We start from the raw sequence: 57,671 nt of genomic DNA, 5'->3' as shown, positions 1-57,671 counted from the left end.
CATTTAGTGTTGCAGCACCTTCGTTAAATGTAATCGTTCGTGAGGAAGTGTAACTTCCTCCTTCTGCTACACCACTGACAACAGGTGCGATCGTATCCAAAATGATACTACTTTGAGCCGAACCTACATTACCGGCGCGATCGATAAATCTTACGTATATCGTCTTGATTCCATCTCCCGCTGGCAAGGTAAAGCTTTTGCTTGGGCTATAGCTCTCTTCTGAAGACCACCTATTATTGTCCGTTGAAAATTGCATTTTAACGATTTCATTTGCGCCTGCATCAGGTGTAATCAGGAGATCGACCTCTTGCCTCGTTGTGAAGGTAGCACCACCATTAATCGTTAAAGTTCCCGTTGGTATCGTGGTATTCATTGAAAAGTTCCAAAAGTAAAGCGGGGATACATTACCCGCTGCATCGATTAATTCAATATTCACAGATTTTGGGCCGTTAGCTGCTCCTACCGAAATTTGAAATTCTGAATAGTATGGCTGAGTAGTTGAGATAGACCCACCATTAACTGAAAATCGCATACTAACAATATCATTCATACCTGGATGTGGAGTAATCCTTATACTCACATTCTGATTATTGGTAAATAAGCTTCCATTATTTATTAGGACGGTCGCAGTGGGGGACGTTTTGTCTATCCTAAATTGTACCGTTTCTTGTTGGCCTCCAGAGGTAACTACAAGAGTATAAGAACCTTCAGCACTAACCGTCGTTCCACTTGTAAAGGGGCTACCATTCAGTGTTGCTGTACCAACATTAAATTGTGGGATAACACTTGTATTGTAAATACCTATATCTGTAACACCTGTAATTTCGATGTTCACAAGTTCGGAGTACGTCATAATTAAATATGGGCCGCTAATGCCACCACCAGCATTATTTTCAATCATCTGTATAAAATGATCAGCATATTGAATACCTGCTTGAGCTGCTTCTTGAACAGTCATTCCCGATAGAATAAAGGTTGCTCTCGGATTAGCTTTTGTCGATTCCGCTGATATATAGCTAGTAAAAGTAAAGGGAGCTAATGTAGGTTTAAGATGGGGGACAGTACTAGCTAATAATCTTGATTGTGCAGACGCTGGAGTTGGAGCTGGTGGAGACGTAATCCCACTATCCTGCATCCAGCTATGATCAGTACTCGTAGAAACTTTTAGCATAAAATTAGTTTGTTGAAAAGTACCACCTGTTACGGGAATATAAAGATTTGCAGTTTCAATCTCATACCCTTCAGGAGTTGGTGGCAAATTAAACTTTAGTAATACTTGAACCTCTAATGGATTACCATATGTTCCCTGATAGCCGACATCAAGATATCCAAGATTTCCATCCTCATAAACCATTCCAGCATCGACACCCTCGTAAACGATTGTAGTGTCCTCAGATACATAGATTGGTGTTGTAACCATATTGGCAGAAACCAAACTTTGATTATTAAAAATAACGATAATTGCCATACTAACTATTACAACGAACATACTTACAGTTGGAACCACTCTCTTTTTCAACATACACACTTCCTTTCATACCATTTGTCACCGTTCAAAATTCTGTTCCTCCCATAATCAATGCGAATCAATTACTTAAAACGGCCTCCTATCATTCGACTCAATCTCATCATATTCTCATCCTAGGATATTTAAGTCCTACTAAAGTAGTACTCCATAAAAATAAAGAAGCGACCCTTTCGGGCTCGCTTCCTTGTTTTGTCATTCTATTAATTTCAACTCTCTGGCACGTACGACAGCTTGTCCCCGCCGTTTCACACCCAACTTGCCGTATATTCTAGAAGTGTGTGTTTTGACCGTCGTCTCTGCGATCCCAAAGAGATCGGCAATCTCCCTGTTCGACAGGCCCTTTGCAATCGCTGTTATAATTTCCGTTTCTCGTTCGGTCAGTGGTTCAGTCAGCCCTAGTTGACCGGGACTAGGGACCACCGAGGAAGCGTTACTTCCCAAAGCACTCAAGATAGTTGTATCCGCAGCTTCGTCTTCCAGCAGCTTGAGATAAATGATCCGTGTTGCAATAAGTTCCAGCATCTGAACATCCCTCTTTGTGAACACACCCGGCATCTGTCGATTTTCCAGGTAAAGTAGATAGGAAGTTTGGTCTTCCGGAACATCAATTGACATACACAGAATCGACCTCTGTTCTCTTGCTGCAATATAAGCATCCTTCACCCAAAAACTCTGAAGCGCGTCATACAGAATAAGTGGTTCTGCCGTCATCGTTGTATGACGTAACACGCTCTCCGCATACAGACCTGCTCCATTTTCCAAATCAGTCCAGTCTGAACTGTTAGCTTCAATACAGAATTCATTATTTTGATGCTTCAACAACAGACCACGCTCAGCTCCGGCTTGTTTTATAGCCGTTTCTAAGAGTTTCTCCTTCCAGTCGACCTTATTCGGCATCGCTAACCCATGGATAAGTCGTTGTATAAACGCAAGTTCCTCTTCACTCTTCAAGCCCAAGCCTTCACCTGTCTTGGAGCCGTTCTGTTGAGTAAACGATGTACCACTTCGAGTCATATGGACTCGTTCCTGTAAGACAGGACCTTCATAACGCTTGTATACCGGATCTAACAATTCATGATGTCTGCTTCTAATCTGAGTTACTTTGAAGGTGATTCCCCATTCGGCGTATGCCGCACAAGCATCCATCATCGTAATTGCCGCTCCGGATCGACTGAGCAGATCATCTTGATAACATGCTGCAAGCCGTTCGCAAGCAATGGCTTCCAACAATACGTATTTCTCGGTTCTCGCTTGCCTAATTGCAGCCGTATATTGTTGCATGGCTCCCACCGATTTCCCTGTAATTCGTTCACCTTCTGCTTGGATTAGCATGTATGCGGAGGACGTACTGTCCAAATATCCTCGCCAGCTCTTCATTAATCTCAACTGCGCGCGTATGGACTTCCGGATCCGCTTCCGTTCCTCTTTATTCGACTCGAAATATAATCCAGCTAGTGCCAAAGTCTCGTAAACACGTTGTTTCCGAATTCGCATCCAATCCAAATGTATTTCGTTTACCCTTCCTCGTTGCGACCAATACAGCGCTTCCCTGTACCTGCCCGACAGGTACGCCACCTCGAGCCGACAACCGCAGCTATAATTGTCCTCGTCCTGTGGCTCCAACTCGTTCTCAATCGGCACTTGTGGAATAGCAATAAAACTGTCGATCAAAGAATCGTCTTGCAGCACTGCTGCGTAACTGCTCGTCAGCCGCATCATTTCCAGTATTTTGTCGTCAGCAACCTGTCGCATGTTCTCCTCAAAGTAATGGAGCAAATCATGTAGGGCATATACATTCCCATGATTACACATAACACTGAAAATTAAGGCAGGATTAGCAAAGTCATGATCACCGGCTTCCATCCCTTGACGCATCGCATTGAACAGGACAACAGAAGATTCCAAAGGACTTTCCATTTGCTTGATCATTCCGCTCAGAAAAGTAAATACATGCTTTTTCTTAAATGTAGAGGTGTTTGCGATTTGCAGAAACACCCGCTCAGCAATCGGAGTCGTTCGAACGAAGCTCGGAAATGTCCTTTGCACAATCAGTTCGTATGCTCCGATCATTGTGGCTAGAGACTCATTCACCCCTTTATGCAACCCATAACGAATAAATCGGGCATACAATTCCAGAAGAGATCTTGCATCGTGTGCAAGCAATGGAAGAAACAATAGCTCCATTATGTGGCATAACGCCTCATAATCCTCGTCGAGTGGGTTGGATAGTAGAAGGTGCTTCTCCCGTTTTCGATGTAAGAGGATGGCGGTTTGGGTCACTTCCTTGCCAATAGACAACAGTGTACTCTTCTTCTCAAGCTTCCAACCGTAGGAGCCTAGCGCCTCCATCCCAAATTGAACCGCAGTCTCATTGTCCGCGAATGCATGAAATTGGATCAAAGGCGCCCAGATTTTGAGTCGCTCCGATCGACTCAGTCGATCGCTCTCTTGGTTCAAGTCCACCAGCAGTTCTATCGCCCGTGCGCTATTACCACCCATATACTCCGTCCATGCTAATACTAACTTCAACCCAACATCGAGTGTACCAGGTACGGCCAGTTTGCATGTTGCCATTAGATGAAGCCCGTTTTCGGCATAATGCTTCCCTTTCGCATAATGCGTGGATGCCAACGCCTTCTGTCCCGCATGAAGATTGTCCTCGATTAATTGCTTCATCTCTTGCACTGATAATGTCGAAGCTGCCAAGTTCAGATGATCAACCGCTGTTCTTGACAGCTTCTCGTATGACTCCGGAGTACGTTCTTGAAGCAACCGTCCAATTGCTCGATGTCGGTGAATATTACTTGCTGGATCAAGGGTATATACCATTTGGTGAAAGGATTCATGCGCAAACACATAGATCGGATCCTGTTCATCTTCTAGCTCTGTTTCGTCTTCCCGATAAATATATCCTTCTGCTTCATCCTCTTGAAGATTACGGAAAACCCTATCTACTGATATGCCACACACTTCGGACAAGAGTGTTATATGAAATACCGGCCCTATTGCGGCCGCCATAGCCAAGAACTCCTTACGATCTCCCGGGAGCTTGGAGAAGCCCATCTCCAGCCGATGTAGATGTTCCTCCGACCTGCTTAGTTGCCGGGTTATTTCTGAGTCCCATACCCACTGACGTCTTCTCTCATCAAAGCTTAGTCTATCCTCCTTTAACCATCCCTCCAGCAAGAGACGAACCGAGCCGGGATTACCACCTGTCTGATCGTAGACAGACCGTGCCAGAAGTTGAATGCGACCAGACTTCTCATATAGAGCATCAGAGATTAGCTGCCTGACATCTTCGTAAGCCAGTGGCGGTAGAGTCACTTGTTCTTCTGGATTCGCAAGACATCTGTGGGTTAACCAAGCCAGTAATTCAATTTGTTCGGTATTCGCCTCTTCTCCAAAAGAACTCATCGGCTCCTCCGTACGATAAGCCCCGATTAGGAATAATCCATACGTTTTTTGTGTTAACACGAGTTCGCGAATTACCTTTTGTGTACCATTGTCGACCCACTGCAGATTGTCTACAAACAGAACAAGCGGCGGCATGCATTCAGCCATACAGCAGATCAAGTCAGGTAGTAATTCTTCAAACCGATCCCAGACCTCCGCGGCATCCAAAACATGCGATACTTTCGCTGCGTTGTCGAACAACAGCTTGGCCTCGGGCAAGCTGGAGACAATTACCTGCATTTCTGGTCCGAACTCATTTTGCAGTTTGGTTTTCAGATGTGTAATGAATTCAACCGGCTCACTCCACAGTTGAAATATCCATTCCCGTAACGCCTGAAGAATCGGCGCACACCGCAGATTTTTTTGGAAAGGTTCCGTTTGTATGGCGATCATTCGACCTCCAAGTCGAACCACATTTTGTTGGAGTCTATGAACAAGCATTGTTTTACCTGTTCCCTCCTTGCCTATCACCCAACGATAAGCATTCATTCCCTGAAAAGCCTGCTCCAGTCCGTTCTCCAATTGACTCACTTCCGCACTACGTCCATACCACGTATCGGAAATGGAAAGCGTACTTATTTTATCCAAACGCCCCAATTTCAATGGCAATAATGCTTCCTTGTTATCCATCATATTCTGATACAACTTCAGATCTTCAAGCAACCCATATGTACTCTGATAACGCTCCACCTGTGATTTCGCAAGTAATTTCATCAGTATCGTTTGCAGTGTTACGTCTAATCCCGGCCGAATATCGGATAAGGGCTGAGGCACCTTGCGGGCATGCACGGTACCCCAGTCTTCATCATTGTCAGCACGAAATGGTAAATGCCCAGTCAACAACTCGTAGAGAACAACACCTAATGCGTAAAGATCACTGGTTTCATTCGGTACGAGGTTATAACGTCTCAAATTGTTCGGGAGAATGATAAGCTGCATGACTCTCAGTATGCCAGTTGATATGCGCATTTCTCCCCTCCCACTGCACACTGATATGATCAGGGCTAAGACATCCAATTATCCTGTTCTGCTCGTGTTCACGGTGCACCATTTCTGCAAGTATGATAGAAATTTCAATGAACATAGTAAGTTCTACTGAGGGATTTGTGATGTAGTCTCTTAAAATCTTGATGTTAATGCACACCTATCTATTTTAAATTTCGTTTTGGGAGATGGATATATATCAAAATTTAATTGCAAAACTTAGGTTTGATAAAATGGATTTATTAAGAAACTTACTAAAATAAATTTTAATCTATGATGCATACAGAGTCTAGCTTGTGTAATGAAGAAAAAGGAAACAAACATCTCGCTTTCAGATAGGTATGAATGGTCAAAACTCTAATAATAAAAGGCGTCATAGCTTTCGCCGTTAGTAAGACCCTTGACCGTAATCAGGCTTCCGAATCTTTCGTAGTGAGTCCTCATTACGTTGACTTATTAACAATTGCTCATTTATAATTCGGACATCAAGAGCCAAGCAGACACTGGTTACCATGAATGCCTGGAATCTGGATCTATAAACAAATTCTAAAGTGAAAGATGTGAAGCATTATAATGAAGGAGAAGGTATACCACGGTAAAGAGATCGAGGTCATGTTTAATTCGGATGTCTGTATTCATTCCGGTATTTGTGTAAAAGGCCTCCCTGGTGTTTTTGACTTAAGTAAACGTCCTTGGGTTTCCCCAGATGCAGACACTGCGGAGGCAATAGCTCAGCATATTGATACTTGTCCAAGCGGAGCATTGACGTATAGACTTCTGGACGATAACTTCTCAACAAAGAAAGAGGATGAACATGCATAACGTAGAACATGAACCTGCTAATAAAAGATTTCTTATTCAAGATAACGGCGACATAGCCGCAGTAATGACGTATGTAATTTCAAGTCCGGAGCTCTACATTATTGATCATACTTTAGTTGAAAATGCTTACCGCGGACAAGGGCTTGGCGATAAACTGATCCAAGCAATGGTGGAATACGCGCGGGAAAACGGTATTAAAATTTTACCATTATGCCCGTTTGCCAAAGGACGTTTTGATCGTATCACTGAATACGCGGATGTTCTTAATAAATAATAACTAAGCACGTTTAGATGACAATTTCTCTAGATATCAGTTCTCTTTCTAACCATCCCTTAGATGGATTTTCAAATCAGTCAAATGCTCTCATACGGAGCTCATTCAAAAAGGTGCTATCCCTCAAAATGATGAGGAATAGCACCTTTTTATATAAGGATAGTATACTTCATTTCTAATTCTAATCACCGAGTATTAATGGAATGCTTCAAACATTACAGCCGCTATCGTACCATCACTTGTAATGGATATGATCTGGTTTCCCCTGAAGGATTACGAAGTACAGCTTCATACTCGTAGCTTCCAGATGATCTTCCAGAGATAGCGGTAACCGCAGACTGAGCATTAGGTGTATGAGATTGTAGTGATTGTGTATCGATTAGAACGCCATTTTCATACAGTTCATATTCAGTAGCATTTGTTCCCCACCACAGGTTCATCGTGACATTAAAGTTACCATCACCATCCCAGTTGTCGTTCGACAGAACAGCTTGCCCTGGAGAAGCATCTGCGACGATGACTGTCAGTGGAACACTCGTGGTCGTACCTAGTGCATTGATCAATTCCCCGGTATACATATAGGTACCATTTTTCTTTCCAGTAATATCAACTTTTACAGACTGAGCAGATGGCGATTGATCAACTAGGGAGACTTCCTTAATTAACTCACCATTCTCATACAGCTTGAATTGATTGCCATTATTGCCCCACCACAAATTCATCGTGACAGTGTAGTCTCCATCCTTGAGTCCCGTATCGTAACCGTTATTGTCCGACAGTACCGGTGTCCCTGGTGCACCGTTCGCTAGTGGTGTTGCTTGGTAGAGCCATTCCTCCCACTTAAGCAGTACATTCACCTGTTCATCCGTAAACACGGTTCCTCTAGCTGCTTGAACGTCACTGCCATAGGATGCGAGCAGTTGACGTGCTTTTGCCCCGTCACGATCATTTGCAGCCTGTTGCGCTTGTTGTAACGTGTTCACAAGCTGATCAGCAAGAACGCTTGCATTCGGATCGCTCGATTCATCAGCAAAGGAGTTGGTCAGATTAATCAAGCTGTCGAAAGTAGCAATTACCGCAAAGCTATATTCTACTGTCTGTTCCCAACCCGCTATATCGGAAACGGTTGCCGTAACCTGGTTCAGGCCCGGTTCCAATGTGTACGCTGGAGTGTCCAGAAGCACACCCTCCGGTTCTGCCACACCGGATACCGCGTCAGAGGCTGTATAACCGATTTCCACATGCTGATCAATCGTGTACTCCGTTTGACCATGAATTTCGATGGTTGGAGGAACGAGATCAATGGATACGGTCAAAGACTGCTCACTTTCCTTGTTACCGTCTACATCGACGCTCCAGTAAGTGATCGTGTGTGTACCTTCTTCAGTTAGAGTCAACTGTGTGCCACTCACCGTCTCGCCATCGTTAATTTGATAATAAGTTCCTTCGACCTCGGAATCTTCGTCACTTGCTGTAAAGGTTACTTGTACTGGAGAAGTATACCACCCGTCATGTTCTTCCCCTTCCACGGTTACCGTGGTATGCGGGGCTTTCTGATCTGGATTTTCTCCTTCCAATTTAACGTGAGCTGACAGCGGAATATTCAATTCCTTCACGAGACCTGCTACAAGTTCAGAAACTTTGATTGCACCGTTCATCTGCAAATGTGTATTGTCTTCCGTTGTGCCTACCCACATAAATATTGATTTCGTTCCTTCTGTGCCAAGCTCTTGGAAATACTCCCAGCTAGCTTGGTTCAGATCAATAATGAGCGTTTCCGTCTCCTGTGCCGTTTCCTTCATCGCCTGTACGTATTCCGGGAAGCTCTTGTTCAGCACCTCTCCAGTAAAATCACGACGGTTGACTGGCGTGACCAGAACCGGAATCGCCCCTCTTTGCAGAGCACCGTTAATGTATTCTTTCAGATACACTTTAAACTGCTCTGGCGTAAGATAACGCTCTGGACGGGACGGCGTGGAATCATTGTGTGACCACTGCATGAATAGATAATCGCCTTCATTGATGTCGAGTAGAATATCGTTAAGGTATCCACCGACCAGGAAGGTTTTGCTACTCAATCCCCCGACTGCACGGTTATCAATGCTGACTTCATTCTGATCAAAATATTGACCCAACGTCTCGCCCCAGCCTGCTTGCGGACGATAGTTCTCCGCGTAATTGGCCACGGTGGAATCACTAGCCAGATAGACAATAGGTTTGTCGCTTGCATTGTTATCCGGTAGACGCTCCAGCGTCAACGCATTGATTTTCGGTGCATTTCCAGTGAAGTTGAAGTTAAAGATTCCATCGATGAGCGCAATATCATAGGTTACTTCTTTGAACTCGCCCTTGGCAATGGTTGTGAGCGGCAGTTTCGTCATCTGCTCTACCACGACATTCGCGCTGGTCGATTCTTCCGCATCTCCTATGGTCATCGTTACACGGTAATTAGCTGGGTCCATTTCCACCAGGAAAGAAGTGCCGTTTACTCGAGTAAAATCCTCCTTGAGCGCATCCCCGGTCTCCCGGTTCTCATCTTGTGTCAATGCAGTATCAGCAAAGCCGTACTTATTGCCTTCAATGTACGCTCTTTTGGCATCTACCTTGATGTATCCTTCGGCAGCATTGCCAGAACCAAAATCAAATTTGTACGTGTTAATCTCTTCGCCCGGTTCAGTCGTCAACGAATCCTTGGCGACCGTTAACACGTTAAACGCATGATCAATTTGAGCTTGGGTTGCTTCTGTATTAAAGATAGCTTCCGTAGCTGCCAAAGCCCGATTGACTACTGCTTTCGAAGCTTCTGTATATGCTGACAGATCAAGTGCCTTGACCTCATCGTACAGGTCAACCAAGGCTGTCTGATCGCCGCCCTCTGAATCAAGCTGAGTTCCTTCAATTCGCACATTATCAATCTGAGTAGTCCAGTTCAGCGTACCTCCACCGCCTTTTCTCGTACCAAGGAACCGAATAGCTCTGACGTTATCTGCATATGCGATAGAACTCATAGGGATATCCTGGATCGTCTGTGTGACGGTTGGATCCGCCTGATTCGTTAATGTCAGATCCAATGTTTTCTCGGCAAAATTAACGGATGCTTCCACATTGACCCATTGGTTCTTGGAGATCTCTGTAGCCGTTCCCCCTTCAGGTATGGCTGTATCCCCTGTGCCGTAGTCCGGGTTATATGCACCGACAAAATAATGAATTTTCGTGCTTCCGGTTTTGGTAAACAGTGTGAACAGAGCATTTTCGTTCGAATCTTGAACCGTGAGGTGACCTTCAGACGGATAGGCACTCACATTGCCGGATTGCCAGTCAAAGTTCACGTCTACCTTATCGCCATTTACGGCATCGAACAAACGGAACACTTTCGCCCGATGTCCTGATCCAGAACCTGTGACCGACAGTACCTTATTTCCTGACTGTTCAACTACCGTTCCCGCCATGGTACCGGCAATACCAGTAGCGTTCACCATCGCATACTGATAGTCCGCTGCGGCGCCTTCAAAGTCCTCTTCGTAGAGCTGGATTTCCGGCTCTGGCTCGGGTTCAGCTGTATCCGGGTCAATGACCAGGGGAGAAATGCTAAGCTCCATGTCTTTCACCGCGCCGGCAACCAATCCAGCAATTCTCTGGGCACCATAACTGCTGAAATGGGTGTTATCGTTGATCCCATTCGGGTATTTCGGATACTCCCCTGGATTAGCATATAGGAATACTTTTTCCGTAGCTGTATTACCAATTTTGTTGAAGTACGCAATGCTTAATTTGCTGAGATCAATCAGTGGCACATTGAGCTCCTGCGCCACTTCTTTGGCTGCTTGCACATATGCCGGGAAGCTGACGTTAAACTCCTGAGTTAACGTATTAAAATCTCTGCGTCCAACCGGAGTGAGCAGTACCGGTGTAGCTCCGCGCTGTTTCGCACCGTTCACATAACGGGATAAATAGATTTTATAGTCCTCTGGTGATGCATACCGATCTGGTATACCTGCACTAGCATCATTATGACCAAAGGAAATGAAGAAGAAATCCCCTGGCTTAATGCGCTGCAGAATCGTATCTAGACGACCGTCTACCATGAACGATTTACTGCTTCGTCCACCGATTGCATCGTTCACAATCACTGCCCCATTAGAGAAATAACGTCCGAACTGTTGTCCCCATCCTTCTTGCGGAGCTTGCATTTCACTGTAAGATTGCATCGTTGAATCACCGGCCATATAGATCGTCGTTGCTGTACCGACCTCTTTCTCCGGATATTTCTCAATAATGATGTCTTGGATATCTACGGTTGTACCTGTAAAGAGAAAATCAAGTTGCCCATCCACTAAGGCAATATCATAGGAATACTCCAGCGGCTCTCCTGCTTTTACATTGGTTACAGCGAGCTTTTGAACAAATTCAGATTTGACTCCAACGTTAGAGTCATGCGCATCGCTGCCCAAACGCAGTGTTACCTTATAGTTCGCATTCGGCAGATCAACGGCAAATGTCGTACCTGCCGCGACTGATACCTCGTTAACCCCTACGGTAACACCGCTTGTATCCGTAAATCCATATCCCGTCTCTTGTGTGTATGGCGTATCTTGAATATCCGTACTTCCAGCTGCTGTATCTGTACCAAAATCAAAACGGTATACGGAATCCAGCATTTCCGCTCCGCGAGTCAGTGTCAGATCAGCTTTAGGGAATGAAGTTGACTCTGCTCCAAGATAAAAACCAGTATGCGGTGGCTGGTTGTAGGCTACATTTTGCCAAGCTACGCCCAGTCGATACACAGGATCCTGCATCAGTGTAGGAATGCGATAGTCTGTAGGAATGGTCGTCGTATAGAGACGATATTCTGAACTATCTTCACTCCGCAGCAGAATTTCCTCACGCCAGTCCCCCAGAATGTCCGCCTGAAGCGCAGGATTTCCTTTGGTATGGTTGTTCGTTAATGTACCGGTTGCCCGGAAGATTTCGTCGAGTTTTTTATTTTCGTAATCCCATTTGTAAATGAGTGGGATTCCTCTAGCTGAACTGTTATCCCACTCATGGTCAAATAGCTCCCGCTGAAGATCTCCATCCCACCAGATGGCAAAGTTTGCGGTTTTGGGTCCCTCTTCAACAGTGTAGATAGGCTCTCCGGCAGCCGAGTAAGTACTGGTTACAGGCACACTTTGTCCGTTAGTAACCGTCGTTGCCCATGACTCGTATCCAGGATGATTCGGATCAATGTCTGCGGACATCCCACGACCTGTGTCAAAACCTGTTTTCTCTCCCCAGAGAATTTCACCTGTAGCAGCATCACGCATCTCCAGTCCGTATGCAGCATTTGAATGCTCATGCACACTTACGACCTGGTGACCTTCACGGTTTGGATCGAGCTTGCCCGCGTGCATAGCGTCGCCGTGGCCGAGTCCGGTGCTATACATCAAGCTGCCATCATCGTCTATCGCTAAGGCGCCAAACATGATCTCGTCCTTGCCGTCATTGTCAGCATCCAGCACACTTAGATTATGGTTGCCTTGTGCCTGATATTGCGATCCTGCCTCGTTGGTGTCAAACCTCCAGCGCTTGACGAGTTCTCCGCCAACATAATCATAAGCAACAAGCACAGTGCGAGTATAATACCCCCTGCTCATTACAACACTTGGCTTCGTACCATCCAGATAAGCAATAGCGCCAAGGAAACGGTCTACACGGTTACCGTAGCCATCGCCCCAATCGCTGACATTGCCTCTTGGAGGATCATAATCGACGGTAGATACGGCCGCTCCGGTCTCACCGTTAAATAGCGTGAGATATTCTGGGCCAGTCAGTATGTATCCGCCTTCATTACGGTGATCTTTCGTTCCGTCGCCAATGACCGTACCCTGTCCGTCTATCGTGCCGTCTGCAGTCTTTACAACAACTTCGGCTTTTCCGTCGCCATCCAGATCGTATACCATTAACTGCGTATAATGGGCTCCGGCGCGGATGTTGACCCCAAGGTCAATCCTCCACAGCTTCGTGCCGTCTAATTTGATCGCATCGATATACACATTGCCGGTGTAGCCTGCCTGCGAATTGTCCTTGGAATTGCTTGGACTCCACAGGAAGACGATCTCATATTCGCCGTCCCCGTCCAAGTCCGCTACGGAAGCATCGCCTGCATAGTAGGAGTAAGTTCCACCATCTTTGGTTCGGCCGTCAGCCGGTTTATCAAGCGGGATCGGTAGATAATCGTTATGCCAGACCGATACTACCTCTGGCTCCATTTGCTCCTTGCCCGCAATGATCGTGGAAATCTGATATTGGGAGCTGTCGAAGCCACTTGTGTCCACATAGTTCGTCACATCGCTTATAGGCGATGCGTTTACTTTCGTTCCGTTTTTATATATATTGAAAGCGATCTCATCAGGATCATTGTTCAGATACCTCCAGCTTAGAAAAACACCGTTGTCCACGAGAACCGCAACCAGACCACGGTTCAGATATTCCCCCTGTCTACCCGCCTTGATGTCTGATGTCTCTGCTCGTGCCGGAGAGGGAGGTACAGCCAATGAAATTACCATAAGGAATGCTAGAAAAGATACAAACATCGATTTCTGGATGGAAACAGTTCTTCGGTTCATCGGATTAGCTCCTCCTTTATCCAAAAATTCATTTTAAGAAATCTGCCCTACTTGTTGTCAAATGAACACAAAATTACAGTCACCATCCTTTCGTATGTTACCGCTTACATTTATCTTACAGGTCTAAAAAAAGACAGACAATCTAAAAAATGTGACGTATTATATAACATAATTGACTTTTTTAGGTAGGGGTGAAGGTATGAATCATACGGTCTCTTATGCTTTTCGTAATGACGATACATCAATCATGACACTGGACTCTATTGGATGGCAGATCGTCTCAAGTGAAGAATATCGTTGTCCAAGTGATGACAGACCGGATCCGGGGCATGTTGTTTTTCAATACACCCTGAATGGCCAGGGTTATCTGGATATTGACAATCAAACACTTCCTTTACCTAAGGGGCACGCACTACTCGTCAAAATTAGCGGAGAACATTGCTATTACTATAAGCAAGAAAATAACGAACCATGGGAATTTATTTGGATTAACATTCGCGGAGATGAAGCCAATCGAATATGGGATATGATTCATGATAATGAGGGGCATGTCATTTTGCGAAACGCGGATTCTTCCTTAATTCAAGAATTGTGGCAGATCATACATTTGATTCATCAAGAGAAAGTGACCGACAAGTATCGCCTGTCCATGCAAGTCTATCAGTGGTTGCTTCTCTTAGTGCAGACAAGTCGGGATGCGGAGAGGGATATCGGTGTCCTATCCATAACAACAATCGAGAAATGCAAAAAGTTCATTCGAGAAAACTATGCTTCCCCCTTGACGCTGGATCTACTGGCGAGCCACTGCGATATCAATAAACACTACTTATGCAGATTATTTCAGAAATCGGAGAAAACATCACCGCTAGCCTATCTCAAGGACAGACGGATTGAAGTTGCCGTCCGACTTCTCCGTACAACAGAACTTCCGATTGCTCAAATCGGTCAACAATGCGGCTTCGAGAGCCCCAGCTATTTCGGCAAAGTCTTTCGGCAATATATGTCCATGTCGCCCAAAGAGTATCGGCTGAATAAGTTAACATTTCCTTACGAAGCGATCTACTATGAATAGGTCATCTCTGCTTTTGCTTAAGACTCACAAGAATTAAGACGTTCGATGTCGTAGCTTCAAAACGCTATAGAATTATAGATTTGCTTTACACGATTCTCAAGAGATTCAAACTGTACGAATCTACCTTCTCGGAATAATTCTTTTTGCTCATAGAACATGATTAATGTCGGGACTGAAAAAATTAAAAAACGTCCCACAACTTCTGTAACTTGCTTTGCATCCACTTGTATGAATTGAATATGAGGATAGTTTGTCAAAAGCTTCATTAATTTGGGGAGAATCGCGTGACAGACAGAACATTCTTCTTGTGAAACATACAGTAAAACTAAAGAATGATGTTGTAAACATGTATCAATATCTTCAATAGAGTTGATTATTTGATGTTTAATCATATTCAAATCCTCTCATCTTAGCTTGTTAACATATAGAAATATTGTACACGGAAACCTGGAATACTAAAACTTAGCCGTTGGTTCTACTGCAATATGGCTATCCAACTTCAACTACTTTTCGGAAAAGACCTCGTTTGCTCCAGTAGGAATCTGGACGAATCGTTCCACACCTCTAGGAAGCAGCAAACAAGATAAGAAAAATTGGAGATTTCTCCCGCCCCCTTGGTTCATCTAGTGGGATATGTATTAATCAAAGTATTTACTATTGGCTGAAGCATCATAAAAAAAGCCGCTACTTAAATAGCGGCTTTAATGACATCATTTCAAAAGGGATCCCTTATTGAATATTCAATGTTGAATTAACAGGGTAGATAAGTAGTCGAAATGACCGCCGGCTGTTCATGCCGACAGTCATCGCTTTAATCCGTAGTATGTTTCTCATCATACTCGCTTGATATTTCTTTGAGCGATCTGATTTTACCATGAGGGTGCTGTTCTTGCTTTCGTGACTTCCAAGCAGCTTCCTGCCTTTTCTTCTGGCGAGCCATAAAAGATCTCCTCCTCTGGAAATGAGAAATGATACTACCTCTTTAGGATGTCGATGTTAAGCTACTTTCATTCATCCTTAACTCTTATTGAGCAGTGTATCCACCGTCTACGATCAGACTGTTGCCTGTCATATAGGAAGAATCGTCACTTGCCAGGAACAGAACAGCTTTTGCCATTTCTTCTGCTTGACCAAGACGTTTCATTGGTGTTGCTGCAGAAAGAGCCTGTTTGCTCTCTTCAGGAATAATCGGTGTATCGATAAATCCTGGGCATAATGAGTTAACCCGAATGTTATTTTCTGCATATTCCAGCGCAAGCGAACGAGTCAAATTCACGACACCGCCTTTGGCTGCATTGTACGCTGCAGAACCAGGTGAACCAACCCATCCGTACATGGAAGCCGTGTTAACGATCGTGCCTCCACCAATTTTCAGCATTTCGCGAATGGATTCACGTGCAACCAAGAATACGCCGTCCAAGTCTACGTTGACTGTATTGCGCCATTCTGCATAATCCAGTTCATGTGAAGGATGCACACGTCCGATCCCTGCATTGTTGAACACGATATCCACTCGGCCAAAAGCCTCGACCGTTTGTTTGAAGATTTCAGCAACCTCTTGCTCACTGGTGATGTTGGCCTTGATAAAGAGAGCATCTGCTTTAAGCGCTTTCAGTTCCTGCTCGAACGCTTTCCCTTTTTCTTCATTTAGGTCCACCAAGACCACTTTGGCTCCCTCAGAAACGAATAGACGTGCTGTCGCTGCGCCAATCCCAGATGCTCCTCCTGTGATGACTGCTACTTTATCTTGAAGTTTGCCCATGAATAATTCCTCCAGTATAATATTTTGAATAGCGCCTATATAAATAGTGCTATATGATGTTTACAAAACTAATTGTATGCTTAAAATTGTAACAATCCAATCATTAAGATAAGACCAAATGTCTACCTCATAGACACTTTTCTAAACAATGTCGATTTTTATAGGAGATTTATTGAATGAATGATGAACTTATTGTGACATCTCAACATCGTAATCGTACCAAAGAACACCTCAAAGCAGCCTTAATTCAGCTCATTAAGAAAAAAGGCTTCCACGCTGTGTCGGTGAAGGATATCGTAGAGCAAGCGGGTTATAATCGCAGCACATTTTATTTACACTATCAGGATAAATATATTCTCGGCGAAGAATTATTAAATATGGAACTCGAAGGATTGCGAGGTGCGGTAGGCAAACCCTATTGGCATGGTCAAAAGGTTCTGACAAACAAGCTTACTGCCGAATCTTTTCAGATCGTGGACTATATTTACGAACACCGTGAGTTCTTCGAACTGATTCAATACGATGATACGTTACCCGGTCTACATACAGGATTTCCGCAAACAATACTTAAAATCTATGAGGAACAATTTATCTTCGAAACGATCAACAACTCCCCAGTGAACATGGAGTATTTCAAGTACTATACCGCATACGGTTTCTTTGGACTATTAAACAATTGGATCTTAAGCGGATATCGTGAATCACGCGACACATTTATCCAAAACGTTATTGAACTCACAAGAACACATATTCACTCTTTTCAGTATGTGGGCGACATCTATTAGTAAGAATTCACACCAACAATAGACCAGTTATTATCGACCTCTGGAGATATGGTTCGTCGCTGTAACGATAATTGTTGACGGCAAGCTGTAGCCGATCTGTATCGGCAAGGGATCTGTTTTGGTACATAATATGAACAATGCACTTTCCTGGGGGTTGGGACAGATCAATCTGATAGTCAATGCCCCCAAACATATCATAGAGATAGCTCGGCACATCGGGATCTGTTTCAATTGAATGGTCGCCAGGCTTTCACTGCTTGATCTCTTGTTTAGGGTAAATATCAAGACTCTCCCGGATAACCCCCGTCAAGTTGGAAGTGTAATAAAGTTCACCTGTTAAGGATTCGATAATCACAGAATCAATATTAGGTTCTGTTAGCAGCATCGCGGCCAGTGTATTATAAATCGACTTCAGCGCAGTAACATCGGTGCTAGTTCCAGCATCTCTGCTCAGCAGCTTCTGTGTATCCTGATTAATAAGGACAAACTTCGAGAAGTTCTGAACCGATTGAAACACCGTCTCCAATGACTGCTTAATCAGTTGCTGACCAGAATTTTTCGCCATAGCGGCATGTCTCCTGTATGTGGAAAAGAGAGCAATTCCTGAACCTTTTGCAAGAAGGTATAGTGTGACATGAATCTTCTCACCCTTCCCTCCGTAGATGTAGTCGATCAACCTGTGCGAAATGTTAAGAAACTCAGTATACGACTTGATTTTCTCAATCTATATTCTCTTTCGTTAACGGAAGGTAAAATGTGATGTCCTCGACCAAGTTGGTTTTAAGGATTGAAATCTAAACTTAGGTGCATGCGTAACTCTTTTACTTGTTCATATCCAGTTCATATTTTCGTCATGAGTGGTACACCTCCATCGTTTAAGCTAACTAAACGGTGTGATATGTCCACTACAGAAAAACTGACAGGAGAAGATACAAGATGAAAAGACCACTTCAAATTTTGCTTAAGATATCTGCAGTTTTAGTTAGCTTAATCGTTATTTTTCTAGTTATTGTTTTTGTTGTTGATCAGATTAGCAGTAAGTTAGAGGATGGGAGAATACAGCCATATGGTCAGTACGTAGAAGTAGATGGGAAAAATATGAATGTCTTGATTCAAGGAGAGGGCGAAGAAACCGTCGTGCTGCTGCCAGGTTTGGGAACAGGAACGCCGGCCTTGGATTTCAAGCCGCTAGTTGAAGAGTTAGCACCTTTTTATAAAGTTGTTGTCATTGAACCTTTTGGTTATGGATTAAGTGATGTAACCAAAAAAGAACGAAATCTAGAAAACATTGTAGATGAAATACATGAAGCTCTACAGCAACTTCAAATTGATCGATATATCCTTATGGGTCACTCTATTGCAGGGATATATGGACTGGATTATGTAAACAAATATGAACACGAAGTGAGTGCATTTGTCGGAATTGATAGCAGTGCTCCAAAACAATACGGTGGTAAGGAAATCGAATCCCCGATATCACCTACTACAATCTCCCTACTCAAAAAATCAGGGTTAGCCAGATTAATAATGAAACTAAGTGCTGATCCGTACGCTGCAATACCCGTTGATGATGAGACAAAAGAACAAATGAGAATTCTATCTTATAAAAATTTCAGAAATATTAGCATTGCGAATGAAATCGAATCTATGTTTCCCAATTTAAAAGCAGCTGAAAATTTAACATTTCCCCAAAAGCTACCTGTCGTTTTCTTTTTGCAACCAGACAAAACAGCAATTGAAGGATGGGCAACACTACATGAAGAGCAAGTAAAAGATTCTGACCATAGTAAAGTGATGACATTCGAAGGAACACATTATCTACACCATACCCGATCAAAAGAAATTGTTGAGAACTTCAGAATATTTATGAGAGATGTACGGAAGGAAAATAAGTAAATGTCAGTCTAATTATCGCAGTCCGATTGGCGTTGATATAATATTACATGGCAAAAGATCACTTCATCAATGAAGTGATCTTTTGCTGTTTCGCATAAAACGAGCTTCTAGCAATGATAAATCAATCGTCCAACTTTATACTCTCTGTGTCTAATAATCGTTCCTCAATGTGAACCTTTAAAAATCACTATACAATGCAACATCAAGCTCCACCGTCCCGCCAGACCATGCTTTTAGTGAAGTCCACTCTGCCTCTCCTTGCCAGAAATCGGCTTCAGGGGAGAGCCCCAAGGCTAGAAATACGGTCGTACATAGGTATAAACTGCCTGTCGAAATATAGGCTTCCCCGATTGCGGGTTGACTCCCGGCAAACCCAATACGAAGCCAACCATGCTCATCGAAAGTACCCGGCATCTCAATCTGTCTCTTCATTACGGCTGTAAGTGCACAACGAACCTGAGCTGGCAACAGCTTCTCCGGTAGTTCTTCCCTAAGCGCCATCAACGATAGATGCTGAAATGCCCCGAACCGATATGGGAGTGATCGTCCAAGAGGTGGGTAGGTTCCTTCCGGGGAGATCATTCGTTCCAAAACAGCCGCATAACGCTCTGCTCTTTCTAACACGTTAACTCGAAGTGCAGCCCAATCTTCAAACTGATCGCCTACTGCATCTAGAATATCGACGAGCATAGGTTGGATGACAAAGCTATTGTAATAGTCCCAATGAAATGCAGGCCCGTCCCCATATGCTCCGTCGCCTTTATACCATTGCTCATGCTGTCTTAATGCATAATCGACACGCATGCAATCCCACTGTTCTACACCCATTCGAGATAATGCAGCTTCAATCATGGCACTAAACAGGAGCCAATTGCTAAAGACCGGACGAATCTTTCGTGTAGCCATCAACGCCGTGATTAAATTCTTTTTTACATCTTCGTCAAGCAGTGCATACAGTTCGTTTGGAGCACGGAGAACTGCATTGGCCAGAAAGGCTGCATCAACGACAGGTTGACCACCCTTTGTAAAATTCATATAGTCCGGTGAAGCTGGATCAGTTGCAGCCTCCATTGCTTGTCTAGCCATCATAGCCATTTGTGATCGTACTTCACCTTCATCACCAGAACGAGACCCATGTTCAAGCCATGGTGCGATCCCCGCTAAGGTACGTCCTAACGCTTCCAAGTATGTATAATCGGATCGGTCGCCCGTACTTGCTTCAACAGGCATCTCTACTGCCAATTGTCGGTGGGATAAAGAACGTAAAACAGGCTGTGCAATCTGAACTAACGTGTCCACCCAATATTTTCTGTCGTCGCTCATGATGCATCGCTCCTTCGCTAGGCTCACATTTTAGATCAAGTATAGATCGTTGTATCGCCTCCTTCAATAAACTATAATGATCAAAAACTGACCTATCGTGCTAGGAGTGTACACAGATGTTGAAGTTAATTTCTTGCGGATTTCACACCATTCACCATGAGGGGATTATCCGAAATCGCCCGAATGGATCAGGTCATTACACATTTGTATTCTTCAATAGCCGTGCAGAAGTGACGCTACGTGAGCAAGCGATGATCGTAGAAAAAAATACATTTATCCTGTTTGGCCCAGAGACGCCTCATGCGTACCGCGAAATGGAGAACCCTTTTATCAATGACTGGTTTCATTGTTATGGTGCGAACATGACTGATTTTCTGATGGAATTGAATTTTCCGCTGGATACTCCGATCGAAGCTTCCGATCCGCTGCTCATATCCAGATGTGTTATGGAGCTACAAACGATCAACCGACTTGATGGTTCACTACGTGAGCGTATCATCGATTGCGACCTCCGGTCTTTCTTCATGAAATTGAGTGATCTGCGCGAGCGAACGGCGCCTCATCAACTGAATCGTTATTATATTGGATTCAATGAATTGCGTAACGAACTATACCGCTCACCTCACCAGAATATTTCCGTAGCGGAGCTTGCTATCCGATTAAATATAAGTAAATCTTATTTTCAACATATCTATAAGCAGTTATTTGGCTGCTCAGTGATGACGGATATGATTAACGGAAGGCTTGAACACGCGAAGTACCTTTTGGATCATAGTGAGATGTCGGTAACTGAAATATCCAGCTCGTGCGGTTATGACAATGACACCCATTTCATGCGTCAGTTCAAGAAATTTGTGGGTACCTCACCACGGCAATACCGGTTTAGACGCGAAGCTAGTTATGGATCGCCTCTAAACCCAAAAGGCTAGCCCACAAAAAAAGGCTAACCTATCAGGTTACAAATATCCTGTGATATATCACACATGCTAATCTATTTCGGTCTGAAATTGTTCATATCGATAAAGTATGATCTCCAATATTATCGCAGTGGCGCAAAATGGCTGATGGAAGACAGAATTTTTTCCGTTTCCGAGATTATATCAGGGGTAAGCTCAAGTTCTACTGCTTTGAGATTCTCTTCAATCTGCGCCGGTCTGCTAGAGCCAATGATGGAAGAACTTACCACGGGTTGACGTAGAATCCACGCCAATGCGAATTGGGACAATGTTGCTCCAATTTCATTAGCAAGTTCCGACAGCTGCACAGTACATTGGAGCACGTCCTCACGCAAATAGCTATTGATGACACCATTCGTTTGATTATTCGCAGCCCGTGTACCTTCGGGAATCTGCTGTCCCGGTTTATATTTACCGGTGAGCACACCCTGTGCCAGTGGAGAGAACACGATGAGTCCCAGCCCTTCCTGCTCGCATTGCTCAATCACTCCTTCTCTCTCAATATAGCGTTCAAACATATTGTAGATCGGCTGATTGGAAATTAACGGACGCAAATTCAGACGTTTGCTAATCCCTGATGCTTCTGCAATCTGTGCGGCAGTCCACTCACTGACACCTGCATACAAAATTTTGCCTTGCGCTTGCAGATCATCCAATGCTCGAAGTGTTTCATCAACAGGAGTTTCGGAATCAAAACGATGACATTGATATAAGTCAATATAATCTGTACCCAGCCGCTTTAAGCTCGCTTCACACTGCTCAACGATGTGTTTGCGGGACAATCCGCGATCATTCGGTCCTGATCCTTGCGGGAAAAACAACTTCGTAGCAAGCACGTAACTATTGCGTGAATACTGTTTCAACGTACTTCCCATCACCTCTTCGGCGCCCGGATACGAATTCGATGTATCGAAAAAATTAATGCCGAGTTCATACGCTTTATGCATACATGCGCGTGCCGCTTCTTCTGAAGTTGCTGATCCGTATGTCAGCCAGCTTCCCAATCCAATTTCACTAACCTTCAATCCACTTCGACCGAGTCTTCTGTATTTCAACTAAATCACTCCTTATAAGAATGGATGGATTAGAGCCTATTCGTGTAAACGCTCTATTGTACAATCTTAGGATAGTGGTTAAACTTAGGTTTAAGTCAAGACATTCAACCATTTTTTTGGAAAGGAAGATTTGCTTGGAATTTACGATTAAACAAGTCGCGGAACGAACCCAATTACCTGCTTCTACTTTGCGTTTCTATGATCGGGCAGGTCTCATGCCTTTATTGAAGAAGACGGAATACGGTACCCGTAAATATTCTGAGATGGATATATGTTGGCTGGAATTAGTACGTTGCCTGAGGGACAGTGGCATGCCACTTGAGGATATCAAAGCATTTATGCTGCTCTGTCTGGAAGGTTCCGGCACTAGTGAACAGCGGAAGGAAATGTTGGAGACGCATCGGCATAACATTTTGAAACAAATGGACATGTTAAATTGCAGTCTGGGTACCATTAATTACAAGCTAGAGCACTATAATGAGATTGGCATCTTCCATATCGATACCAAATAGTACATAGGATGTTTATTATAAAACAAAAAACGCTCGTGTTAGGTACAAATCTTTCGGCTACCTTAACATAATGAGCGTTTGAATATTTTAGGCTGTTCATTTATAAAGACATCTTATTGTTTGCATACGCAGCTGCACCGATCATACCTGCTTGTCTACCTAATTTAGCTTGTACGATTTCACAAGCACTGGAAGCAAGTGCTAAAGCATGTTTTCTAACGGTATCTCGCACTGTTTCCAGCAAACGTTCCCCCGCAGCAGACATTCCACCACCCACGATAACGACTTCAGGATTCAGTAAATTGATCACATTCGCAAGACCAAATCCAAGAATGGTGCCTGTTTCATGCATCACCTCGATCGCAAGAGCATCTCCAAGATCATAGGCCTCCGAAATCATATGGGCAGTAATTGCTGTCCAATCGTCTCCTACCCATTGCAAGATAACACTTGATCGACCTTCCTCAAGCTTCTCAGTAAACGTTCTAACCATACCTACCGCAGATACATATCTGCCTAAACAGCCTGAGCTTCCGCATCGACAAGGCCGACCTTCCCGGAACATATTCATATGCCCAATTTCGCCAGCACTAGACGTGGTACCGTAGATGACTTTGCCATCATTCACAATACCCGATCCTAGACCCGTACCTAATGTGATTAATACTAGGTTACGATAGCCAACGCCTGCACCGAAGAGCCATTCTCCGTACATATTTACTCGAACATCATTATCGATGAAGACTGGAAACTCAAAATGTTCCTTCATCACATTCACCACATGAATGTTCTCCCAACCCGGAAAGTTAGGCGAGAATATAGATAGCCCTTCCTCTGGATCAAGCAATCCTGGAATGCCCATACCCATACACTTAATTGAAGACTGATCGATGCCTTCAAGCAGCAGCATCTCTTGAACAATTCCCTGAATTCTACTCAATACATGAGCTGGCCCCTTGCTTGCTTCTGTAGGGTCACTTCTTTCGTGAACGATGTGAAAATCCATGTTGAAGATGGCAGACTTAATATTGGTTCCACCGAGGTCAATGCCTATAACATAGTTACTCATGATCTTGATCTCCGTTCTTATAGGTTTAGAGTATTGTAAAATACTTCATGCCTAAAATGAATGGACATATGAGACTAATATTGGATAACTATTCTCACAAAGTTAATATCAGAGGTTAAACCAAAAAACACAAAACATCCTTATCGGACGTTTTGTGTTTTGACTTTTGTATGGTACGGACTATTCAGGTACGTATTTTTCAGGTACGTAATTCTCAGATACGTATTTTTCAGGCATGATCTTGTGTGAGTCGGCCTTGTATGAGTGTGATCTTTTATTGAGAAGACGTTTCTGACGAAGATTGGCTATTCTCTTCCGTTCATGCCTCTGCCTCCTGCACTCTCACCTAATTTGGTCAAATCAATAGAGGATGCATCAATCAGAGTATCGGAACTCGCTTTTTGTTCATCTGTTGTAGCAGGTATCGATCCATCTAGTTGGCCTTGAATACTCTCTGCACGTAATGTGCCCAACTTGATCAGTTCAGCGACAGCCTCTTCATATGCATCGTATGATACAAATGCCGTTGGATCTTGTTTAACATAATCTGCAATCATCGTATTAAGATTTTCTACCGTTTCCTTGAATTTACCGTTTGCAAAATAACCATCTACAATTTCCTGTAAATATTCATGATACTTTTCCTTATATTCCGGTACTTCAAGTAATTGACTAAGGATCGGTCGTTCCTCCATCGTTACACCAGATACGGGTGTATCAATTGCTAGATTAACCACATCAGAAGCCGTACCAGCCTGGAATCCTCCAAAAGCCATATTGTAATCCCATGGCAGCATGCTAATCTGTCCATTATTTTCGTACAGATAATAGTTATGACCCATGTTGGATGTATAGCTATCCATATTAACAACCACGGTGTGAGCCGCAAAGTATCGGAGAACAGCATCGACATCAACATATTTCTCCAAATCCGTACCCGAATTCAGATTTTTAAGTGCTTCGATGACCCGATTTTGATCTTCCTCGGTCGTTTTGGTCTTGGCATTATCGAAGATGGCAGAGTAGCTAGATGCTTCATCATCGGTATACTCTAATGAAACACCATTGGTTCCTCCGTTCATTCCTCCGCCGCCACCTCCACCAGGCCCCATGCCACGACCTCCACGAGCATCAGCGGATTGCGGATCTGAGTCTGTACCTGATGTCATATCACTTGGTGGTTCCATACCTTCTGGAGGTTGTCTATCTCCCATCATTCCACTATCGCCCTGTTCAGGTGCATTCCCCTCAAAGTTACCAGGGTTCATCATTCCACCTGCTCCACCACCCATATTATCGTCATTGTTAGGTTTGTAAAGTTCTCCCTCATCATTCTTGGCCCGAGCGAGATATCCACTGTCGATGTCTTCAACAGCTAGGTATAACCCCCACGTTTCCCCGTTAACATGGATGTCAGCAAAAGCAAATAGTGGAGCATCAACGCCGATATAATCCATAATGTCATAGCTTAGATACTCTTTCATATAGCTACTATCTGAAATCATGTTGTTAACCACTATTTTGTCGAGCCCCATCCATGTCTGGTCTTTGACATACTCGTCAAATTTAATTTTGAAGCTATAACGGTCTGTCGTATCATCTTCAGCAACTTGCCTTAAGCTCGAATTCCCTTTCGCTCGAATGCCTACGTTTTCAATGGTTGTTCCGTTAATCGTGACATTGGCTTTGATATAATTCTCTTCCGTTGCTGTATCAAGCATTTCTTGCCAAGCATCTTCGTCTACATCAATTGCGAAGGACATGACCTCCGTTTTATTGATCTCCTGTGCATAGCCTACAGTTTGAGTATTTTCATCAGTGACTTTACTCTCCGTATTCGTATCTGTAGTATTGCTCACAACTTCACTGCTGCAAGCAGATAAGATCATTCCAGAGATTAACGTTACTGCTACTATACTTCTCCACTTATGATTCATCATTCATCTTCCACCTTCCAAGCGTAATAAGTTTTCTTCTGCTTGGAAGTAAGTTTAATGGCGTAAGCTGAAATGAATCTGAAATGATCATAGGGTTGATTTGTTTAAATGGATCATTCCTTTGTTCTACCAATAGTTATCTGTTGTTCAACGAAATTTTCAACATGACCGCTTTTCTCATAGAAATGGATTGCATGTTGCTGAACTCCGGCTCGTGTATAGAAAGGATCCCCTGCTACAAGCGGCAAGCTAACATTCTCACCTGTACTTGCCGATTTATAAATCGCTGTGATCATTTCCAGGGTACTGCGACCACTTACTCCATCGACTAGCGGCGGCTCCCCTGATTCAATTGCAGTTAAGACATTGTCAATCTGAGCGGTATGTCCTTCGTAGGATAAATTCGGCAGGCGATCATAAACCTCTTGAATCTGCTCCTCCAGCTCCACATTTTTCTCAGGAAATCCGTTCGCTCTAGAAGAAGAAGCCGTGATTTTCCAAGGAGCTGAGATTCGTGCATGTTGGCCTTGAAAGATAAACTGTTGTTCTTCACCATGATGCACAACCGAACTCGTTATTTGTCCCAGTGCTCCATTCGGATAACGCAGCATCGCAATGGATATATCTTCGACTTCAGCATTGTCATGGGCGACATTGCTCATGAACGCCTGCACCTGATCAGGCCGACCCATCATCCAGAGTAAAGCATCGATATGATGAACCGCATGGTTCAGCGTACAGCCGCCACCCTCTTTCTCCCACGTACCACGCCACCAGAGATCATAGTAACAATGACCTCGCCACCAGAAGGAATCCACCTGCGCATGCAAGATCGACCCCGCAAGCCCTGTATCTAGCATCTTTTTCAGTTTCATAATTGGATTCGTGAATCGATTTTGTGCCACAACCGACAACACCTTGCCACTCTTCTGTGCGGCTTCAATCATTAGATCGCACTCTTCAAGCGAAGATGCCATCGGCTTCTCAACTAATACATGACTTCCCGCATTTAGAAAATCAACGGCAATCGGCGCATGTTCGTAAGGAGGCAGACAGATCGAGATCAGATCAATCCCCTCGTGAAGCAGCTCTTTGTAATCGCTAACAATTTTGGCGTTTAGATTAAATTCATTCTTTTTCGCTTCCGCCTTATCAGGATATAAATCACACAGCGCTACAATCTCGCATCGCTCCCCAAAATGCAAATAACTATTGATATGAGCGTTGGAAATAGCCCCTGTACCGATAATGGCTACCTTTAACATCATAATTCCCCCTCTTAACATCGATGTTCTTATCATCATGGTATCGTAGGATCACTGTCTATTGTAATCCTGTGATGTGGATAAAATAACGCTATGTTGCGGTTTTCAGGGAGCTTCGTTATAGTAAACATGCTGGACAATAATCCATAGGGAGAGGTGTTGAGGTATGCGATATGATCTGTACAAGTTCAATGAGAGCACCCTTCATTTCGGGTATAGGCGCAAAAGCATAAATAACGAGCATATGGAGACATTTCATTCTCACTTAGGCATCGAATTATTGTTGATCCACCAAGGAAGTGGAACGATGATCGTTAATAACCGGAGCTATGAAATTAAACCGGGCATGTTCTGCATTTTTCAGCCATACCAGCTGCACCACCTGAAATTGGATTACTCCAACAATCAATGTTTTGAACGGTCTTTGGCTATTTTTGAGCCCTCTATGTTTGAAGCCTATTTCGAGAAATGGCCCATTTTACATGCGTTCTTCAGACATATTTATGTAGGTAAACTCTCCTCGCCTTGCTTCTATAATCTGAACGACCAGCATATGTTGGTTCACTTATTCAGGAGCTTTCAAGAGCAAATGTCCAACTGGGACGAGTCGAATCGATTAGAAGAAATTTCACTATTTCTGGTGAACTTCCTGCATCATCTCAAACCGTTATGGACTGACTTCGAGGTTAACTCTGCTATTTCTCCGACCGAACGCAAAAACCATCAGGTGGAGCGAATCTTAGGCTGGATCGAAAAAAATTATCATGTTCCTTTTCGTTTAGATGAGTTAGCTCAATCGTTGCACTTGTCTTCCTATCACCTCTCTCATTTATTCAAAGACGCTACTGGAGTCAGCATTTCTCAATATATTGCCACTCGTAGGATTCATCAGTCTGTTCGCTTATTAACGACGACAACCAAACCGATCTCGCTCATTGCTGAGGAAATCGGCTTGACCAATGTATCGTATTTCTGCAAATTATTCAAAGAACAGATGGACGTCACACCCCACCAGTATCGCAAAAGATGGGTCAATCATCCGTTTCGTCTGGAATAACTATATCTGGTCGTTAAATTCAAAAAATGAGGTAGTGAGATTTAACTTAGACATCTCGCTTACAATGACAGATAGTGGCTACTATTACCAAAGTGAGTGTCCATAACATGCAAATACCTGTTCCTTGTATGGGAGTAAGGCCATGGATTACATCAGAGGAAGGTGGTATGTACATATACAATCCTGCCGTATCTGGAAAGTAATCTCTAATACGAGGTAGAAAGTCCCTCGACAATGGACTCAGTATAAAATAATAAGTAAGTAGCACCACTATAGCAGACGTGGTTCTTCTTAATATAGCACCTACCGCTGCACTGAGAAGTGTGGTTAATGTTAGATAGCCTGTTGCACCTACTAATGTTCCTATGATTACATCTAATTCAACCACTGCCGGAGTGTCTCTCATCATGATAAAAGGATATAGTACACCAGATAAAACAATAATAAATGCGGCAGGAATGGTTATGATACCCAATGCGACATGCTTCATGGACAATTGAAGACCACGCCAAGGTACGGTAGTCAAACTCGTTCGCATCTGTCCACCCGTATACTCCGAACAAGTAGCTAAGATACCGAGAATAATGAAGCCTGCCTGAAGGTATACCATAGATGCAAGTCCTATATCTAGTGTACTTTGTGTCCCTACTGTCTCATGCAAGCCAGCAGAAGCAGAAGTGAAAGCTGCTGCTAAAAATAAATTAGCTATGAGTGAACTTATAATAGTAGTCCATATCCATGGTAGTGAAACTAATTTATCTAACTCACTAATAAGGATTCTTGTGATCTTTCGATGAGTAGAAACATTCATGATGCAACGTCCCTCCTATGGAATACAATAGCTGCAACAGTCATAAGAACGACTACCCATGTAAACATAACCAAGCCACCTGTGAGCGGAGTGTGAAATCTGTCGCTCATAGACATAAACATATCAATGCCGGCACGATCTGGTAAATAGACGGCTAATGGTGTAACCTTGGCAAGCAAGATACTAAATGAAACAATAGATGAGTTTATGATGAGTACAGTGAGCGGTATAATACTATTCTTGGTTAGAAGAGTAAGCCCGAAAGCTATCAGCGTAGTGAACACCCAGTAACAAACTGCACCGATAAGTCTGGACCATTCAAATGCTGGAGCATATTCACCAAGAATAAGCTCCGTTGATAATATAGTTGTTACAATAGCTATCGTACAGAGCAGTACACTGATTGCTGTCACAGCGCCTGCCTTTGCCAGCAAAAAATAAAGCCGGGATGGTACTACAGATAAACTTATTGTAATCTGTCGTCCCCCACCAGATTCACTGCTTTCTGTGAAATACTCACTGCTTACAGCAAGCACACCAAGGATGATGACTCCTTGTACACCAAAACCTAATCCTCCATATCCAACTTCGGCTAACCTTGTGCTAACTCCAGCGACTATATCCTTTTTTTCAGCTAGACTATCCAAGCTAGCAAAGATTGCTGGGGCAAATGCAGCAATGAAGCAAGCAAGCCAGATGCTCGGAAGGGAGAACAATTTAGACATTTCCGCGTTGAATGCTCTCATCCAATATCACCTGCATGTTCCGTAGTAAGGGCAAAAAAAGCCTCCTCTAGCGTGGAATAGTTGCCTATGACTTCTTCCAATGTTCCATCGGCAACAATTTTTCCATTCTTAATAATCACCACATCATCAACCGTCTCTGCAAGCTCTCCCATGAGATGGCTTGATAGTAACACCGTATTTCCAGACTCTGCACGTTCACGTAGGAATGTCCGAATCCAGCGAATGCCCTCTGGATCGAGCCCGTTCACAGGTTCATCCAATACCAATATTTGCGGATCACCAAGTATCGCAGCTGCCATTCCCAGTCTTTTCCCCATACCAAGAGAGTAACTCCCTACTCGTTTACCGGCTGCATGAGTCAGACCTACAATTTCCAGAACTTCCTCGACACGTGCGAGCGACAATCCTGCGGCACGAGCAATCCAGCGCAAGTGTGCCCGTCCTGTTCGCATACGATGAGCTCCTGATCCATCAAGTGCAGCACCTATCGTTGTTAGAGGATGCTGTAATTCTCTGAATGGGAACCCATTAATTAATGCGCTCCCTGAGGTGGCGCGATCTAATCCGAGCAGGATGCGAAGTGTAGAACTTTTACCCGCCCCATTTGGACCTAAAAAACCCGTTACTCTACCAGGTTCCGCTTTGAAGCTAATACCAGATAATATTTCTTGAGCCCCACGACGTTTCACTACGTTATTAAGTGTAAGCAACTACAACACTTCCTTTCTGTTATGGCTTTCATTATATAGAGGCTAAGTTACATCTCGGTGATCAACCTGTTTACTTCTAGGTTAACTTTGGCTTACGCTCTCCAAAATAAAAAAATCCCCCATGGGAGACCATGGAGGATTTGATTCGAATTTCAGATATCCATACTGTGTAACTTAAGGAGTATCTCTCGTAAGTGTTATCGTCATATTAATCAATCTGAATACGCTTGTGGTTGTTCTCTTCCCCTGAACGTTTCGGAACTTCAAGCTTTAACACGCCATCTTCCAATCTGGCTTTGATATTCTCTTCATCAATTCGTTCCACATAGAAACGTCGAAGGAATTCACCCGATCGGCGCTCCTGCCGGATAATACGATTGGAATCATCCTTATGCTCTTGAAAATCATGACGTTTGGCTCGAATAATCAATTCATTGCCTTGAACCTGAATATCAATATCTTGTTTTGCGATTCCCGGAAGATCTGCCTCAATCCAATATTTTTCCTCGTCTTCACGAATATCGGTTCGGAATGGCTGGTTGCTGTTGCCCAGGTGAGATACCCATGGATTGTCAAACACATCATTGAAGGATTTCAGCATGTGTCCGAACAGGTCTTCATTTCGTTTACGAAACGGAGTCATCTCAAACATAAACATCATCTCCTTAAATATGATTGGTTTGTTGTTGCTTACATGTACGATTATAATCCACTAATCAATGATCATCAAAATGCGAAAAAAACGAAAATAAACGATATTTTTGCAATATAGCCTGTTATACCAAAATAGATCCCTTTTTCTTAATTTTTGACCTTTTTTGACCTTCTGACTTTCTCTGATATTTCTCTCTTAGATGACTTGCAAGGGTAAACGAATCAGACTTTGGCCAGGTGCAGAAGTGGTTAGATTATCCTCTAAATTGAATGATTCCACAGGTCTGATCTCAGCAAACCTTTCAAGAAAAGCGGTTAATGCAATATTCAACTCTAATCTGGCGAGTGGAGCACCTAAACAGAAATGAGGGCCAATGCCAAACGTGAGATTTCTTTTATTATTTTTTCGATGAATATCAAGTTCGAAAGGTCGCTCAAACATATGTTCATCCATATTCGCTGCACTCATCCATGCAATCACTAGATCTCCCTTTTTCAGCTGAACACCTAATACATCATTATCCTGCTTAACGGTACGATGCCTCTTCGAGATCTGGAAACGATAACGGAGCATTTCTTCAACGGTGTTAGGCACCAGATTAGGTTCTTCTCTCAATTGCTTGTACAAGGTTGAATCGTCATATAATAAGGAGTAGAACATGCTCGATATCATATGGCTTGTTGTTTCAATACCTGCTCCAAGTAACAGCATCGTTGTTCGAACAACCTCGTCGTCTGTAAATTTCTCATGATCCACCTCTACTGCCAGAAGGTCAGATATAATGTCCTCCGCAGGATTCATTCTCTTCCGAACAACGATTGGATAAATATGTTGAAAGTATTCTTTGGCTGCAGTCTGTTTCTTCTTCTCTAACTGCTCTTGGTCTCCGTTGTCGGATGGCTGGAACAAAATATCTACCCATTTTTTGAACAGATGACTATCCTCTAACGGCACTCCCAACAAATCAGCCATTACCATAGAAGGAATCGGACTTGCATAAGACTCAACAATATCTACTGTTGTGGTACTCTCTATGTTATTTACTACATTCTTAATGACTTGTTGAATGCGCGGCTCCCAATTTTTCAGACTACGAGGTGTAAATGCAGCAGACATCAGGGATCGATACTTTTGATGACGAGGTGGATCCATACTTGAAATGCTGACTTTTTCAGGAATGGCTCCCTCTTTGTTTTTGGCACCTACTTCTAAAATGGTTCGATTCCCCTCGGCAGAAAAGAACTCATGATCACTAAGAACCCTCTTCACATCATCATATCGAAAAACATTCCAACAATCGGTCTCCTCGTGATAATAGATTGGATTGTCGTTTAGCATCTTTTTGTACCATTCTAGTGGAAAGAATTCTTCAGATCTGGTGTTAAACTGAGTGATTGCTGGAACTGAGACAACTTCTTTACTCATTCGTAATCCACCTCCAAGAATATTCTTCATACACATGAAAATTCGTACTTAACCAATTATATACCCTTAGTATATTTAATATCAATTTTTCGTATATTATTAAGAAATAACGCTTATAAATAAGGATTTATAATTATACTAGTAGTATATTTCATCTAAAATGACTAAATAAAAAAGGCTGGCATTTGCCAACCTCATTGCAACATCATTTTTGCATTTGTTCTAAATACCACCAGCAGGATTGAACAAGTCTGTTCGCTTCAGATTGAAATTGGCTAGATTTATGCTCGCTATGGAATGCTTTGAGCACCACTTCAATTACGGAGGTGTTAAACTCATCCTTCTCCTTTAGTAACGTTAACAGTCCGTTAGACAGTTGTTTTAATTTTAATGATTCATTTGAGTTTTGTACAAGTCGATTGAACTCCTCAAACTCTTCCAACCATGCTTCTAGATTGACACGGTTATTGATTGTATTACTGTCTTCATTGATAAGCGCTAGAGACGTATAGTCAAAGATATGTTCGTTCTTTTGCTGCATTGTTGTTAATATCACTTCAATATACGTCAAAACTTTGGGCACAACTTCGTCCCAAATTGGCTTCTCCGTATTCAGACTCCTCGATGCATTAGCAATCTGGTGTAATATGCCGTAGCATAGAATAGCTCCTTCGCTCGCGTACAAACTTATCTCCTGTCCATATACCTCAATTAATCTAGAAGACAACCACTTTAGCTGCACTGTAGCTAGGTTTGTAGAGTTAATCTCTCCGGAATAAAACCCAGACCAGTATAATTCCCATACTCTTTCTTTACTAGGAAGTGACATGGGAATAGCAATCTGATCAACGAGCAGATCAAAATCAGAGTGATAATGTTTGTCCTCAAGTTCTTTTCGAATTAAGATATCCTCTTGCATCCGTTGATTCAGAATGGAATACAAGCAATCTTCCTTCGAATTGAAGAACTTATAGAAGGTTCCTTTCGAAACGCCTGAGTGATCTAAGATCATCTGAATGGTTGTATTTGCAAAACCATGCTCTATGAAAAGTGTAAGAGCTGTCTCCAATAAACTTTGTTTACGACTACTCATGTCTCTAATCGCCCCAAGTCTGATTTTAAAATAGTTATATGTATTACAAACCTTTGTCTTCGCTCCGGCCTCAGTTATAGCACCATTATATACCCGTTTCACTGATCTGTCCTTCAACTATAATGTGCAGAGTATTCACTGAAAAAAAAGTAGTATTTAACGGTGAGATGTGCTACTTTTTGTTGTTTTTCAAGGGGCGTGCGCGAAAGTAGGGTATGCTCAATATGATCAGCGGAATGGCGTCTTATTATTGTGAATTTTTCATATGTTGAAATATTCATTTAATTGTTTATTAGCCTTTGAAAGTAAAAATAAGATCAGACTCAAGTAAAATAAGTGCAAGATGCCTTCCATTCACTTTTCCTCTGTGATTTGATAAAGTAAAATAACTTAGTGCTTTTCGTCAATAACGTTTATATCCCGATATTTCGTTCTCGATTACAATATTTTCAAGGCACCATTCACTCTATTATCGCTAACAAGGGGGAAAGTACATGAACAAGAAAACTAGATCTGTCGTGTTGTCTTTACTCATGTCGACCGTATTACTCGCAGCTTGTACAAACGATAGCGGTGTTGGTCAAAATCCAACGAATCCGGACACGGATACCAGCGATTCAGGAACCATAACGATTCATACCGTAACATCTGAACACACGGCTGCGAAATATCCACAGGGCGATGATATTACCAACAATGTATGGATACGGCGCTACCAAGAAAAGTTCAATATTAATGTCAAAACGGACTGGGTCAGTGATGAGTACAATACCAAATTGAATTTAGCGATCGCCTCCAATGATCTACCTGACGTATTCAGAGTTAACCCTTCTCAATTGAAGCAGCTGGTCGAAGCGGACATGGTAATGGATCTAACCGAAGTGTTCGATCAGCACGCTTCAGATCGTGTTAAAAGTTACATGGAAATGGACAAGGACAGTTACGAGTCTGGGAAGAAGGATGGCAAATTGTACGGTATACCTCAGATGCACTGGGGATTAATTGAACAGCCCGATTTTGTCTGGATTCGGAACGATTGGAAAGAAGAACTCGGTATTAAAGACCCTACCTCCATGGGAGACATCAAGGAGATCGCATTAAAGTTTATGGAGAAGCATGGCGGTTATGGGATCGCGGTAGACCAAAGTCTAGATTACTTGAACCTACTCGCAATTGCGTGGGGCGCACATCCCGATATGTGGATCGAGGATTCCACTGGAAAATTAACTTATGGCTCAATCCAGCCCGAAATGAAGCAGGCACTTGCTGACTGGGCGGAATGGTATAAACAAGGGATCATTGATCCGGAGTTCGCAATCAAAGACTTTAACGCAATGAATGCCGATATTGTCGCAGGCAAAGTGGGAATTCAGCCTTTTTACCAATGGTGGGGTTACAATCCTGGCGTAGATACGGTATCCAATCTGGGAAAAGACGCGATCTTCTACCCTTATCTCATCCCTACGATTGATGGAAAAGAAGCGAAGCAATCCATCTTCTTCGCTAACAACAATTATATTGTCATGAAGAAAGGATTCGCTAATCCACAAGAAGTGATCAAAATTCTGAACGACTACGCATACATCGTGGACGAGGGCAGTGGTAAGGAATCTCAGGAAACATTGTCCGACTTATTAGATAACGATATTGCACATGTTGTTGGTGCATTCCGCGTGCTTAATCCTAACTCCGATTATGAGCAGTTTGAAGCCGTATCCGCAGCCCTTCAATCCAAAGACACTAGCGGATTAACCACTTCGGGCATGTGGCAGAAATACAACAACAGTGTGGAGTTTATGGAGAATGCAACGCCAGGATCTGTCGGAGACTATTTGCAGCAAGGAGCGCCTAAGAATGCCTATAGTCTTGCCAAGAAAGTGTTAGACAGCGAGAACTATATCAAGACAGCTCTGTGGGGAGTTTCACCAGAAGTACTGTCGAACTACGGCTCCACACTGGATGATATTCTGACTGAAGGCTTCACGAAGATTATTATGGGTAGCGAAAATATTGATTATTTCGATGTTCTTGTTCAGAATTGGCGCGCTGCCGGAGGCGATGAAGCAACTCAGGCTGTCAATGACACCTACGGCAAATAAAACGTACGGTTGCAGTGAGGGGATGAGCATCGTCTCACCCCCTTTTTTGATAGCGGTTACAACGGAAACACATCTAGAACGGAGGAATTGAAATGCTGCGAAAATGGAAACAGCAGAGTCCCTACCATCTCATGTTGATCCCGAGTCTGGTCTTGGTGTTTATTTTCAGCTATATCCCTTTTTATGGGCTTATTATTGCATTTCAGAAATACAATCCTGGCCTAGGTTTCAACTCACCTTGGGTTGGATGGGACAACTTTGCACACATATTTAATCAGCCGAACTTCATAAGAACGATCTGGAATACATTGTACATGTCCGCGTTCAAAATTGTTGGTGGGATCGTCGTCCCTGTTATCTTCGCATTACTGCTTAACGAGGTGCTCCATAGTGGAGTCAAACGTACATTTCAAACCCTCGTATATATCCCAAATTTCTTATCCTGGGTCATCATGGCCGGCATCATGCTCGATATCCTTAGTGCCAACGGCATCGTTAATACATTCCTTGGTGTATTCGGGATTCAGCCTATTTCCTTTCTTGGCACACCCTCTCTCTTTCCGTGGACGATGATTGTGAGTGACATCTGGAAAGGCTTCGGGTTCGGAACGGTCGTATACTTAGCTGCTCTTACGAGCATTGACCCAGGATTATATGAAGCCGCAGTGATTGATGGTGCCAAACGATGGAAGCAAACGATCTACATCACACTTCCCCTGCTCATGCCAACCATTGTTTTGATGACTGTATTATCCCTCGGTAATGTACTCAATGCTGGATTCGACCAAATCTATAACCTATACTCCCCTGTCGTCTATCAGACGGGAGATATTATTGACACCTATGTATACCGACTAGGTATTCAGCAGGCTCAGTATTCGATTGGTACAGCCGTCGGATTATTCAAATCCATCATCTCCAGTATTCTGGTTGCTGTCTCGTACATTCTGGCATACAGGGTAGCCGGCTATCGTATCTTCTAAGGAGGAACTCTCATTATGGTCTATGATAAAAGTTTGAGCAGGCGTCTGTTTCATATTGTGAACTATACGATATTGCTGGTCATCTCTCTACTCTGTATCCTCCCATTTATCAACTTGCTGGCCGTATCGTTCAGTAGTAGTTCGGCTGTATCTGCAGGTACTGTTACATTCTGGCCCGTCGAATTCAATACCAAAGCATATGAGTTTGCCCTAACGGGTGGAGCATTTTTTTCCTCTCTCTGGATCGCCGTTAAACGAACGATACTCGGAACGCTAGTGAATCTGATATTAATTGTGCTCACTGCCTATCCGTTATCCAAGTCGAAGGACAAAGTGATGGGTCGCAATATCTATATGGGGTTTTTCATCGTCACCATGTTATTTAATGGAGGGTTAATTCCAACGTATCTTGTAGTCGTCAAAATGGGACTCATTGATTCGATCTGGTCACTGATCCTGCCAGGTGCTCTCCCCGTATTCAGTATGATTATTCTTATGAATTTCATTAGAGGCTTACCCGAAGAGATCGAGGAATCCGCAATTATTGATGGAGCTGGGCCTGTACAAGTCTTACTCCGTATTTTGCTTCCACTCCTCAAACCTGCCCTTGCAACAGTAGGCTTATTCAGTATCGTCGCCCATTGGAACTCTTGGTTTGATGGCATTATCTATATGAACAATCCAGCCAATTATCCATTACAAAGCTACTTACAGACCCTCTTGCAGAGCTTTGAACAGATCATGTTGAAATCTGGATCGGATTATACCCAACTCTTATCCATGATGAATGCAAGAACTGGACGCGCTGCTCAAATGTTCTTAGGTGCTATACCGATCCTGCTTGTATATCCATTTCTACAGAAGTACTTTACTAAAGGATTGGTACTGGGTAGTGTCAAAGGATAACCCATTGATTCATTCATTCCGTGCACTCTATGGCTTTAACGATATGAAAAGGACTTGCAGGCTGAACTGCAAGTCCTTTTGCTGAATGTTGCATAACTACTTGATATCTGAAATGCCAGGCAACAAAATGGTAAAAATCGCCCCCTCTCCTACTTTACTATCTACTTGGATCCCGTAGGACTTTCCAAAATGAAGCTGAATACGCCGCTGCACATTATGAACTCCGATTCCTTTCGTCCCATCGCATACTCTCGGCTTCTCATCCAATAAATTTTGTATTGTATGATCTTCCATACCTACTCCATTATCACAAACCTCGATCGTAATATCGCTGCCCTTCGTTTGAATCCGTATCGTTATGATGCCATCATCTTCGATTTCGGCAAGACCGTGAAAGATCGCATTTTCAACTATGGGCTGTAGAATCATTTTCGGCATCCGGTAGTCCAGTAGTCGATCCTCAATCTCATAGTTCATCTGAATGCAACCATAGTATCTCACATTCTGAATGGTCACATAGTTCATAATATTATCTAACTCCTCACGGATGGTGACTAGGGTTTCATCCGATCTTGTGGCATAGCGGAGCATGGAGATTAATGCATCTGTCATTTCTACGATTTTGTCAGCCTGCTGCATGGAGGCGATCCATTTCACCGACCCAAGTGTATTGTATAAGAAATGAGGATTAATCTGGGCATGAAGCGCACGCATCTCGGCTTGAGCCTTCTCCATTTCTTCTTGCTGCATCCGCTCAACCATACGTTTTAATTCATGCGACATCTTATTGAACCGTACCGATAGATGTCCAATCTCATCACGAGAGCGAATATGCTCGACTTGTTCAAACTGCCCTTTTTCTACAAGTGAGATATTCCGCAGAAGTCTCTTGATTGGTGTTGTAATAACATGGGATAGAAATACGGATAACACGGCTGCAAAAAGGAACATCACGATGGCGAGTGTTACTAAGTTACGACCTAATATTTTACCGTCAGCAGTCAACTCATCCAACGGCATGTAGAGATAACTTGTCCATTTTTGCTGACTTAAAGGACTGGTCACTACAACATTTAATGCTTCAGGTGGACGCACGTTTCCCCGAAACAACGTACCAATCAAGCGTTCATCCACGTTATATACAATCTTATCGTCCTCATCTACGATCATGAATCTGGAGCGCAGCCCCTCCTGCAAGTTACGATTAACGATTTCAATAAATTTAATATCAATGCTAACGACGATTACACCAAGCAGTTTGCCCGTAGAGACATCATGAATTTTCCGCGCATGTGAGACTGCTAAGATTTTGTTCTCCAATTGCTCATCAATTCGGGTAGTCAAGGTGATGGTTCGATCATTCCTATGCAAGAACCTTTTGAACCACAATTCGTTCGCTACTTTGTAGTTTGGATCAATAGGCTGGTGAGGACTGACAAACAGATCTTGTCCTCCGTTCAGGTTATAGAGATAGATGGAGAATACGCGATCCTTCATCATAATATAGTTCATCAGAATATTGTATGCTGCAATCTCTCGCTGCTCATCACTATTTCGAAGAAAGTCTTGAATTGGAAAACTGCCTTCAGGCGTCGCAGATAGATCATTACTAAGTCCATTGCTCGCGAGGAGTGTAATTTTTTCGATTTCTTTTAGAAACTCATCTATTCGAATATTGGTCTGCTTGGATAGATCGTTCAGCACGTTCGTATAATTCTGTGTCAATAATCGTTCAGAAGAATAATAGGAATTGATGGTCATCACAAGTACCGGAAGGATAATAACCGTTATACAGATCACCATGATTTTGTGCTGGATTCGAACGAATCGGACTTGCTTCATCGGATGCACCTCTATTCATGGTTTACAAGGATTCCTGCTGTAGATCTCGATATTCTTCAGGGGTATGCCCTACAGATCTTTTGAAAATTTTACTGAAATACGTGTAGTTATGGTAACCTACCTTTTCTGCGATTTCATACACCCTTAGCTCTTTGCTCAAAAGGTAATTCTTCGCATGTTCCATACGAACTCGCGTTAAATATGCGATAAAGTTCTCCCCCTTTTCCTGCTTGAACAATCGACTTAGATATGATGGATTAACATTAATTTGATTCGCTACGCCTTGGAGTGAAATGTCCTCCGCATAATACTTGTTGATGATCTCGATCGCGACGTCTGCATGGGTATGTTCCTGCATGTCCTGAGAATTGTTCCTGAAATAATAAGCGATGTGCTCCAACATATCTTGATGAATATCTTCCCAACACTCTCCTTTGAGTACAATTTCATAAGGTGATTTCTCTGTAACGTTACGTTTACCTCGTTCTGTCCCACGAGACAGATGCGAGTGTATCGTTTCCATCAGTAAAATATATTGCTTCCGTACACTGGTCTCATTTGCTTGTTGCGCCTCCAGATTTGATCTTATTGCTTCAATGAAATCCTTCGCGCTGTTGTAGTCCTTGCTTACCCACAATTTGAGAAAATCTCGTTCCTGCTCCGTGCTTAACATTTCATCTACCTCTTGCCGAGCCGGGGCTTGAAGCACATCATTATAGTGCAGCACCTGGTTGCTGCCCATGAAGAAACCTTGATCTAGAGCGAATTCTGCTTCTTCACATGCCTTTCTAATGTAACGGAAGTCAGGAACGATAGTACTTACAGCTGCTGTGAGTGATAGATTCATAAAATCCTTTACAGAGGTTAAAAGTTTAGAGCATAACTTATTCAGATCATCGTAGATCGAGCCAGTCTCAGGATGTACATTGACGATAATCCAATATTCAGAGGAGCTTTCCACAAAAATCTCCTTCTCCCATTTGGATGGGATGATCTCTTCCATAATATTCAGAAGTGAAAATCGAAGTAATTTCTCCCCCTTCTCGATATACTTTTTCTTCGCTTTCTCGTAATAATTAACGAAGAACTTGATCACGACCAATTGATCCGATCTGATACGAAATTGCAGTTCTTCCGCTTTGGATGCGACTTCCTTCTCACATATGAATCCGCTTACAATATCTTGGAAGAAGCTATCCTTCAAGTGCCTCAAGCTCTTGGAATAATCAAGTGACACAGACGATACGTTAGCTGGGTTAATTTGCTCACTTTGTAGCTTCTGGGTAATGCTGGTCAGAAGTTCAATGAGAGATGTTTCACTAATCTCACTCTTGATTAAATAATCTGCTGCACCAAGCTTCAGTGCTTCTTTCACATAATGAAATTCGTCAAAATTACTGAGTATGACATACTTACATGTTTTGAGTACACAAGATGCCTCTTGGATCAGCTTTAAACCATCCATAACAGGCATTTTAATATCCGTAATGATTAAATCAGGCGAAACTTCCAAAGCAAGCTCCAAGGCTTCCTTGCCATTCCCCGCCTCACCAACCACATTATATCCGAACTCCTCCCAGTTGAGCATAGAACGGATTCCAACTCGCATGAGTAACTCGTCATCTACGATCATCAGTTTATACATAAGAATCCTCCAATCGGTATGTTTCAATGGATACACCATACTACTCTGAAGATGAATGAAAAATGTGCGTCAATCTGTAGCTATTCTATCATTGCTTAGACAACGAGCCTACCTTCTACAGAACTAAAAAAACCTTGGTTGTATACAACCAAGGCTGGCAAAGCTTTCTATGACTGCTCATTAAGCTGTGTAGGAAGATATCTCATCTCATACGAATCCTCAGGTAGTGCCTGCACAAACGGTGACCAATCACTACATGTATACAAATGAAGCTGGTGCATTGCACGCGTACAAGCCGTATAGAGTAACTTGCGTTCATTTTCCTTGCCGTAAATTTGCGATGAAGCATCATAGACTAGGACGGCGTCAAATTCGACTCCTTTAGCTAGATAAACGGGAATGACCATCAATCCTTTTTCAAAGTGTATGGTTTCTTTTGTGATGAGCTGTAACGTTTCATTTCCTTGAGATTGCAACAGGTGATAAGCCTGACGACTCTCGGCTGCCGTTTTGGTGATGATCGCGATGGATTCGAGTCCCTTATCTCGAAGTGCAGCGATATCCGCCAGAATCTGCGCATCGCGATTCTCTCTGCTATTTAATTTGGTCAAAAGTGGTTTCGGCCCTTTGCGATCAAATGGCATAATCTCTTCACCGCCTGGCAGCATCGCTTTTGTGAATTCAACAATTTCTCTTGTTGAACGATAGCTACGTAAAAGGCAGAACATACTTGTGTCCGTGTCGCCAAAAAGGCGAACCAGCGGCGAATGATCTCCAACCAGACTTGTTGATTGCATGAAGATGGCTTGCCCAAAATCACCCAGCACCGTCATCCGGGCTCGAGGAAACAGTTTTTTCAAATACTCATATTGAAATGTCGAATAATCTTGACCCTCATCGACGAAAACATATCGAATTTCCGAGTTCGTCCGAACACCTTCAATCAACTCTTTTACATATAAATACGGCGTTACATCCTCGTGAAACAACTCGTTTTGATCCAACATTTCCTGGGTTCCCCTACAGATTTCTGACCATAAAGTAGGCACAGGGGCTCCATTCGTTCTAACTTTGTATGCTGCTTCATCGACAAACAGTTGACCGTATATAGCTTGGAGATTGACAAAAGAGAAGTTCTTTACACTTTTCTTTAGCGGTTTAAAATATGCTTTGACAATCTTCTGACGGAGCAGTTCTTCCTCTCGCTGCGTGAAATCGAAGTCACCTTCATCCCCACGTCGCTTGCTCTTGTTATCTCTAAGAATGGCTGCATAACGCTCGGCAACGTCGAATATCTCTTTCTCCTTGTGCAGCATTCCGAATGCTTCTACGTATTGTTCAGTATCAAGATAGTTTAACTCTTCCTGTACCCAAGAAGCTTCACGTTCCGCCCGTTCCAGCGAAGACAGTTCATTCAGTAGCCACTCTCGCAAGAGAGCAACCCGATTTATTAGAGGTAAGGTATGATCATACCCGTAAAATTGCTCTTTCATCTGCTCTGCCGTAATCAGATCCCGTTTCTGTATCCGAATCCCGCTGAACTGCATGCCTTCACGTCCCAGCCATAACCCATAGTTCTGTAGAGCTTGCAGGAAAGATTCGGATGTCTTATACTCCATCCCCTGAAGACGAGCCTCGTAGCCTGGCGTACTATGTTTAGTCAGAACATATTCAATTTGGTCAAAGACATCCTCCGATCGTAATGTGGAATCTAACCAATAGTCGAGATATTCTTGGAACGTTGTCTGCTGCATATTCTCTTCACCAAGCTCAGGAAGAACGGTAGAGATATAGCTAGCAAACATCGGATTTGGAGAAAACAGAACGATCTGATCGGCCTTAATTGTCTGGCGGTGTTTGTAGAGCAAGTATGCTACCCGCTGCAATGCTGCTGAGGTTTTACCACTGCCGGCAGCCCCCTGCACGATTAGCATTCGACTTGTATCATTACGAATAATCGCATTTTGTTCTTTCTGAATCGTTGCTACAATGCTTTTCATTTGCGAGTCTGCACCAGAACCAAGCACATGCTGTAACAAGTCATCTCCAATGGTTTCATTTGCATCAAACATATTATTTATTGTTCCGTTTTGGATCTGAAACTGCCGTTTAAGTTCCATCGTACCATCGATGGTTCCAGATGGGGTAACATATGAAGCCACTCCGGGAGAAGCGTCATAATAAAGGCTAGCGATGGGCGTACGCCAGTCATAGATCAGAAAACTCAAGCCGTCCTGATCGACAAAGGAAGATACACCGATATAGATTTTCTCGCTGAAGCTCAATCCCTTCTCCTGGAAGTCGATTCGTCCAAAATACGGTGATGGGAGCAGCCGCTTTACGTTTTTCCACTGTTGCATCAATCGCTGATGGCCGCGCTCTCGTTCAGCCAATACTGCGGACTGTTGGTTAATCGTGTAGAACGACTCTTCAAAATCTTCATTGCTACCTGTATTCATCGTAACTTCTTCCCAGAACCGCTTGCGGATGTCCGTCGCCTGATCATGTAATCCGGCCACTTCCGGCTCCAGTTCAGAGATTCTTACCTGCAATTTGTTTCTAACTAACTCCAGCCGTTCCTCTTCTTGTTGCCAAATATTCATCTCCATCCCTAACCACCCTTTTCCCATTTTTTAGGTCAAAAAAGAGCATTGACAAACTCAAATTCCAGATGTATACTAAGATTAGGAATAATGATGAATACAAACACGGACTAATTTATCAATGACGCTGTTGATTATATCACAGCGTTTTTTCGCGTTCAATTTATTTTTTTGTCTTTTGGACAGTAGATTGCGCGGTCTACTTTGACCATTTCCTATGGAGATTACACTTAAATAAGATATCATGACAAAGAAGAGGCACCTTGAATGATCAAAGTGCCTCTTCTTTTTATGTTTAAATTACACATCGTACGCTTCACTGCTCAGCTCTACCAATAATTACTTTTGTGCCATAATCCTCATTAGATATAAAGTCAGCTTTTAGATTCATTTTGTTCAACATATAATTTGCAGTAGATAAGCCAATACCTGCTCCACCCTCATAAGAAGAGTTATTCATACCTGGCCCTCGGTCTGCAACGATGATTTGTTCTTGAGCTACATCAACCACAATGTGAGCATATTTCCCCTCTGCTGCATGTCGAAGAATATTCTGAAACAAATTATCCAGAACCCGTGACATCCATTTTGGATCTGCATCCCAATAAAAAGTTTGCTCCGTCGGTAAATCGACTTCAAGCAGTATCTCTTTTTCTTCAAATACGGTATACCATGCAGCAACAGATGCTCTAACTAAACGTACAATATCTGTTGAAGCAGGCTCAAAAGGATATTTCTCTGATGTTAGCAACGTGTAGGAAAGCAAATCATCCATGAGTACGCCAACTCTTGTAATCGTATGATTCATTTCTGTTAACGAGTGTTGTCCTTCTAGACTTATGGATTCTTTGTTTAGTCTGGTGACATGTCCTCTCAAAATCGTCAGTGGCGTACGTAAATCGTGAGATAAATTGGCAATGAGTCGTTGGCGCAATAACTGCTCTTCATATTCTCGCTTACGACTGTCTTCAAGCTGCTCAATCATCCAATTAAAAGAACTTCCTAACTGGTCTATTTCATCCATACGATCCATTTGAACAGATACTGGTGTAGGGAATGAATGATGATCTGCTGCAAATGACATGACTTCCTGTAAGCGTGTGAGACGATTGCGAAGTCGGAAGAAGAACAGCCATGAAATGGCAACAAATGCGACAATAATAAAACCAAATAAAAAGAGCATAACGAATATTGGATTTAGAGTATTAAGCTCCTGACCATCGATAGAGAAATTAACAAACATAGAGAAGAATAACAGCAGCAGCGGAGGCAAAAAAATAAAGAGAAAATGTCCTCTTAGGTAATTGCGAAATAATGATCTATTCTGTTTCATTGTTTCACCCGATAGCCTATTCCCTTCAGCGTTTCAATAATCTCCGGGGAATCTGGATTACGTTCCAGCTTTTGACGCAGTCGACGGATATGTACCATTAGTGTTTTATCACCGGTTATGTATGCTTCTTGCCAAATTGCTTCATAGATTTGTTCTTTTGGTAACACTTGATTAGGATGGCGTAAGAAATACATTAAAATCTGATGCTGCCTTCCTGTCAATATAATTTCTTCCCCTGTGTCTTTGTTAAATACCATTTGGCATGCTGGATCGACTTCAATATGGTTACCTAATGAAATTCGTTCAGAATATGTTGTCCCCCCTCGACGGATTAACACTTTTAATCTTGCAACTAATTCTTCCGTGTGGAATGGCTTCGTTAAATAGTCATCAGCAAATTGTAGACCATCTACCTTATCATCAATCGATGTTCGAGCCGATAACAATAGAATAGGAACAGTAGGAGCTGCCTTTTTTAATCGTTTTCCCACAGTAAATCCATCTAAACCGGGTAACATAATATCTAAAATAACGACTTCATGCTGACTCACTGCTTCTTCAGCTCCTTCACCTGAGAGAAGCCACTGAACTGCAAATCCTTGTTGTTCCAATTCTTCTTTTACCCAACTACCTATTTTCTCATTATCTTCAATATATAATATGCTTCTATTCTTCAAGTAACATCCCTCTCTCTATTTGGTGTCTACTTTATACAGATTAACATAATCACACTTAATTAGAATCTGTTTCCACCCGTCGGCAGCTTCATTCTTTTCTCCAAAGCCCTCCTGAACAAGGAACGAATCCGCAGTCTGCATAAAATGAATGATGTTTAGCATCATAGGTTAATGTTACGATCTCAATTCCAATTCGTTCCGCTTCCTGGAGTAATCCTGTCACTAACGCTTGGCCAATACCCGTTCGTTGATATTGCGGGTGAACAATGATATCTTCCATATAACCATGTTGCAATCCCATGCCTGAAATATAACCAAAAGCGATTAACTCCTCCTGATCTCCTCGTAAACCTGCCCAAAAATTGCAACGTTCAAATAAAACGGGATAATCAGAGTGACGCCCCTCCCAACCTACCAATTCTCTTAGCGCTGGGACTTCGTTAGGCTTGATGGGTAAATTAACAACGATTTCTTTACGCAATACTTCCCCCTCCTTAACGTTGAATCTCAAGAGATAAGTTGTTAATCTTCATCTAAAGGAGCAGCCCAATTTTTAAAACAATTGAGTATTTCTTCTAAATTCATTGCTCCTCCTGCACCGTGAAATATTCCATCTCTCACAATACAATAAAACCAATCCTCTTCATTTCTCTCTTCTTCAACTTCATCAAAAGGCACATCTTCTAAATAAGTATCCGTTAAATCTATTTCAACAGACCAGCCCGGATTATCCACTGTTTCAATTTTTACACCATATGAGTGTTCCCAGTCCCCGTTGCAGTGTTTAGCGTACCGCTTCTGAATCCATGTGAGTGTGTTCATTATCATTACCTCTTCTTCGAAATTCGTATTCTCTCACCATTCTAACTTCTTGGATCATGATTTACCATGAAGCTCATATATTATCACCGATGTTATATGATCACGCTAATATGTCGACAGAGAGTATATCTATTACAATTCATATGGATAAATATGCTTTTTATAAAGTACCATTCTCGGGGATTTTCTCATTCCGCATAGATAAATGTGTAAATAAGAAAAACCGCTGATCTCCTGAATAAGACCAACGGTTTTTTGGCAGGTTTCATTTTACTTATCAGCAAGATAGCCAAGTTGATAAGGATACAGCGGACTAGAAGATGCAATCTTCATAAATGTAACATCTGGTAAACTACCGTCCGGTTTCCTAGGTGCAGATAGCTGAGACGTATCCAGACTGACAAAATCATCTGCTGTGAGCTCAAGCCCCCCGTTAATCGACCAAGAATTATGGGTTACATTCTCCGCCGCATGGTTGTCGTTAACAATCGCCCGCCCCATAAACGCGATGTTATGATGCAGCACCTCTCTATATCCCGGAATATCCGCTGTATCTGTCGGACTAACACGTTCCAACATATCAAAATTGGCTCTACTGTTATTGTATGCTGTGTTGTTCGTCCAAGTAGCCGATTGACCAGGCTGATGGTTCGCGTAAAAACCATTTGCCCCATTATTAACAGCAAGAGAAAATTTCACAGTATGAACTGGCAACGGATCTGGCAAGCCGCTGGTTTTTCTAGCGTAACCACCAACTTTGAAACCGTTCTTGTCACCGATCTTGTTCTGGTTGCCCCTGTGGTCAAATGACCAGCAGTGATCATAGGTAACATTGCCTTTTGAACTAATGCTGTCAAACCCATCATCACTGTTGTTCCAAGCACGGGAGTTAATGAAAGAAACATCTCCTCCGTGAGCACCAAACCCATCTATGTTTCCAGAAGATAGCGGAGTTGGCCCGATGTTGTTATATGCGTCTGAATTCAGTACCGTACCTGTCCCATACCCTGTATAATAAAAGCCAATAGCTTCATTATCATGAGCAGCAATGTTTATAAAATCAGCTTGTCCTCTAATCTGAAAGGCTTCCGATTGTGCCTGTTCTCCGACCTTGACGCCGATGACATCAAAGCCTTTGAATGTGATGCCCGTAGTGTTATTGCCAACATAAAAAGCTGCTACGCGCAAATCCGTGGATACATGTCTAAAATCAAATACAGGTCTCTCGCCAGGATATGCCTCATAGGTTATCCCGCTTTTCGAGATATCATGAACGTAATAATAATTGCTCCCTGTTCTCGCAATGTCAAACTCATTATATACCCCACCTCGGATGTACACTGTATCCCCAGATGAGACGGCAGATTGTGCCCTCATAATACTCTTAAAAGGTTCACTCTCGGTTCCTGGATTGGAATCACTGCCCGTAGGAGAGACATAATACGCACTCACCCCTCCATCTGCATAAACAGATAGATTCATACATAGCGCGCTGCAAACATACAACTGATTAATAATAAACGAATACCTTTTTTCACTCTATTTTCTCCTCACAATATTCAATTATGTATATAGAGTTGTCTTCTCGCCCTTCCTATCCACGTTCAATAAAAAGGATAACTCACAAACCTCCCTCATTCCGTTTGGCAACTCCAATATTATATCGTGATTAATAGGAAGCTTATTAATAGGTGTATTTTCCCTATTTAGTTTGTATTTAACATGATTAATTTGTCACACACGGAACGTAGATAGCGTTGTTACGTAAAAAGTACATACTATACCAGGACTATTTTCATATCATTAACTGAGTCTTAGGGACTTCATTCGCTCAATCAGCTCTATAACTCATAAATAGTTCACACATGTCCTTCAAGTTAGCCAAAAAGAGCGTTCCATATTGGAACGCCCTTACCACTTGTTTGTAAATCTGCATTTTCTAATCATGATCAGGCAACTTCAGTTTTAGATACTGACTCTCTAATCTTACACTTCTACTAATCGTTATCCATGAACTCGAAATACCCTGGTGCTCCAATTGAGACAGTCGTAAAATGGAAATACCTCTTCTCAAGCTCCTGATTCTCTTCACTCATCTCCAGAAACTCCGGATCTTTCAAGATGTCATCATTCATAAATCCTTCTCGCCAGAAGCTCAGTTCCAATGCTCGAATCGCAAAGGAAAATCCTGTCTTTGGATCATGGTCTCCGACCGTGGGATAATCTTCCCTAAGGGAATAAATCAATGCCTCAGCTTTCGCCTTGAATACATCCACCCCTTGAAACAAGCAAGGAACGTGAAACTCTCCCGAATACTGTGGATTGATCAGTTGAATAAATTTTACTCGACCATCGGCATCATATTCGAAATGTTCACGCATAAATAACATCTCGATATAGCTTGGATTCATGGGAATGCCATCATCTGCTCTCCAATGATCCAATTTCTGAAATGTCTGCTCTACCTCTTCCCTACTCATTCCTAGCCGAAAAGGACCGATCCCAACAAGCGGCGTTATTGTGATTTCGTTCATTTGCAAACTCCTTGTTATGATTCTATTGGTATCTAGTCAAGGTCTTAAGCTTCTCTTACGCTACAACTTAAATTGCGGCACTAGGGAAAACAGAAACTTGCTTCTCAAGAGCTCTACTCAAAGCCCGAACGATAAGCTCATGATCTCTACCTTCGTGCAGTCCGCTTAATGCAAGTGTTGCGACCCACTCATCATGTACTCGAATCGGGAAAGCTCCACCAGTTGGAATGTAGTGAGGTATATTCTCCATCTCTGTATTCCACTTCTTGTTTAAGACATGGTCAACGTGCATCCAAAGACTAGAGTGCCCGACTAACTTAGCAGCTCTGCGTTTTCCCTCCATATAACTAATGTTCTTCCGCGCCTTGCTATCCATCATATATTGGAACAAGACAAGCTCGTCACTCTCTCTAATAATCGAAACAGCAATCTCACGATCGTATTCCTTAGCTAGTTCTGCAATGATATTTCCCAACTTTAAAGCCTCTGCAGCTCCAAAATGGTCATATCGAAGTATCTCTTCTTGCTCCTTTAATACGTCTAAGCATTCTGGAGTGTACGACAGACCCGCACGGATGGTATCCAGAATTTCAGCACAGCGCAGAGAAGCGGTCAGTGACATGATGTCACTTTCAGTCCGTCCATTCTTAAGACATTCTACGAAATGATGGATCTCACTATAGAAATCGTCAAACTCATAAGGAATTTCAACCTTCTCCGGTTCATAACCATCCCGAAGAACGAGCATTCTGACAGGCCGATGGAGATCCTCGACAACAATACTTCCACGTTCTCCCTGTAGCACAACTTTTCGTTCCTTTTGGCGATCAAATGCACACTCTAATTGCGCGTTGACATGACCTACATGCAGCTTAGCATCAATATAATAATCTATTGAATCCTTCTGAGCTGCTGCTACAGTTTCAAGTTTAATACTCCCGCTGGAGAAATCTTCAATCCAACTTGCACAATACGTGCCCACATCTAACAATGAACCTCCAGGACCTGGCTGAACATGATATGTGTTCATTCCATCAGGCATTTGGTTACAAAAGCTCGTTTGAATAGAAGTGATCGTGCCAATTTCACCCGCTTCCACTCTTCGACGCAGATCTATGTACAGTGGCACAAAGCGTTGCTTCATAGCTTCCATAAAGAGAACATTTTTGCTTCTAGCTATTTCTGCAATATCTTGCATTTCTTTCAGATTTAACGATACAGGCTTTTCACATAATACGGCCTTTCCTGCTTCCAACGCTTTGATAGCCCACTCATGGTGCAAGTGATGAGGCAATGCGAGATAGATCGCATCCACATTAGGGTCTAACAACATCTCATCATGTGATACATACTGTCGATCTGTTGCGTATTTATCTGCAAAATCTTTTAACTTCGATTCACTGCGGCCACTAATAGCATATAGTTTGCTGCTAGGTTCGTGTTGTAGTGCAGTGGCAAACCGAGTTGCGATATACCCTGCCCCGAGAATTCCCCATCGTATCATCCTGTAATCCCCCAATAATGTATATTTCATTCTTTGGTGTACGTTCAGCTTAATAAAGAATATAAGAATTGCGCCTGCAAATGCAAGCGCAATTCCTGTCAAAACAATACCTCTTCTCATCTGTAACATTAACTTAAGTCAATGCAGACCACCTGAGTCACCATTACACTAATAATATTCGTACACTTCAAGGGGGTAGCTACAAGATGAAGAATGGATGGGAGATATCACCACATCGCCGTGTAGCAGCATTAACTATGGGATTGGCTTTGCTGCTTATGGCTGTTGCAGCGGGCTTTGCATATGGTTATGCCCATAACCAATTACTTGTACCAAGCAATACAGAAGAAACAGTACAGAATCTTTTCCTGCACAATAATCTTTATACAGCAGAAATAGTAGGTTGGATCATCGTTTGGTTATGTGATATTGCGGTCACCTATACCTGCTATCTTTTCTTCAAGAAGCTGAATAAAAAACTAGCAGTCATATGCGCAAGTCTCCGTCTGGTTTACACACTCATACTTGGCTGGGCCGTAATAAATTTAATATTCATCCTCCCACTGACCAAGAAATTTGTTCATGTATCAGAGGAAAGTGCAGTTTCGCATAGAGTACAAATAATGAGCTATTTGCAAAATTTTCAGGACGTGTGGTCTGTAGGTTTAATTGTATTTGGTGGACATTTAATGGTTCTCGGGATTTTGGTTCTTAAGGCAGATGAGGCACCTAAGTGGATTGCGATCTTACTTCTGTTAGCGTCTGTTGGCTACTTCGTAATACATTCCCTTGAACTTGTCGGTCCAGCAGTTAAGAACGTTACAGACATAATCAATAGGATCATGGTTATACCTATGACCGTTGGAGAGTTGAGTTTCGCGCTTTGGTTAATATATAGAGGAAGTAAAAAAAGAACGAAAAGCAATCCTCCAGCAAACTCTTCTCATTCTTGATCCATTCTCTTTTTGATTCGGCTTAGTGATTCAGGGGTCATACCTAGGTAGCTGGCTAATTGGTGTTGTGGCACCCGGTCGATTAACGTAGGCCGTTTGACCAAAAGAGACTTAAAACGTTCCTCTGGTGAAGAAGCAATAAACGCAGCAAAGTTCTCTTGAACCTCACTAAAACTCTGCTCGATCATCTGACGAGTCATGGATTCTAATTGGGTGTATTTCGAGTACATATCCTGTTCTGTCATAAGATCACCAACAACCAGGACGGAATCCTCAGCACACACAAAAGTACATTCGGAAGCTTTATCAATCTTATGATGGTTAAATAATGCGATGGCCTGTTCTTCTGTATAAAAATTGGAGGTAAATTCTCTCCCGGACATATCGATTGAATATTGTCTAACACATCCTCGTATAACAAAGAAGCATTTCGTAGGAATTTCACCTTGTTGAATAAGTACACTTCCTTTGTTGAACTCTTCTATTTGAATTTCATTTAGAATAGCTTCCTGTTGTTCGATGCTAAGCGAGGTGAGTCTACTCATATAATCTAAAAGTATGTCATTCATTTTATTTTCTAACCTCCTTTAACAAGCCTTTCATAACGACACAATCGTTCATTGTCATCTCATTCCATCGCTTTGGTAAATTGTTCATATAGAAAAAATACCAATGGTCATGGTAATATCGCTACTTGTGCATACATAACAACTGGGGGGGCAATTTTATGAAGAAAAGATATACTAAACTCATCACCTGGGCTGCTGTTATACTGTCAATTGCCACAATTGTTGTACTCATTAATAATTATAACAGCAATAAAAACGCTGATATCAACTCACGGTATTATCAAGGTCTCATTTCGAGAGTACAGAAGCTGGATCAGACACTGGATAAGATCAAAGAGTCAGAGGCAAACGGTAATGCTGTGCCGGAATTTGATGTGCTTCTTGATATTAATTTTGTAAATGACTTTTTCACTACTATAAAAGAACAAACAAGAGGTTTTCCTGATGTAGATGTTCTACGAAATGATTTTACATTATTCAGATTTGAATATGCCAATGTTGTGAGAAATCAGTTAGAAAGTAATGAACAAGATACGGAGATACAATTAAAAGTAGCCCATCAGATCAAGCTTTTTCTAGACGAATTACCTGAAGAATATGAGGATTCTACACCATTCACGGATCAATTTAATGCAGCAGCTCAGCATATCAAACCACTAATCCATCTTAACTTTTGATCATCATCCGTTCCCATCGTTTATAGGTTATATCAATGAAACGCTTTGTAGGATGAGGTTATCCATGATTTAAGCCGCGACTTGCGGCTTTTTTCTTATTTTTATTCACTTCATGAATCGTTTATAATCCTGTTCATACGTTGCTTGGCTCTCTTCATATGTAGGAACCTCAATGAACTCAATGTTTACTATTTCCTGTTGCAAAAAATCTGACGCCAGTCTTCGTGTTATATCTTTAATACTTGTTACATCCCAGTGTGCAGAACGTTTGGACAAGACATTTATGTAAATGGGTTTGTAACCTTTCTCATTAAACGGTGCAAAATGATTTACTTGATCTGCCAGATCCTCCTCATCTCGCGGGTATATGTAGCTATAAACGACATCTTGGTGATTTTCAAGAAACGCTTCAATTTCTTCGCAGAATTCTCTGTCTTCTACTCGATCAAGTTCATTGGTTAAAAGGTGAACCAGACATGGCTCTGTCAACAAATCAAAATGTCCTAGAAATTGATTCTTATCTTTATCCAGATAGAGTGTAATTTCATCGTTGCGGCTATGGTTACAGAATCCGTATACCCCAAACCAAAAATTCCAATGTCGGACTTCCACAAATATTGTTTCCATTGTTGTTCACTAGTCTCCTCTTGTTCAACTCGTAAGATCATTGTATATAATAGCACATGTTCATTTTTCATCTAACGAGCAGGTTCATGCCAATAGAAAAAACCGCTCAATTCAGCGGCGTTCAATCTCAAGGCGTACTAAGCTATTTTTCTAACAGCAAACCACAGCTCTACAAAGTTCAAACCATCCTTCTCACCCGTAATTTCGAACTCCAATCCATCCACTTGTTCATACCCTGTAGTAGGAAGCCACTCTGAGTAGAATCGTTTGTATAACGTTTCAATCGTTTCATTGAATTGATCCCATGTAAAGAGATCGGATGAGAAGATTGCCCATGTATGAGCTGGAATCATCACGCTAGTGTAGCCTTCCGTTTTACTCATTTCATTTTTGAAGGCACATAACATGTATGGAAAAGTGTCTTCTCCGGTTTTTTTGTAGCTACACACAGCATGTACTTTATGATAATGCTCATTCAAGAAATCAGGATGGTCACCGCTATTCGCAGCGAGCCTATCAACCTCCCCATTATCATGGCTTTGCTTCCATAGGTTGGCCGGAGTGTCTACCCCGTTTATTTGAAACACCCTCTCTACTCCGAATATTTGAAAGGCCTCTTTGGTTTCGATACGATAGTTCATAGCCGTTTCCCCTTTAATTGAAATAAGGAAGGATAACCGAGGATAGGCTTTGAGGGCAGTCCCTTCTTCACGTGCCATTGCTGGATTAACACCATGCAGTGCTTGGAACGCCCTCGCGAATGAAACCGGTGATTCGTACCCATATTTTAGGGCAATATCTACAACTTTTATTTTGCTATTTTGCAATTCAATGGCAGCGAGTGTAAGCCGTCTTCTTCTGATATATTCTGCAAGTGATACATTAGTAATGAATGAGAACATTCGCTGAAACTGATGCGAAGAACAACAAGCCTGCTGAGCAACTTCCTTCAGTTCAATCACGCCGCTCAAATTAACTTCAATGTAGTCCAATGCCCGATTCATCCTCATAAGCCAATCCATCTGATCCCTCCTCTTATTTCAAAGTATAGGTGTACCCACGTTTCATATCGCAACCATCTGTGCACAAAAAAGTTTCGTCTTTATAACGAAGCCGCAATATTCGCTTGTTCAACATGCTGCCAATTGGTATTGTGCATCATCTCCGCCGCATCTCCATGAAATGCCTGCATGGCTTGCTGATCATTGAGAAGACGATATCTCATCCAAGCCGTCAAATACCCCCTGTGATTGCCACCATTACCTTCAATCGCTGTATGCGCTGCCCCTTTTGCCATTCCCATCATCACAGGTGTGTTGCTCGCCGTATGTTGTAAAGCTAATTGATTCGTTGATACGGGTGAAATTAGAAAATCTCGTGTGCCACCCATGATGAAGAAAGGAACTGTAATTTGCGATGTATCGTATATATCCTCTGGATCACAATGCTTCAAGTCTGGGAGAGCAATAGATACAATCGTCTTAATCCGTGAGCCACTTGTATAGTTGGTATGCGCATTAATAACTCCCGTAGAACCTTGTGAATGTCCAGCCACACCTATTTGTTCTTTTTGTATTTTCTCGTAAAAGATACTGCCCGATCGTTCGTTCTCCTGTGTTAAATAATCAATCGCTTCTGCAATCTCTTGGCCTGTTCCTGTGGTCTTGCTATAGGAGTCGATGACAACAAATCCCCAGCTAGCAAGATGCTTCAAGAGCTCATTGTAATGATCTGGAGTAGCACCTGTTCCATTCCCCCAAGAAATGATAGGATAGGATTCATCTTTTTGAAATGCTGGATAGTAGATTCGGTATACATGGTCACCCGTGGTGCTCATCACTTCTTCTACCTGGACAAGATGACTCCCGGGCTGCGAATAATGCTGCTCAATGCTTCCCTCTGCAAGATTCGGTACATTAGAGCGTGTAATTATCTGTAAGAAAACCGTCACTGACACAGCAATGATAAGAACGATCGCTAACAACCATACCAACCACGTTCGTTTTCTCCGAATCATCATATACATGACCTCTACATTCATTAATAGGCTAATAATAGATTATGTTGTCTTTTAACATCTTGGGGGTTACAGCATTAATATAAAAACAAGGGACGAGATAAAGCTTATTAACGCAGTGGTAATAAGCAGACAACTGAATGAGATTTTCTCAAGCAAGTTTCCCCGAAGTTTTCTCCGAATCAGGTACAAGTAAATTAACACCATAATCACAACCGGTAGATATTGATGTATATCCGATCCGTCTGTACTTGGTAAAACAGTAGAAATAATACCTCTCATCATATCATTATCAATCATTAGTCCATATGAGACGCCGAATAGTGCTGAAACCAAAAAATGAGATGCGACCTGAACTCGTTTGTGCGTCAGAAAATAAAAGCGTGGTTTACGGTACAATTCATTGTCCATGAATACATGTACCTCCTCAAATTTTAGAGAATGTAAAGTATCTATTTAAGCGGATATCTGATCTGAATGTTATGTACGGATTGTAATCCTTCGTAAAGTGCATGGTTATGATCAGCCCCCACAATACATAGAATTCGTGCATTTGTATTGTCTCCAATGGCATTTTTGATCCGTTGCAGCATGATTTCATGCCTGCATTCCCATCTCACCGCATGCGATCTCGAATCCAATTGAGCGATCCACTGATACTTAAGCTTCGTAACATCATCAAATGCTTTATTGTTAAACGGGATTCTCCCTTCACTTGATGCTGCGAGCTGTTTCTGCCACCAATTCTCCATTTCATGTTTTAACTCTTCTTTTTGAGCGTCTGTATAATTCCGCAATGGATTAAAATCGTTCCAGACATCCAGTTCAACCCAATCGATGGGAACAAATTTGTAGTTTTGCTCCTCGCACAGTGGAAATATAAGATCATAATATTCGCTTGGAGGTTCTCCCCAGTACCCTCTTTCTATTGGATTTGTTGTGTATTTCTCAAAACTAGAAGGTAGTACCTCGCCACATATGACATCTGGTTTAAAATCCAAAATCAACTCTTTCAGGATATCCAGTGTTAGTTGATGCTGAATTCGCAATGCATTATCGTGTACAACGCCTAAGATCCCTACAACTGCCATACATACATCCCCTTAAAACCATAGTATTTATGCCTTTTTTTCGTTTTACAGTAACAACATCCATACTTTGTATATCGTATCACATATATTATGTTATCTCTTAAATTAGGAGGTGAAGCAACAACATTTTCAAGATTACGAGTACACACAGTTTGGAAGTTTGGCCAACTCTAGTTCTGTGCAGATTGAAGTTTATGAACAAGTCTCAACTGCTCCACTAGTTCAGGCTATGGACTGTAGAGATTGGGACAAACTCTTGTGCCATTGTATTTGTTATTCTCGTCGGATTAAATCAAGAAAATAGGATGATAGATTGGAGGAATCATCATGGTACGTACGTTAGATGCCCGTACTTCGCTTGGATCAAACGGTGTTGCTCCACTTAACATTAATCTACCTGCCAATACACCTACGCTCGTTGGTATCCTCGGACTTAACATCGTCAATCCAGGACTATTAATCCGCACACAGTTTAATGGAACCTATCGCATCTCTGTGGCTAACTTGTCCTCGATCCCTTCTGCTGTTCGATTCGAAATCTATAGAGGCGCCACAAATACAGGAACACCGATCTACGTTGTCCAAAATCCGGTATTTCCTTCGGTAGGAAGCATTATAGCCAGCTTTGAAGGTTCGGATTACAATGTGCCTCCTCCTCCTTCAGGACAATTAATCTATTCATGTTATGTGACATTTGTTCCGGCATCGCCTACAGAAGTAGCTACGCGTGTAGGGCCGGAATGTTTCAATGCTGTCACATACAGTGATGACTAAATCCCAACTCTGATGAATTAGAAAGGAGGATGACTATGGTAAGAACGTTAGACGCACGGACATCTCAAGGTTCTAATGGACTGTACAGCCTAACTCCCAGCTTCACGAATGGTGTTCCGATCTTATTTGCCCAGGTTGCATTACAAGTTAATAATCCAGGTCCATTCGTGCGGACACTTTTCGCTGGAATAGTCGAACTTACTGCCAATGTGCTGCCTGT

Annotated in this window: 49 protein-coding genes (2 of these 49 only partly in view); 15 read left to right on the top strand and 34 right to left on the bottom strand. The window is 42.5% G+C overall.

The genetic code is table 11. The features are described 5' to 3' along the window. Together ASD24_RS29785 and ASD24_RS02445 are read right to left on the bottom strand one after the other, a co-directional pair. Positions 1-1,522: the 5' portion of an InlB B-repeat-containing protein gene (locus ASD24_RS29785; protein ID WP_082560240.1), read on the bottom strand. It extends 1,433 nt beyond the left edge of the window; only the first 1,522 of its 2,955 coding nucleotides appear in the window; its start codon is at positions 1,520-1,522; its stop codon lies beyond the left edge, outside the window. A gap of 198 nt (positions 1,523-1,720) precedes the next feature. Next, entirely contained in the window at positions 1,721-5,950 is a 4,230-nt protein-coding gene (locus ASD24_RS02445; protein WP_056690991.1) for a LuxR C-terminal-related transcriptional regulator, read from the bottom strand. A 588-nt stretch (positions 5,951-6,538) separates the two neighbouring features. Between ASD24_RS02445 and ASD24_RS02440 the strand changes: the two genes are divergently transcribed. Further along, complete coding sequence (locus ASD24_RS02440; protein WP_056690989.1) at positions 6,539-6,787, top strand: (4Fe-4S)-binding protein; 249 nt, start codon at positions 6,539-6,541, stop codon at positions 6,785-6,787. Beyond that, positions 6,780-7,061, top strand: coding sequence for a GNAT family N-acetyltransferase (locus ASD24_RS02435; protein WP_056690986.1), 282 nt, complete (start codon positions 6,780-6,782; stop codon positions 7,059-7,061). Before ASD24_RS02440 ends, ASD24_RS02435 begins: the two co-directional genes overlap by 8 nt. Positions 7,062-7,285: 224 nt before the next feature. Here the strand turns inward: ASD24_RS02435 and ASD24_RS02430 are convergent, their stop codons facing one another. Beyond that, on the bottom strand, positions 7,286-13,666 hold the full coding sequence (locus tag ASD24_RS02430) for a rhamnogalacturonan lyase family protein (RefSeq protein WP_056690982.1): 6,381 nt from the start codon (positions 13,664-13,666) through the stop codon (positions 7,286-7,288). A gap of 199 nt (positions 13,667-13,865) precedes the next feature. Here ASD24_RS02430 and ASD24_RS02425 point away from each other — a divergent pair, with 199 nt between their 5' ends. Beyond that, positions 13,866-14,738, top strand: a complete 873-nt coding sequence (locus ASD24_RS02425) for an AraC family transcriptional regulator (protein ID WP_056690978.1) — start codon at positions 13,866-13,868, stop codon at positions 14,736-14,738. Positions 14,739-14,794: 56 nt separating this feature from the next. Here ASD24_RS02425 and ASD24_RS02420 read toward each other — a convergent pair whose 3' ends face one another. The 3 genes from ASD24_RS02420 to ASD24_RS02415 all read right to left on the bottom strand — a co-directional run bounded on the left by ASD24_RS02420 (position 14,795) and on the right by ASD24_RS02415 (position 16,500). Next, complete coding sequence (locus ASD24_RS02420; protein WP_056690975.1) at positions 14,795-15,130, bottom strand: thioredoxin family protein; 336 nt, start codon at positions 15,128-15,130, stop codon at positions 14,795-14,797. A 419-nt stretch (positions 15,131-15,549) separates the two neighbouring features. After that, positions 15,550-15,678 carry a DUF6254 family protein gene (locus tag ASD24_RS30855; RefSeq protein WP_222125993.1) on the bottom strand — a complete coding sequence of 43 codons (129 nt, stop codon included), beginning with the start codon at positions 15,676-15,678 and terminating at the stop codon, positions 15,550-15,552. A gap of 84 nt (positions 15,679-15,762) precedes the next feature. After that, positions 15,763-16,500 carry an SDR family NAD(P)-dependent oxidoreductase gene (locus ASD24_RS02415; protein ID WP_056690973.1) on the bottom strand — a complete coding sequence of 246 codons (738 nt, stop codon included), beginning with the start codon at positions 16,498-16,500 and terminating at the stop codon, positions 15,763-15,765. Between the two features lie 176 nt (positions 16,501-16,676). Here ASD24_RS02415 and ASD24_RS02410 point away from each other — a divergent pair, with 176 nt between their 5' ends. Further along, positions 16,677-17,285 carry a TetR/AcrR family transcriptional regulator gene (locus ASD24_RS02410; RefSeq protein WP_056690970.1) on the top strand — a complete coding sequence of 203 codons (609 nt, stop codon included), beginning with the start codon at positions 16,677-16,679 and terminating at the stop codon, positions 17,283-17,285. Between the two features lie 250 nt (positions 17,286-17,535). On the opposite strand, the gene ASD24_RS30650 is transcribed toward ASD24_RS02410, so the two are convergent. Next, on the bottom strand, positions 17,536-17,850 hold the full coding sequence (locus ASD24_RS30650) for a hypothetical protein (RefSeq protein WP_056690966.1): 315 nt from the start codon (positions 17,848-17,850) through the stop codon (positions 17,536-17,538). Between the two features lie 371 nt (positions 17,851-18,221). On the opposite strand from ASD24_RS30650, the gene ASD24_RS02400 reads away from it, so the two are divergent. Continuing rightward, positions 18,222-19,181, top strand: a complete 960-nt coding sequence (locus ASD24_RS02400; protein WP_056690963.1) for an alpha/beta fold hydrolase — start codon at positions 18,222-18,224, stop codon at positions 19,179-19,181. Between the two features lie 177 nt (positions 19,182-19,358). Here ASD24_RS02400 and ASD24_RS02395 read toward each other — a convergent pair whose 3' ends face one another. After that, a complete protein-coding gene (locus tag ASD24_RS02395; RefSeq protein WP_056690961.1) occupies positions 19,359-20,504 on the bottom strand; it encodes a DUF2264 domain-containing protein in 1,146 nt (381 codons plus the stop codon). Positions 20,505-20,620: 116 nt separating this feature from the next. On the opposite strand from ASD24_RS02395, the gene ASD24_RS02390 reads away from it, so the two are divergent. Continuing rightward, positions 20,621-21,433, top strand: coding sequence for a helix-turn-helix transcriptional regulator (locus ASD24_RS02390; RefSeq protein WP_056690958.1), 813 nt, complete (start codon positions 20,621-20,623; stop codon positions 21,431-21,433). 110 nt (positions 21,434-21,543) lie between these two features. On the opposite strand, the gene ASD24_RS02385 is transcribed toward ASD24_RS02390, so the two are convergent. Beyond that, positions 21,544-22,515 (bottom strand): aldo/keto reductase family protein, encoded by a 972-nt coding sequence (locus tag ASD24_RS02385; RefSeq protein ID WP_056690955.1) that lies wholly within the window; start codon positions 22,513-22,515, stop codon positions 21,544-21,546. Between the two features lie 134 nt (positions 22,516-22,649). Between ASD24_RS02385 and ASD24_RS02380 the strand changes: the two genes are divergently transcribed. Next, the gene (locus tag ASD24_RS02380) at positions 22,650-23,027 is read left to right on the top strand and encodes a MerR family transcriptional regulator (protein WP_056690952.1); all 378 of its coding nucleotides are present in this window, start codon (positions 22,650-22,652) and stop codon (positions 23,025-23,027) included. A 100-nt stretch (positions 23,028-23,127) separates the two neighbouring features. Here the strand turns inward: ASD24_RS02380 and ASD24_RS02375 are convergent, their stop codons facing one another. The 3 genes from ASD24_RS02375 to ASD24_RS02365 form a co-directional block, all read right to left on the bottom strand. Continuing rightward, on the bottom strand, positions 23,128-24,096 hold the full coding sequence (locus ASD24_RS02375) for an ROK family protein (protein ID WP_056690950.1): 969 nt from the start codon (positions 24,094-24,096) through the stop codon (positions 23,128-23,130). A 305-nt stretch (positions 24,097-24,401) separates the two neighbouring features. Further along, a complete protein-coding gene (locus ASD24_RS02370) occupies positions 24,402-26,036 on the bottom strand; it encodes a CotH kinase family protein (protein ID WP_056690947.1) in 1,635 nt (544 codons plus the stop codon). Between the two features lie 110 nt (positions 26,037-26,146). Next, positions 26,147-27,298: a Gfo/Idh/MocA family protein gene (locus ASD24_RS02365; protein WP_056690944.1), complete on the bottom strand. Its 1,152-nt coding sequence runs from the start codon at positions 27,296-27,298 to the stop codon at positions 26,147-26,149. Positions 27,299-27,542: 244 nt separating this feature from the next. Between ASD24_RS02365 and ASD24_RS02360 the strand changes: the two genes are divergently transcribed. Then, positions 27,543-28,355, top strand: coding sequence for an AraC family transcriptional regulator (locus ASD24_RS02360; protein WP_235540283.1), 813 nt, complete (start codon positions 27,543-27,545; stop codon positions 28,353-28,355). A 46-nt stretch (positions 28,356-28,401) separates the two neighbouring features. Here the strand turns inward: ASD24_RS02360 and ASD24_RS02355 are convergent, their stop codons facing one another. From ASD24_RS02355 to ASD24_RS02330, 6 genes are all read right to left on the bottom strand, one after another. Beyond that, positions 28,402-29,166, bottom strand: a complete 765-nt coding sequence (locus tag ASD24_RS02355; protein WP_056690940.1) for an ABC transporter permease — start codon at positions 29,164-29,166, stop codon at positions 28,402-28,404. Continuing rightward, positions 29,163-29,912 carry an ABC transporter permease gene (locus tag ASD24_RS02350; protein WP_056690938.1) on the bottom strand — a complete coding sequence of 250 codons (750 nt, stop codon included), beginning with the start codon at positions 29,910-29,912 and terminating at the stop codon, positions 29,163-29,165. Before ASD24_RS02350 ends, ASD24_RS02355 begins: the two co-directional genes overlap by 4 nt. Further along, entirely contained in the window at positions 29,909-30,622 is a 714-nt protein-coding gene (locus ASD24_RS02345) for an ABC transporter ATP-binding protein (RefSeq protein ID WP_056690934.1), read from the bottom strand. The genes ASD24_RS02350 and ASD24_RS02345 overlap by 4 nt, the downstream gene beginning before the upstream one ends. A gap of 208 nt (positions 30,623-30,830) precedes the next feature. After that, positions 30,831-31,274, bottom strand: coding sequence for an Hsp20/alpha crystallin family protein (locus ASD24_RS02340; RefSeq protein ID WP_056690931.1), 444 nt, complete (start codon positions 31,272-31,274; stop codon positions 30,831-30,833). A 198-nt stretch (positions 31,275-31,472) separates the two neighbouring features. Beyond that, a complete protein-coding gene (locus ASD24_RS02335; protein WP_056690928.1) occupies positions 31,473-32,702 on the bottom strand; it encodes a cytochrome P450 in 1,230 nt (409 codons plus the stop codon). A 205-nt stretch (positions 32,703-32,907) separates the two neighbouring features. Beyond that, on the bottom strand, positions 32,908-33,795 hold the full coding sequence (locus ASD24_RS02330; protein ID WP_056692496.1) for a TetR/AcrR family transcriptional regulator: 888 nt from the start codon (positions 33,793-33,795) through the stop codon (positions 32,908-32,910). A 494-nt stretch (positions 33,796-34,289) separates the two neighbouring features. On the opposite strand from ASD24_RS02330, the gene ASD24_RS02325 reads away from it, so the two are divergent. From ASD24_RS02325 to ASD24_RS02315, 3 genes are all read left to right on the top strand, one after another. After that, a complete protein-coding gene (locus ASD24_RS02325) occupies positions 34,290-35,894 on the top strand; it encodes an extracellular solute-binding protein (RefSeq protein ID WP_056690925.1) in 1,605 nt (534 codons plus the stop codon). Between the two features lie 92 nt (positions 35,895-35,986). Then, entirely contained in the window at positions 35,987-36,877 is an 891-nt protein-coding gene (locus ASD24_RS02320; protein ID WP_056690921.1) for an ABC transporter permease, read from the top strand. 15 nt (positions 36,878-36,892) lie between these two features. Next, on the top strand, positions 36,893-37,783 hold the full coding sequence (locus ASD24_RS02315; protein WP_056690918.1) for a carbohydrate ABC transporter permease: 891 nt from the start codon (positions 36,893-36,895) through the stop codon (positions 37,781-37,783). A 96-nt stretch (positions 37,784-37,879) separates the two neighbouring features. Here ASD24_RS02315 and ASD24_RS02310 read toward each other — a convergent pair whose 3' ends face one another. The 10 genes from ASD24_RS02310 to ASD24_RS02265 all read right to left on the bottom strand — a co-directional run bounded on the left by ASD24_RS02310 (position 37,880) and on the right by ASD24_RS02265 (position 50,743). Continuing rightward, positions 37,880-39,625 (bottom strand): cache domain-containing sensor histidine kinase, encoded by a 1,746-nt coding sequence (locus ASD24_RS02310; RefSeq protein ID WP_056690914.1) that lies wholly within the window; start codon positions 39,623-39,625, stop codon positions 37,880-37,882. Between the two features lie 22 nt (positions 39,626-39,647). Then, positions 39,648-41,270 (bottom strand): helix-turn-helix domain-containing protein, encoded by a 1,623-nt coding sequence (locus ASD24_RS02305; protein ID WP_056690910.1) that lies wholly within the window; start codon positions 41,268-41,270, stop codon positions 39,648-39,650. A 167-nt stretch (positions 41,271-41,437) separates the two neighbouring features. Then, a complete protein-coding gene (helD, locus tag ASD24_RS02300) occupies positions 41,438-43,879 on the bottom strand; it encodes an RNA polymerase recycling motor HelD (protein ID WP_056690905.1) in 2,442 nt (813 codons plus the stop codon). Positions 43,880-44,189: 310 nt separating this feature from the next. Continuing rightward, complete coding sequence (locus ASD24_RS02295; RefSeq protein ID WP_235540281.1) at positions 44,190-45,056, bottom strand: HAMP domain-containing sensor histidine kinase; 867 nt, start codon at positions 45,054-45,056, stop codon at positions 44,190-44,192. A gap of 146 nt (positions 45,057-45,202) precedes the next feature. Continuing rightward, on the bottom strand, positions 45,203-45,883 hold the full coding sequence (locus tag ASD24_RS02290; RefSeq protein ID WP_056690900.1) for a response regulator transcription factor: 681 nt from the start codon (positions 45,881-45,883) through the stop codon (positions 45,203-45,205). A gap of 88 nt (positions 45,884-45,971) precedes the next feature. Beyond that, positions 45,972-46,364, bottom strand: a complete 393-nt coding sequence (locus ASD24_RS02285; RefSeq protein WP_056690897.1) for a GNAT family N-acetyltransferase — start codon at positions 46,362-46,364, stop codon at positions 45,972-45,974. Between the two features lie 41 nt (positions 46,365-46,405). Further along, a complete protein-coding gene (locus ASD24_RS02280; RefSeq protein WP_056690894.1) occupies positions 46,406-46,705 on the bottom strand; it encodes an immunity 53 family protein in 300 nt (99 codons plus the stop codon). 270 nt (positions 46,706-46,975) lie between these two features. Then, positions 46,976-48,187 (bottom strand): right-handed parallel beta-helix repeat-containing protein, encoded by a 1,212-nt coding sequence (locus ASD24_RS02275; RefSeq protein ID WP_056690892.1) that lies wholly within the window; start codon positions 48,185-48,187, stop codon positions 46,976-46,978. 515 nt (positions 48,188-48,702) lie between these two features. Then, positions 48,703-49,239 carry a hypothetical protein gene (locus tag ASD24_RS30645; RefSeq protein WP_200956119.1) on the bottom strand — a complete coding sequence of 179 codons (537 nt, stop codon included), beginning with the start codon at positions 49,237-49,239 and terminating at the stop codon, positions 48,703-48,705. A gap of 67 nt (positions 49,240-49,306) precedes the next feature. Further along, positions 49,307-50,743: a Gfo/Idh/MocA family oxidoreductase gene (locus tag ASD24_RS02265; RefSeq protein ID WP_162248913.1), complete on the bottom strand. Its 1,437-nt coding sequence runs from the start codon at positions 50,741-50,743 to the stop codon at positions 49,307-49,309. 206 nt (positions 50,744-50,949) lie between these two features. Between ASD24_RS02265 and ASD24_RS02260 the strand changes: the two genes are divergently transcribed. After that, positions 50,950-51,696, top strand: coding sequence for a DUF4386 domain-containing protein (locus ASD24_RS02260; protein WP_056690885.1), 747 nt, complete (start codon positions 50,950-50,952; stop codon positions 51,694-51,696). Here ASD24_RS02260 and ASD24_RS02255 read toward each other — a convergent pair. Continuing rightward, positions 51,687-52,265, bottom strand: a complete 579-nt coding sequence (locus tag ASD24_RS02255; RefSeq protein ID WP_056690883.1) for a Crp/Fnr family transcriptional regulator — start codon at positions 52,263-52,265, stop codon at positions 51,687-51,689. The genes ASD24_RS02260 and ASD24_RS02255 overlap by 10 nt on opposite strands. 158 nt (positions 52,266-52,423) lie before the next feature. Between ASD24_RS02255 and ASD24_RS02250 the strand changes: the two genes are divergently transcribed. Beyond that, positions 52,424-52,942: a hypothetical protein gene (locus ASD24_RS02250; protein ID WP_056690881.1), complete on the top strand. Its 519-nt coding sequence runs from the start codon at positions 52,424-52,426 to the stop codon at positions 52,940-52,942. 105 nt (positions 52,943-53,047) lie between these two features. On the opposite strand, the gene ASD24_RS02245 is transcribed toward ASD24_RS02250, so the two are convergent. The 5 genes from ASD24_RS02245 to ASD24_RS02225 form a co-directional block, all read right to left on the bottom strand. Beyond that, positions 53,048-53,569 carry a hypothetical protein gene (locus ASD24_RS02245; RefSeq protein ID WP_056690879.1) on the bottom strand — a complete coding sequence of 174 codons (522 nt, stop codon included), beginning with the start codon at positions 53,567-53,569 and terminating at the stop codon, positions 53,048-53,050. A gap of 137 nt (positions 53,570-53,706) precedes the next feature. After that, a complete protein-coding gene (locus tag ASD24_RS02240) occupies positions 53,707-54,591 on the bottom strand; it encodes an AraC family transcriptional regulator (protein WP_056690876.1) in 885 nt (294 codons plus the stop codon). A gap of 80 nt (positions 54,592-54,671) precedes the next feature. Next, positions 54,672-55,589 carry a poly(ethylene terephthalate) hydrolase family protein gene (locus ASD24_RS02235; RefSeq protein ID WP_056690873.1) on the bottom strand — a complete coding sequence of 306 codons (918 nt, stop codon included), beginning with the start codon at positions 55,587-55,589 and terminating at the stop codon, positions 54,672-54,674. Positions 55,590-55,655: 66 nt separating this feature from the next. After that, entirely contained in the window at positions 55,656-55,997 is a 342-nt protein-coding gene (locus ASD24_RS02230; RefSeq protein ID WP_056690870.1) for a hypothetical protein, read from the bottom strand. Between the two features lie 41 nt (positions 55,998-56,038). After that, positions 56,039-56,677: a hypothetical protein gene (locus tag ASD24_RS02225; RefSeq protein WP_056690867.1), complete on the bottom strand. Its 639-nt coding sequence runs from the start codon at positions 56,675-56,677 to the stop codon at positions 56,039-56,041. A 327-nt stretch (positions 56,678-57,004) separates the two neighbouring features. On the opposite strand from ASD24_RS02225, the gene ASD24_RS02220 reads away from it, so the two are divergent. Both ASD24_RS02220 and ASD24_RS02215 read left to right on the top strand, forming a co-directional pair. Continuing rightward, positions 57,005-57,451: a hypothetical protein gene (locus ASD24_RS02220; RefSeq protein ID WP_056690864.1), complete on the top strand. Its 447-nt coding sequence runs from the start codon at positions 57,005-57,007 to the stop codon at positions 57,449-57,451. 35 nt (positions 57,452-57,486) lie between these two features. Beyond that, positions 57,487-57,671 carry the beginning of a hypothetical protein gene (locus ASD24_RS02215; RefSeq protein WP_056690861.1) on the top strand. Its footprint extends 268 nt past the window's final position, so only the first 185 of its 453 coding nucleotides appear in the window; it begins with the start codon at positions 57,487-57,489; its stop codon lies beyond the right edge, outside the window.

It is taken from the genome of Paenibacillus sp. Root52, assembly GCF_001426865.1.
In the GTDB taxonomy this organism is placed as follows: Bacteria; Bacillota; Bacilli; order Paenibacillales; family Paenibacillaceae; genus Paenibacillus.
The sequence above is the reverse complement of the archived record's forward strand: the minus strand, read 5'-3'. Positions and strand labels throughout refer to the sequence as shown.

Excerpts from the sequence above, each read along its gene's own strand:
- ASD24_RS02230 (WP_056690870.1), bottom strand. The coding sequence starts at position 55,997 with ATGGACAATGAATTGTACCGTAAACCACGCTTTTATTTTCTGACGCAC.
- ASD24_RS30855 (WP_222125993.1), bottom strand. The coding sequence starts at position 15,678 with ATGGCTCGCCAGAAGAAAAGGCAGGAAGCTGCTTGGAAGTCACGAAAG.
- ASD24_RS02375 (WP_056690950.1), bottom strand. The coding sequence starts at position 24,096 with ATGAGTAACTATGTTATAGGCATTGACCTCGGTGGAACCAATATTAAG.
- ASD24_RS02310 (WP_056690914.1), bottom strand. The coding sequence starts at position 39,625 with ATGAAGCAAGTCCGATTCGTTCGAATCCAGCACAAAATCATGGTGATC.
- ASD24_RS02260 (WP_056690885.1), top strand. The coding sequence starts at position 50,950 with ATGAAGAATGGATGGGAGATATCACCACATCGCCGTGTAGCAGCATTA.
- ASD24_RS02220 (WP_056690864.1), top strand. The coding sequence starts at position 57,005 with ATGGTACGTACGTTAGATGCCCGTACTTCGCTTGGATCAAACGGTGTT.
- ASD24_RS02225 (WP_056690867.1), bottom strand. The coding sequence starts at position 56,677 with ATGGCAGTTGTAGGGATCTTAGGCGTTGTACACGATAATGCATTGCGA.
- ASD24_RS02420 (WP_056690975.1), bottom strand. The coding sequence starts at position 15,130 with ATGATTAAACATCAAATAATCAACTCTATTGAAGATATTGATACATGT.
- ASD24_RS30645 (WP_200956119.1), bottom strand. The coding sequence starts at position 49,239 with ATGAACGAAATCACAATAACGCCGCTTGTTGGGATCGGTCCTTTTCGG.
- ASD24_RS30650 (WP_056690966.1), bottom strand. The coding sequence starts at position 17,850 with ATGGCGAAAAATTCTGGTCAGCAACTGATTAAGCAGTCATTGGAGACG.
- ASD24_RS02440 (WP_056690989.1), top strand. The coding sequence starts at position 6,539 with ATGAAGGAGAAGGTATACCACGGTAAAGAGATCGAGGTCATGTTTAAT.
- ASD24_RS02435 (WP_056690986.1), top strand. The coding sequence starts at position 6,780 with ATGCATAACGTAGAACATGAACCTGCTAATAAAAGATTTCTTATTCAA.
- ASD24_RS02350 (WP_056690938.1), bottom strand. The coding sequence starts at position 29,912 with ATGAGAGCATTCAACGCGGAAATGTCTAAATTGTTCTCCCTTCCGAGC.
- ASD24_RS02415 (WP_056690973.1), bottom strand. The coding sequence starts at position 16,500 with ATGGGCAAACTTCAAGATAAAGTAGCAGTCATCACAGGAGGAGCATCT.
- ASD24_RS02315 (WP_056690918.1), top strand. The coding sequence starts at position 36,893 with ATGGTCTATGATAAAAGTTTGAGCAGGCGTCTGTTTCATATTGTGAAC.
- helD (WP_056690905.1), bottom strand. The coding sequence starts at position 43,879 with ATGGAGATGAATATTTGGCAACAAGAAGAGGAACGGCTGGAGTTAGTT.
- ASD24_RS02370 (WP_056690947.1), bottom strand. The coding sequence starts at position 26,036 with ATGATGAATCATAAGTGGAGAAGTATAGTAGCAGTAACGTTAATCTCT.
- ASD24_RS02360 (WP_235540283.1), top strand. The coding sequence starts at position 27,543 with ATGGAGACATTTCATTCTCACTTAGGCATCGAATTATTGTTGATCCAC.
- ASD24_RS02320 (WP_056690921.1), top strand. The coding sequence starts at position 35,987 with ATGCTGCGAAAATGGAAACAGCAGAGTCCCTACCATCTCATGTTGATC.
- ASD24_RS02305 (WP_056690910.1), bottom strand. The coding sequence starts at position 41,270 with ATGTATAAACTGATGATCGTAGATGACGAGTTACTCATGCGAGTTGGA.
- ASD24_RS02245 (WP_056690879.1), bottom strand. The coding sequence starts at position 53,569 with ATGGAAACAATATTTGTGGAAGTCCGACATTGGAATTTTTGGTTTGGG.
- ASD24_RS02235 (WP_056690873.1), bottom strand. The coding sequence starts at position 55,589 with ATGATGATTCGGAGAAAACGAACGTGGTTGGTATGGTTGTTAGCGATC.
- ASD24_RS02265 (WP_162248913.1), bottom strand. The coding sequence starts at position 50,743 with ATGATACGATGGGGAATTCTCGGGGCAGGGTATATCGCAACTCGGTTT.
- ASD24_RS02335 (WP_056690928.1), bottom strand. The coding sequence starts at position 32,702 with ATGAGTAAAGAAGTTGTCTCAGTTCCAGCAATCACTCAGTTTAACACC.
- ASD24_RS02340 (WP_056690931.1), bottom strand. The coding sequence starts at position 31,274 with ATGTTTGAGATGACTCCGTTTCGTAAACGAAATGAAGACCTGTTCGGA.
- ASD24_RS02250 (WP_056690881.1), top strand. The coding sequence starts at position 52,424 with ATGAAGAAAAGATATACTAAACTCATCACCTGGGCTGCTGTTATACTG.
- ASD24_RS02390 (WP_056690958.1), top strand. The coding sequence starts at position 20,621 with ATGTTGAAGTTAATTTCTTGCGGATTTCACACCATTCACCATGAGGGG.
- ASD24_RS02365 (WP_056690944.1), bottom strand. The coding sequence starts at position 27,298 with ATGTTAAAGGTAGCCATTATCGGTACAGGGGCTATTTCCAACGCTCAT.
- ASD24_RS02425 (WP_056690978.1), top strand. The coding sequence starts at position 13,866 with ATGAATCATACGGTCTCTTATGCTTTTCGTAATGACGATACATCAATC.
- ASD24_RS02325 (WP_056690925.1), top strand. The coding sequence starts at position 34,290 with ATGAACAAGAAAACTAGATCTGTCGTGTTGTCTTTACTCATGTCGACC.
- ASD24_RS02275 (WP_056690892.1), bottom strand. The coding sequence starts at position 48,187 with ATGAATCTATCTGTTTATGCAGATGGAGGGGTGAGTGCGTATTATGTC.
- ASD24_RS02330 (WP_056692496.1), bottom strand. The coding sequence starts at position 33,795 with ATGAGTAGTCGTAAACAAAGTTTATTGGAGACAGCTCTTACACTTTTC.
- ASD24_RS02400 (WP_056690963.1), top strand. The coding sequence starts at position 18,222 with ATGAAAAGACCACTTCAAATTTTGCTTAAGATATCTGCAGTTTTAGTT.
- ASD24_RS02280 (WP_056690894.1), bottom strand. The coding sequence starts at position 46,705 with ATGAACACACTCACATGGATTCAGAAGCGGTACGCTAAACACTGCAAC.
- ASD24_RS02430 (WP_056690982.1), bottom strand. The coding sequence starts at position 13,666 with ATGAACCGAAGAACTGTTTCCATCCAGAAATCGATGTTTGTATCTTTT.
- ASD24_RS02240 (WP_056690876.1), bottom strand. The coding sequence starts at position 54,591 with ATGGATTGGCTTATGAGGATGAATCGGGCATTGGACTACATTGAAGTT.
- ASD24_RS02395 (WP_056690961.1), bottom strand. The coding sequence starts at position 20,504 with ATGAGCGACGACAGAAAATATTGGGTGGACACGTTAGTTCAGATTGCA.
- ASD24_RS02355 (WP_056690940.1), bottom strand. The coding sequence starts at position 29,166 with ATGAATGTTTCTACTCATCGAAAGATCACAAGAATCCTTATTAGTGAG.
- ASD24_RS02295 (WP_235540281.1), bottom strand. The coding sequence starts at position 45,056 with ATGCTCTTTTTATTTGGTTTTATTATTGTCGCATTTGTTGCCATTTCA.
- ASD24_RS02410 (WP_056690970.1), top strand. The coding sequence starts at position 16,677 with ATGAATGATGAACTTATTGTGACATCTCAACATCGTAATCGTACCAAA.
- ASD24_RS02255 (WP_056690883.1), bottom strand. The coding sequence starts at position 52,265 with ATGAATGACATACTTTTAGATTATATGAGTAGACTCACCTCGCTTAGC.
- ASD24_RS02445 (WP_056690991.1), bottom strand. The coding sequence starts at position 5,950 with ATGCGCATATCAACTGGCATACTGAGAGTCATGCAGCTTATCATTCTC.